This window comes from Exiguobacterium sp. ERU653 (assembly GCF_018617775.1).
Taxonomy (GTDB): Bacteria; Bacillota; Bacilli; order Exiguobacteriales; family Exiguobacteriaceae; genus Exiguobacterium; species Exiguobacterium marinum.
Map to the genome: position 1 here is coordinate 1,323,876 of NZ_JACSKV010000001.1, position 57,671 is coordinate 1,381,546.

The following is a 57,671-nucleotide window of genomic DNA, read 5'->3' on the forward strand; positions in this document are numbered from 1 at the left end:
CGATGACGAACAAATCTTTCCCTTTGAAGAATGCCCCATCACATACCGCACAATACGATACACCACGGCCGCCGAGCTCTTCTTCACCCGGTACGCCGATTTTCTTATACTGAGCACCAGAGGCGAGAATGATTGCACGCGCTTTGTAGTCTCGGTTGTGCGCATGCACGACTTTATATTCTGTTTCATCCGAGATGCGCTGCACGTCCCCATATGCATACTCCGCACCGAACGCTTTCGAATGGTCGAACATTTTTTGCGATAAGTCAGGACCGAGGATGCTATCGTAGCCCGGGTAGTTCTCGATGTCTTCCGTATTGGCCATCTGACCACCTGGAATTCCGCGTTCGATCATAAGCGTTGAAAGGTTTGCACGTGAAGCATATAGCGCAGCGGTCATTCCGGCAGGACCGGCACCGATGATAATGACGTCATAAATTTTTTCTTCTGTCATGTTTATTCCACCTCTGCAAGAAATTGATTGCCTTTAGTATAAGAAACCTGTACGGGTATCGTCTATCTTTATGCTTGTTCGAGTGTTCGTTTGAAAGAACGTACCTTCTCTGTCAACGTATCGACCGGAAGATGGAAGGCATTCGCACAGTCTTCGAGAATCAGCGCGTCTCGTTTTGTATAAAACATCCAGACGAGCGCAGCGGCCGATGCCGTTACGTCCAAGAATGGTTCATCAGACAATAAAAGTGTGGCAAAACGTTCATAGAAGTCACCTTCAAGACTCATCCGTTCCGCTTCCGAAACGTGTGCTTCAGCCAAGATAAGTGCGTCAAACGCACGTTTGATTCGTTCGTCTCCATTGAACGATTGACTACAGAGGTCGGCACGGCACATCTCCGCGAACGCGCGGACCGTCTCGTTCTCCGTCACCGCATTCGTGAGCGCGAGCGCTTCGAACGCCTCGTCGTCTTTAAGGTTAGAGATAATACGAATAATCTCGACTCGAGCCAAATCGCTTTCTTGACGCAATCCCTGGACGAGCGCCGAACGAAACTCAAGGTTTTCCCTAATATCGAAGCTCTGCCTCTCTTCGAATCGTTTCATCTCTTCATTGTTCAAGTAGGTGGCTGCCTCTTCTAATCGTCCTGTCTTGTAGGCAGACACGCTGAGCCAATGCCCGAACAATGGGTCACCGCGAAACCCGTGGTCCTTCAATAAGCGCAATTCTTCATACGCACGGTCGTAGTGACCGACGAGTGCGAGTGTCGTCGCTAATTTATAACGCAAGTCGTATTGGAGCGGACGGACACGTGTGAGCGGTGTCGATAACTGGATCGCCGCTTCCGAGTGTCCTGCTTCATGAAGCAAGAGAATCGTATTTAAAATCGCATGCAAGTTTCCAGGATTTTGATCGAGTACATATTCGAGCGTCCGGAACGCCGCTTGATCATCACCGAGATAAAAGCTGACGACCGATAAATTGTTATAAGCCGGCCAAAACTCTGGATATCTCCCGATCAGGCGTTCGAGTGTCGCCTTTGCCGCAAATAACCGTCCTTTGTCGATTTGACGCTGTGCTTCTGTATGCCACGTAATCAACTCATCTTCTTCCTCGTCCTCGAGCTCTTGTTCGAGCTCAATCAGTTCAAGAAGGGATTGCACCGCTTCCGTGTAGTGACCTTTCGCGTCACGATCGAGATATTCGGATGCATAATTTGCGGCTTCTTCATATTGAGAGACATAGGCACAGTTACTCGCTAAGTGATAAAGCGCCTCTGTCGCAGTCTCGTCGAGCTCTAAAACTCGCTTCCACACGTCATTGGCGTGGTAGATCTCCCCTACTTCAAACAACAGTTCTGCGTACTGTTTATGATAGTCGACGCGATGCGTGGCTGCCGCTGTCGCTTCAGCCATGAAAAAAGTCGCTTCATCTAGGCGACCTTCACGTAACGCACGACGACCTCTATAGTAGTGGAGCTCCGCAGCGAGCGGAGATTCTGGTTCGGGTAGCGTCATTACTGCTTCATAGTTCGCTTCCATATTCTAAATCCTCCACATCATCTTTAAATCTTTTTTTAGTTGCAGGGATAAGAATACCTCACTCGAACAACGAGGGCAACTGAAAAAGTTAAAAAAAATCGCGACTATATTCCTTCTATAATGAATATTTTTTACTAGGTTCAAAAATTATTTTTGAGCGAAAATATGTTTTTTTCATTTCTGTACTTTTTTCCATTAAAAAGCGGTATCTCTTTAAAAAAAAGTGATACCGCTCAAGTATTCTTTCATCTTCTTATACAAAACATGCACGAAAACTTTTTGCGAAAAATTGTGTCAAATATGTGTCAGCGATTGTAGTTTCGCCCCGACGACTCGTTCACCCGGCAACACGTCGCGATGAACAATCGCGCCAGCGCCAACGACAGCACCGTCTCCAATCGTCACACCAGGCAAGATGGTCACATTCGCTCCGATCAACACCTCATCACCGATGACGACGTCCCCGATCCGATACTCATCCACGAGATACTCATGACAAAGAATCGTCGAATTGAACCCGATGACCGTGTTGCGACCAATCGTGATCCTCTCCGGGAACATGACGTCCGGTGTGACCATGAGGGCAAGTGCACTATACTCTCCAATGTTCATGCCGAGAAACGTCCGGTAGAGCCAACGCTTCGCCTTTACTGAAGGAAAATAACGGCCGACGAGCACGACCGCCGTGTTTTTGAAGACACGTAAAAAACGAATCGTCCGATACATCTGCCAAAGCGGATTCGGTCCGTCGATATGAAATCGCTTCGTTTTACGCACGGACGCTTACCTCATCGAGCCATGCCTCGAAATGTTCCATCGTATCAATGATGACGTCTGGCTCGAGCGATTCGAGGAAAGGACGACCTTTGAGTGCCCAACCGACTGCGACCGTTTTCGTCCCGGCGTTCTTTCCGCTGAAAATGTCGGTATCGTTATCGCCGACCATGACCGCGCGTTCTGCCGACGAATCGAGCGCCTGAAGCGCACGCTCGACCGGTTCGGCGTGAGGCTTTTCGTTCTCAACGTCATCTGCCGTCACAACGACGTCAAACAAATGATCGATGTTGAATAATCGAAGCCCCCGCTCGACGACGGGACGCCCTTTCGACGTGACGATCCCCATCTTATAGCCTTTCGCATGGAGGCGGTATAACCCCTCGATGACACCGGGATATTCTGCGACGAGTTGATCATGCATCGCGATATTAAAACTTCGATAGAACGCCTGCATCTCTTTCCATTCCGGTTCGTTGAGTTCACGGAACGACTTCTCAAGCGTCGGTCCGATGAATCGATAGACGTCTTCATCCCGATACGTATTTTCTGGGAAATAGTATTCGAACGTATGACGGAAACTCGCGATGATGAGCGGGTTCGTATCGAGTAACGTTCCATCCAAGTCAAATAAGAGCGTATCCATTAATCAAACAGTCCTTTCTCTGATGGGTCGTTGTACCGTTTCGCGTTGCGGCGAAGAATCATCATGACGATACCGAAGAGGATCAAGGCGATAGACACCATTTGGGCCGCACGCAAATCACCTGACATGAGACTGTCCGTACGAAGTCCCTCGATGTAGTAGCGACCGATCGAATACCAGACGAGGTAGGACAAGAAGATATACCCACGTCGTGGGTTTCCGACCATACGCCAAACGACGAGGAAGATGACCCCGATGATGCTCCAGACACTCTCATATAGGAACGTTGGAATATAGTAAGCCCCATCGATATACATCTGATTGACAATCCAGTCCGGCAACATGAGCGTGTCTTGTAAGAAGCTACGCGTCGTCTCTCCACCATGCGCCTCTTGGTTCATGAAGTTCCCCCAGCGCCCGACAGCCTGTCCGAGAAGAAGGGAAGGTGCCAGGATGTCTGTCACTTTCCAAAAAGACATCGATTTTCGCATACAGTATACGATAACGACAAGGAGCGCCCCGAAGATGGCACCGTGGATAGCAATTCCGCCTTGACGGATATCGATGATTTGCCCAAGGTTTTCTGAGTAATAATCCCACTGGAACGTCACGTAATAAATACGCGCAAAAATGATACTGATCGGGATCGACCAAATGACGACATCCACAAGTCGCTCCGAATCGTAATTGATGCGCTTCGCTTCATATAAAGCAAGAACGAGACCGAGCATCGCCCCGAAGGCGATAATCATGCCATACCAATAAATTGGCAGAGATCCAATCTCAAATGCTACACGATCAAATGTCGGTTCTACCATGATCACAAGTCTCCTTCAGTGTCCTGAATCGCGTTTGCAAGACGTTCCGCAAACTCTTCAGCCGTATTGATTCCCATGTTTTGGAGACGATAGTTCATCGCCGCGACTTCAATGATGACCGCCAAGTTTCGGCCTGGGCGAACCGGGATCGTCAGGAGCGGGACTTCACTATCGATGATTTTCATCACGTTGTGGTCCAGTCCGACACGGTCGTACACTTTGCCCGGATCCCAGTTCTCCAAATTGACGATGAGACTGATTTTTTTATGCGACCGAACCGCTCCGGCCCCGAACAACGTCATGACATCGATGATGCCAATCCCACGAATCTCAAGTAAATGACGAATGAGTTTAGGCGCTGAACCGACGAGGAGTTGGTCGCCGGTTTGACGAATCTCAACCGAGTCATCAGCGACGAGACGGTGCCCCCGTTTGACGAGTTCAAGCGCGGTCTCGGATTTCCCGACACCACTTTGCCCTTTGATGAGGACACCGACGCCGTAGATATCGACGAGGACCCCGTGCATCGCCGTCATCGGCGCGAGCTCCATCTCGAGGAAGTTCGTGATTTGTGATTCGATTGAAGTCGTCACCGCATTCGTCCGCATAAGTGGAACGTTTTCTGCTTCCGCTTCTTCCTCGATTTCTTTTGGAATATCGAAACCTCGAGTGATTAAAATACCGGGTGTGTGTTCCGTACATAAAATTTTGGCGCGCTCACGACGCTTTTCTTCCGATAGGCTCGCATAAAAAGTCAATTCCGTCTTCCCTAATACTTGCAGGCGGTTTTTCGCATAGTGCGTATAGTAACCAGCAAGGACGAGACCTGGTCGACTTAGGTCGGGTGTTGCGACCGGACGATGAAGTCCTTCCTCTCCCGCAATAATTTGAAGTTTAAAACGCTCAACGACTTGAGCTGTGCGTACGATATTTTGCATCAGTATCTGCCCCTTTCACGCTCATTATTGTATCATAGCTCTTTCTATGAAAGGTTAGAGAAGTGATGAACAACGTGTCAAAAAATTGATGAAACTTTCATACATTCTGTTCGTAGGAAGGGTATAAGCATAATGGGAGGTGTAGTAATGGAAGGATTATTTGGAATCGTCATCTTATTTGCGATCGTGATCGGGATTGGTTCGCTCGTCTATATCATCAAGTCGTTGATCGATATGTGGAAAGAATATGCGGCGACGAAAAACGAGACGGTCTTACTTTTGTTCATCTTGAATATCATCGGATTCTTTTTATCGGGTGCGCTCATCTCGATGATTGTCGCCATCATCTTCTACTGGACTCGTTCGAAGTCGATGCGCCTCTTCGGAATCATCCTTTTGATTGCCGGGCCAGTTCTCTTCATCGTCTTCGCGGTCAGTGCCTTCGCGCTGTATGATACTCAGATGATGGATTGGCAACAAATCGAGTATGAAATGAATCTATAATCAAAAAAATCCCGAAGGCGGCGCCTTCGGGATTTTTTTATTGTTGATGGAACGGATTATTCAAATCGCCTGGGTCGACCGGATCGACCGGGTCAGCCGGCTCTGTCTGTTCTTCATCTAAGAATGTCGATGGTGTATACACCGAACCATGCTCTAAGTCGATGGTACCGGTACGTGTTCCCGCTTCGACTTCGATACGAGGTGTTTGACCTCGACCAGACAAGAATTCAAGTCGACGTTGGGCGACGTCCTTGCGGTCACGGATAATCTCGAGTTCATCGAGCAAGCAATGAAGACCTCCGAAGTTCGTTTCTAGTTCACCTTCGACCTCGACACCGTGTGGCAATACGAGTCGAATGTTCCCGGCGAGCGAGGCGAGTTCGAACTTGGCCGGACGAGCCGTTGCCAGTTCCGCACGAATATTTCCGTTCCCTGTCTTAAGGGAAGCTTTGTCGTATTTCCCGCCGATAATGACGGCACCGTTTCCGGTACGGACATGAACGAGTTCCGCTTCTACGCCTTCGATTTCGACCGTCCCGTTGCCAGTATTCAACAGTAGTTCCGATGCATGCACGTCATTTAGCACGACGCGACCGTTCGCGGTTTGTACACGGACGTTCTCGACGTCGAGACCATCGGCCCGGACTTCCCCGTTCAATGTTTGGACATGAAGATGGTTAAAATGGTGATGCGGGATGTACAATTCCACATGGGCCCGGACAAGCTTGTCCCGTAGCGAGACGACGAGACGGTCGCCGATGACGGAATGTTTGACGGCCGACTGTAACTGCTCGAGCGCCTTGTCCGCATCTTGTTGGCGAAGCGGACGTCCCGTTACAATCAGTTCACAGTCTTCGGCATCAGACGATACAATCGTCGCCGATGCGTTGAAAAGATCAAGTGAGATATCGCTGCCTGTAAACGGGAACGACTTCGAGTACGTCACTTCCGGTCCGAAATTCGAGCTGAATGTAAAGTCACTGTCACGAAGTTTCGTCACGAGCCCTTCCATCGCAGACGTCAGTTTCGTCGTAAGCGATTCGACCGAGTACGCATCGACCTTCTCCGTATCCTGTCGTTCTTCAAGCGCTTGAACTTGTTCCGGTTCGAGTCGCTCGAGACGTTCGAGTTGCGTCATCCCCTCCTCAATCGTCATCTTGCCTTCCTTCACTTGCTGGAGAATCAGTTCACGCATTTCTTGTTTCACGTTCGTTTTCCCCCTTCAATTTGATTGCACGTCAATTAACTTCCCGTTTCTCACCATTTCTATACTTATTTCTTTTTCCCTGCTTTCGGTTTCACGCGGGCCGCATCACGTTCAAGGACTGGTTTCAAATACTTGCCGGTATAAGAAGCCGCGACTTCAGCGACTTCTTCCGGTGTGCCGGTCGCGACAATCTCGCCGCCACCGTCACCGCCCTCTGGTCCGAGGTCGATCAAATAATCCGCCGACTTGATGACATCGAGGTTATGTTCGATGACGAGCACCGTGTCTCCGTTCTCGACGAGACGTTGCAACACTTTCAACAAACGGGCGATGTCGTCGACATGAAGTCCGGTCGTCGGTTCATCCAAAATATAGATTGTCTTCCCGGTCGAACGCTTATGGAGCTCTGATGCGAGTTTGACACGTTGTGCTTCCCCACCTGAAAGTTCTGTCGCCGGCTGTCCAAGTTTCATATAGCCGAGACCGACGTCATAGATCGTTTGAATCTTCCGTTTGATTTTCGGAATTTTGTCAAAGAATTCGAGACCCTCTTCAATCGTCATATCGAGCACGTCCGCAATCGTCTTCCCTTTATACTTCACTTCGAGCGTCTCCCGATTATAGCGTTTCCCGTGACAGACTTCACACGGCACGTACACGTCCGGTAAGAAGTGCATCTCGATTTTGATGATTCCGTCTCCGCGACACGCTTCGCAGCGACCGCCTTTGACGTTGAAGCTAAAACGCCCCTTCTTATATCCGCGCATCTTCGCTTCGTTCGTTGAGGCAAATACGTCACGAATGTCATCGAAGACACCTGTATAGGTCGCAGGGTTCGAACGTGGCGTACGACCGATTGGGGATTGGTCGATATCGATGACTTTATCGATATGATCGAGACCTTCGATTTTCTTGTGTTTCCCTGGTTTCGCTTTGGCGCGGTTCATATTGTGCGCTAGCGATTTATAGAGAATCTCATTGATCAATGTCGATTTACCAGAGCCCGAGACACCCGTCACTGCGACGAACATCCCGAGTGGAATCGATACGTCGACGTCTTTTAAGTTGTTCTCCCCTGCCCGAACGATTTTTAAGAAACGCTCGTCCGGTATCTTGCGTTCAACGGGAAGCGGGATGAACTTCTTCCCGGCGAGATATTGTCCGGTGAGCGAATTCTTGTTTTTCATCAGTTGTTTCGGTGTACCGGCAGCGATGACCTGGCCTCCATGCTCCCCGGCGCCTGGTCCGATGTCAATCAAGTAGTCCGCTTCCATCATCGTATCCTCGTCGTGCTCGACGACAATGAGCGTGTTGCCGATGTCACGCATCTGTTTGAGCGTGGCGATCAAGCGGTCGTTATCGCGTTGATGGAGACCGATCGACGGCTCGTCTAGAACATATAGGACACCCGTGAGGCGCGAGCCGATTTGCGTGGCGAGACGAATCCGCTGTGCTTCCCCACCCGAGAGCGTTCCCGCGGCACGAGAGAGTGTCAAATAGTCGAGACCGACGTTATTCAAGAAGCTGAGCCGTTCTCGAATCTCCTGCAAGATGAGACGCGCGATTGCGATATCTTTCTCACTCAACTGTTCATTTAGCCCTTCGAAGAAAGCAAGTGCGTTCACAACCGACTTCTCCGTCACTTGTCCGACGTGCTGGCCGATGATTTTGACGGCGAGCGACTCTTCTTTCAAACGATAACCGTGACAGGTCGGACAGGCATGTGTCGCCATATACATTTCCATCTGCTCACGAATGTAATCGGATGTCGTCTCCCTGTAACGGCGCTCAATGTTGCGAAGAACCCCTTCAAAGAAAATCGTGTTCGTCCGGACTTGACCAAAATCATTCTCGTAGCGGAAGAGGAAGGATTCCTCAGTTGACCCGTTCAAGACGAGCTCTTGGTCACGCTTCGACAGACGCTCAAACGGCACGTCCATATCGATATTAAAATGTGCACACATCGCTGCAAGCAGCTGCGGATAGTACTGGGAACTCGTTGGTTGCCACGCGACAATCGCCCCTTCTTTTAACGTCTTCGACGGGTCCGGGATGACGAGTTCTGGGTCGACGTCTAGTTTCGTCCCGAGACCATCACACGTCGGGCAAGCGCCGAATGGTGAGTTAAACGAGAACATTCGGGGTTCGAGCTCGCCGATTGAGAAACCACAGATCGGGCAAGCATGATGTTCGCTAAAAAGAAGTTCTGTGCCATCCATCTTGTCGATGATGACACGTCCATCAGCGAGACGTAACGCCGTCTCAAGTGAATCCGCAAGACGGCCTTCGACATCCGGTCGGACGACGAGACGGTCGACAACGACCTCAATTGAATGTTTTTTATTTTTGTCGAGCTCGATTTCATCTGTCAATTCAATCGTTTCTCCATTGACACGGACACGGACGAACCCTTCTTTTTTCAACGAATCAAATACTTTCACATGCGTTCCTTTACGCCCCGATACGATTGGGGCCAAAATCTGAAGACGCGTCCGTTCCGGTAATTCCATCACCTGATCGACCATCTGGGAGATCGTTTGACTCGAAATTTCAATTCCGTGGTTAGGACAGACCGGCTTCCCGATTCGCGCGAATAAGAGTCGGAGATAGTCGTAGATTTCCGTCACCGTACCGACCGTCGACCTCGGGTTACGACTCGTCGTCTTTTGGTCGATCGAGATGGCCGGACTGAGTCCTTCAATCGTATCGACGTCCGGCTTATCCATCTGACCGAGAAACTGACGGGCATACGCCGACAAGCTCTCGACGTAACGTCGTTGTCCTTCAGCGTAAATTGTGTCGAACGCAAGCGAAGACTTCCCGGAACCGGACAAGCCCGTCAAGACGACGAGCTGGTCACGTGGGATGTCGATGTCAATATTTTTCAAGTTGTTGACGCGTGCCCCTTTAATGACAATCGCATTTTTCTTTTCAGCCATTTAATTCCCTACCTTCAACTCCAAGATTAAGTCACGCAATTCGGCCGCACGTTCGAACTGGAGATCGCGCGCCGCTTGCTTCATTTCTTCTTCCAACTTGGCAATTGCCGCCTCGCGTTCCGCCGGCTTCATCGTACTGAGCGACTCTAACGCCTCTTCTTCGGCCTCGACCGTTGCTCGGATGACCCCTCGGACATCTTTTCGAATCGTCTGTGGGGTGATGCCATGTTCTTCATTGTAAGCTTGTTGAATCGTTCGCCGACGGTCGGTCTCTTCAATCGCGCGCGTCATCGAGTCGGTCATCTTATCCGCGAACAAGATGACGTGCCCGTTCGAGTTCCGGGCCGCCCGTCCGATCGTCTGGATAAGTGACCGGTCTGAACGAAGGAACCCTTCCTTGTCGGCATCGAGAATCGTGACGAGACTCACTTCCGGGATGTCTAGCCCTTCCCGCAGCAAGTTGATTCCGACGAGGACGTCGTATTTTCCGAGACGAAGGTCACGGATAATTTCAATCCGCTCGAGCGTCTTGATTTCAGAGTGCATATAGTTAACTTTGATTCCGGCCTCCCGTAAGTAATCAGACAAGTCTTCCGCCATTTTCTTCGTGAGCGTCGTCACGAGGACACGTTCCCCTCGCTTGATGCGCTCGCGAATCTGATCCATCAAGTAGTCGATCTGTCCTTTGATCGGATGAATCTCAATTGTTGGGTCGAGGAGACCCGTCGGTCGGATAATCTGTTCAATCATGTCCGGCGTATGTTCGAGCTCATACGGGCCCGGTGTCGCCGAGATGAAGATGGCCTGGCTCAACTTCTTCTCGAACTCGTCGAACTTGAGCGGCCGGTTGTCCTTCGCCGACGGCAGACGGAAACCGTGGTCGACGAGCACTTGTTTCCGTGCTTGGTCCCCGTTATACATCCCGCGCACTTGCGGGAGCGTCACGTGCGACTCATCCGCGATGAGCAAGAAGTCTTTCGGGAAGTAATCGATGAGCGTGTACGGTGTCGCGCCTGCCTCCGTCAAGTTCAAATGGCGCGAATAGTTCTCGATGCCTGAACAGTAACCCATCTCACGCATCATCTCGAGATCGTAGTTCGTCCTCTGCTCGAGACGTTGCGCCTCGAGTAACTTGCCTTCTTCACGGAACTTCTCAAGCTGTTGTTCGAGTTCGGCCTCTATGTTGACGATCGCTTTTTGAAGCTTTTCATCACGTGTGACGAAGTGGGATGCTGGGAAAATCGATACATGCTCGCGATCGGCGATGATTTCGCCGGTAAGCGGGTCCATCTCGCGAATCCGATCAATCTCGTCCCCGAAAAACTCGACACGCAAGCACTGCTCGTCACGTGACGCCGGGAAGATTTCGACGACGTCCCCACGGACACGGAACCGACCCCGTTGGAAGTCGATGTCGTTCCGTTCATATTGGATGTCGATCAATTTGCGAAGCATTTGATCGCGCCCCATCTCTTTCCCGACACGAAGACTCAAGACGAGACTGTTATATTCTTCCGGGTTACCGAGACCGTAGATGCACGATACCGAAGCGACGATGATGACATCATCGCGCTCGAACAGAGCCGAGGTCGCCGAGTGGCGAAGTTTATCGATCTCATCGTTAATCGAAGCATCTTTTTCGATAAACGTATCGGTCGAAGGCACGTACGCCTCTGGCTGATAGTAATCGTAATAGCTGACGAAATATTCGACGGCGTTGTTCGGGAAGAATTCTTTGAACTCGGAGTAGAGCTGTCCGGCGAGCGTCTTGTTGTGGGCGAGGACGAGTGTCGGTTTCTTCACTTCCTGGATGACATTCGAGACGGTGAACGTCTTCCCCGTACCGGTCGCCCCGAGGAGCGTCTGGTACCGTTCACCCCGATTCAAACCTTCGACAAGCTGTCGAATCGCTTCAGGTTGGTCACCTCCTGGTTGAAATTCAGATTGTAATGCAAACGGAATTGATTCCATAAGATACTCCTCACCTTCTCATTTCATAAGTGTCTTGATTATACCATATACACGAACAAATATTCGCTTCTCAACTTTTACTGAGAACGTCTTTATAGAAGAAACGTCATTTGTGCATCGCTTAATATTTTTCCTTAACCGTCTCAAAAGAAACATTCAAATCGTTCAGAAAGATCCATTTGTTCAATTTGTAAAGGTTACTTTTGTAACATAGGAGACGAATGACCAAACAATGGACCATATTCCTATTCAATTGAAATCCCCCCAGTTTTCATGATGAATCATCTATTTCTTATTAGTTCCGCTCTCTACTCATCATTTTTATGAAGTTTACAGGTGTAAATGTGAACATTTTTAGGAAAAAAGTATGATTTTTGAAAAACGCTGTTTTAAAACGCTTACATTTTGGGCATATAATGAAGTGGTAAGTCAAATTGCATAAGGGAGAAAGGGGAGTATCACATGTCAGCATTTGTCAGTGAAATTATTGGTACGATGCTATTGATTCTGCTCGGTAACGGTGTCGTCGCCGGCGTCGTCCTCCGCCATTCCAAAGCGGAAAACTCTGGCTGGATTGTCATCACAATGGGTTGGGGTCTCGCCGTTATGGTCGGGGTCTACGCAGCCGGTATTTACGGAGGTGCACACATCAACCCTGCCGTCACGATTGGTCTCGCGACAGCAGGCGAATTCCCATGGGCGGATGTCCCACTCTACATCCTCGCTCAGTTTATCGGAGCCATCATTGGGGCATGTTTGGTTTATATCCACTATAAACCGCACTATGATGCAACGGACGACCCAGGTTTGAAACTGGCGACGTTCTCGACGGCTCCTGGTATTCGAAGCACACCTTTCAACTTGATTGGTGAGATTATCGGAACGTTCGTCCTTGTCTTCGGTCTATTGTCATTCGGGGCAAACACCTTCGCGGACGGACTTAATCCGCTCATCGTCGGCTTCTTGATCGTATCGATCGGTCTTTCGCTCGGTGGTACGACCGGGTATGCAATTAACCCGGCACGTGACCTCGGTCCACGTATCGCTCACGCATTTCTTCCGATTAAAGGAAAAGGATCGTCAGATTGGGGATATTCATGGATCCCGGTCGTCGGTCCAATTATCGGCGCGATTATCGCCGCACTCATTTATGGCCTTCTCGTCTCGTAACACAATATTTTGAAGGAGGAAATCACATATGGCGAAAGAAAAACGTTATATTTTAGCACTAGACCAAGGAACGACAAGTTCACGGGCAATCATCTTTGACCATGACGGAAAAATTGTCACGGTCGCACAACGCGAATTTAAACAGTATTTCCCAAAACCAGGCTGGGTCGAACATAACGCCAATGAGATTTGGGGTTCTGTCCTCGCCGTCATGGCGGAAGCATTTGGTTCGGCAGACATCGATCCGAACGAGATTGCAGGAATCGGAATCACGAACCAACGTGAAACAGCAGTCGTTTGGGAGAAAGAAACAGGACGCCCTGTATATAATGCAGTTGTTTGGCAATCACGACAAACCGCTGACATTTGTGAAGAACTAAAAGCAGCCGGTCATTCTGATATGGTGCGTGACAAGACGGGCCTTCTCATCGATGCTTACTTCTCTGGGACAAAGGTCAAATGGATTTTGGACAACGTCGAAGGCGCACGTGAAAAAGCCGAGAACGGAGAACTTCTCTTCGGTACAATCGACACGTGGCTCATCTGGAAACTTTCAGGTGGAACGGCCCACGTGACAGACTACTCGAACGCGTCCCGTACACTTATGTACAACATCTATGAACAGAAGTGGGATGACGAATTACTCGACATCTTAACGGTACCGAAGTCGATGCTCCCTGAAGTCAAAGCTTCAAGTGAAGTCTACGCAAACACAATCCCGTATCACTTCTTTGGATTTGAAGTCCCAATCGCCGGAGCCGCAGGTGACCAACAGGCTGCCTTGTTCGGTCAGACGTGCTTCGAAAAAGGGGAAGGGAAAAACACGTACGGCACGGGTTGCTTCATGCTTATGAACACAGGGGAAGAAGCCGTCAAATCAGACCATGGTCTCTTGACGACGATTGCTTGGGGCTACAACGGTAAAGTCGAGTATGCGCTCGAAGGATCGATCTTCGTTGCCGGTTCTGCGATTCAATGGCTCCGTGATGGATTGCGGATGTTGAAATCAGCGAAAGACTCGGAGCAATACGCGACACGGATCGAGTCGACAGAGGGGGTTTACGTCGTACCAGCCTTCGTTGGACTCGGTGCACCTTATTGGAACTCTGACGTTCGTGGCGCTATCTTCGGCCTCACACGAGGAACGGAAAAAGAACAGTTCGTCCGTGCGACAATCGAGTCACTCGCTTATCAGACACGTGATGTCCTCACGGCGATGGAGAACGACTCAGGAATCAACTTGAAGACACTCCGCGTCGATGGCGGGGCCGTCAGCAACAACTTCCTCATGCAGTTCCAATCAGACATTCTCGACGTTCCAGTCGAACGTCCTGAAGTGAGCGAAACGACTGCACTCGGTGCTGCCTACTTGGCAGGTCTTGCCGTTGGATTCTGGAAAGACCAAGCTGAAGTCAAAGAGCAGTGGAAACTCGACAAGAAATTCGAGCCGAACATGGACGAATCTCACCGCGAGGCACTCTACAAAGGTTGGCAACACGCTGTCGAAGCAACAACAGCATTTAAACCATCAAAACTTGACGTATAAGAAAAAAGGGCATCCCCAAGGGTGCCCTTTTTCAGTACAAAAAAGAGTACCCTTGACGGATACTCTCACAGTTTGCGAAGACGGACACGCGGACTCGTCGGTTCCCCGACGAACAAGATGCCAAGTTCATGCGGATCGGTCTCATACATCGCCCGTTGAACGAATCGGATATCACCGTTCAAGTTCAACACTTCGAGCTTAATATAAGGTTTATGTTGCTGGAGCGCCTCATAGAAACTATGTCCTCCCGTGATGACTGTTCCATTGACTTTGTAGATGGATTCACCCGGGATGAGTTGCATCGCTTCCCCCGGTGAATTCGGGAGCGTGTCAACGATGACCGCCCCGCGATTGCCATTGATAAAGACAGGTGTCGTGCCACGATTTTCTCGTTTGATCCACTGTAATCCGAGTTCATAGAGAACGAATAGTGTAATCAATACATAGTCGATATACGGAATCTCCCACGTATAGGATATACCGAACAAAATAAGGGCGATCAATGCGAGCATCGCACGATAGTTACTCAACCGTGCGAGAAGTGTCCCCGGCAAGGCACCGGTCGACAGTAAACTGACCCCAATCGGAATCGGCAGAATGATTGGGATCATCGGCAAATCAAGACCGAACATCGGCGGTAAAAAGACAACGAGCGGGAAAAACCAAACCCGTTTGACGACGTGTCCTCCGATGAACTGCCCACGTTTGGACAAGATTAGTGTCGGTGACGTCTCTTTTGGTCCATCCCATCGTAGGAGAATCGCTTCCGCGAGTGTGACGAGCCCGAACGTCAATGCATAGACCGTCCAATCGACTCGGGCAAGCTCTCTCACCCAATCACTGAATGCCCCATATGCGACAATATCACGTAACATGACGACACCGAATATAATGAGGAGCGGCAACACTGGGTTAAAGAATCGCGGATGCATCGCCAAGACGACAAGCGTGTAAAGAATTGTAAACGAAACTGCCCATTCAAATGTGATGGTCGTCTCCAGTAAAATCGTTGCGGTTGATGAGAGGACCGCCAGCAGGAGACTCGGCCAGATGAAATGCTTCCATTCCGACTTTGGTGAGCGGCGTCTCGAACGAAACATGGCCCGTTCCCGTTTGACTCGGGTCATTGATATGTACGTAAGGGCGACGAGCGTCACCCAAAACAGTGGACTACCTAACAACGTCAATAAAGCCGTAACACTCATTCGTACAACTTCCACGCGGTCCAACCCTTTCTTTCATACAACGTTATTTTGCGGCTTCTTCTAGCGCTCGATTCAGTTGAGCATCGTTTTCCTCATCTTGAATCGCCTCGAGTAGCTTCGATTCGAGTGCCGAGGCTGTCTCTTCATCGACTGTACCTGAAGCCGTGAGATTTTGGTCTGCCTGGAACGCTTTTACGGCCTCTGCCATCGTATCGCCGTAATATCCGGGTTGACCGCCTGGCTCATAGCCGATTCCAGTTAAAATATTGTGCAAGTTCGACACGGAGTCGCCATAGTCCCCGACTTTTAATGACTCTTCTTCTGTTAGCACGCGGGTTACATTGAAGAAATCCGGTTGCTTCACTTCGATGTCCGGCTCGATCCCTTTTTTGTTGATCCAGTTCCCGTCCGGTGTGAGCCATTTGCTCGTCGTCAACTTCAAGTTACTGCCGTCTTCTAAATCGAACGCCGTCTGCACGACACCTTTCCCGAACGTCTTCGTGCCAATGATTGTCGCACCGGCCCCTTCTTTCATCGCACCTGTCAAAATCTCGGATGCCGAAGCAGAGCCTTCATCCGTCAAGACGAAGAGGTCATACGGTTTTGCTTCACGGGCACGACCATTTTGAGCGTCACGGTCCCCGTCCGCATTTTCGATTTGGACGACCGGTTTCGATGTCGGGACGAACCCTTCAGACATCTCGATGACGGCAGGTAAGAGACCCCCCGGATTTCCACGAACGTCGATGATCAAGCTATCGATGTCGTCTGCTTCAAGTTGCTCGAGTTGCTCGAGAAACTCATCGGCTGTCGGTTCTGAAAATTGAGTAACTTGAAGGTAGCCAATCTTTTTACCATCTATTTCTTTCACTTCAGAGAACACGGTCTCAATCGGAATCGTGTCACGTGTGATTTCATAGTCCGCCGTCTGACTGCCACGGCGAATCGTCAGCGTGACCGTCGTCCCTTTCTCTCCTCGAATCAGCTGGACGGCTTCCTGTACATCCATCCCCTCAATCGACTCACCGTCGACCGCTGTGATGATGTCGCCCGGGCGAAGTCCTGCTTCTTCGGCCGGAGCGCCTTTGATTGGAGCGACAATTAAGATGTCTTCTCCTTTCTTCTCCAAAGTTGCGCCAATTCCTTCAAAACTCGATTCAATCGAGTCGGTAAATTGTGATGTTTCTTCTGCGTCTAAGAAGTCAGAGTACGGATCGTTCAGTGCTGCGGTCATACCGTCGAGCGCGCCTGTCAATAAGTCATCTTCTGAGATGTCTTGTAACGAATGCGCCTCAATCAAATCACGTACTTGATCGACTTTATCCCAGCCTTCCGCATTCGTTTGAATCGGAAGAGAAGTGTCTGTAAATGCCATCGTCGCAAGGCCTGCACCGGCCCCAGCCACGAACATTGTGCCAGCGAGTAGTCCTGCGGTTGAATTTTTCACGGGTTGGTCCCTCATTTCTCTTTGTAAGTCTTTTCATTAGTATAGCAAAAACGAAAGGAAAAGCGGACGCGTTCCACATATTTGGGACGCGTCCGCTTGAATTAATAGCCAATATACGGGGCTGGGTCAATCGCATTCGGCTGTCCCGGCGCCCATTTCCCTCGATGTAACTCAAAATGGAGATGCGGTCCGGTCGACCAACCCGTGTTACCGAGCGTCCCGACTGTCTGTCCTGCCGCTACCTGTTGTCCGGCACCGACCGTGATTGCATTCAGATGAGCGTAGACGGTCGTCCAAACCTCTCCATTCATAACATGTGAAACAAACACGACATTCCCATATCCGGTCGCCGGTGCCGCTTTGATGACGACACCTGGTGCACTCGCAACAATCGGTGTCCCTGAAGCATTGACGAGGTCGATTCCCTTATGAATCTCCGAGACACCTGTCAAAGGATTGTTTCGAGGACCAAACGGGCTCGACACATATCCTGACACAGGGCGGACGAATCCGTTCGACGTTGAAACGTTCGTCGGTGTTTCAGGTGGTACCGTCACCTCAGGCGCCTCTTTCACTTCCGATTCTGACTCACGCGCTTCCGCCTCGGCTCTTGCTCGTTCTTCGGCAGCACGCTTTTCAGCTTCCTGTTTGGCACGTTCGGCCGCCTCAGCGGCTTCTCGCTCAGCAATCGCAATCGCTTCGAGCTGTTCGCTGATGATTCGATTCTGTTCGGCCATGACGGCCTGTTCTTCACTGCGTGTCATCTTCTCAAGTTCGAGTTGCTCGACTTGTTCGTTCAGTTCGACCAACAGATCACGCTTTTTCTCGGCTGTACGGTCGAGGTCTTGCTTCGTGATGACGAGCTCACGCTCTTTTTGCTTGATGAACGAGAGTTGGGTACGTTGCGTCGACTCAAGCGACTCTAGGCGTTCCATCTCACTCATATAATTATGTATGAGCTCCCGGTCCTGTTCAGCGATTGTGCGGGCCGTCATGACCCGTGTCACGAAATCGCCGAAAGAGCGGGACTCAAAAATGACTTGTAGATAGGACGTATCTTCATGTACTTGCAAGACACGAAGGCGCTCGTTTAAAAGTTCCTTCTGGTCTTCCAAGTATTTTTCTTGAACAGAAAGTTGTTGGCGGGTCGTCTCGAGCTCTCCACGGGCCGTGTCGACTTCGTGTTGTTGAATCGCGATTTGTTCGCTTAAATCATTCAACCGATCATCGACGACGTGAATTTCTGTCTTTACAGCATCACGCTCTGCCTCTGTGACCTCAAGCTCGGCATCCGTTTCAGCCTGCGCATTTTTCGATTCCTCCAACTCATTGGACAATCGATCTTGTCGAGCTTTTAACGTGTCTTTCTCTGTCGCCATGACAGGCATGGCAAGTAATGATACACACAACCCTAGCGCAAGCGAACGTTTCATCCGCCAACTCCTCCTTATTTAAGTTAGATTTTCAAGAAACGACCGAGCGATGTCGTCGATCCCCAGATCCCGATGAACGCACCGAGTGCAAGTAAGACAAGCGATACTTGGACTGTGAGCGTCGATGGATCAATCAACTTAAATATATCACTATTCAATTGATCAAGCGATGGTTGTAAAGCACTATATGCGACGTCATATCCGAAATAAATGACAAGAATCGGGACAAGAGCCCCAAGCATTCCGAGAACCAATCCTTCAATGAAAAATGGCCAGCGGATGAAGCTGTTCTTCGCTCCGACGAGTCGCATGATCTCAATCTCGCGGCGACGTGAGAAAATGGTCATTTTAATCGTATTCGAGATCAAGAACATCGCCATCAATGTCAATCCGACAATCAACGCGAGTCCACCGATGCGAATCCCGTTGAAGAAGGCGAACATTTTATCAATGTAGTCTTTTCCGTATTTCACATCGTCGACGTTATCGAATGATTCGACCGATTTTGCAACTTCCTCTAGTTCTGTTGGGTCTTGGGCTTTGACGATATAACGGGCGTGGAGCGGGTTGTCTTTTTCAACCGTGCCATAAGCAGCCGCATCGTCCCCAAGTTGGTTTTGGAACTTGGCCAATTCATCTTCTTTCGAACTGAACGTAACCTTCGACACACCCGGTACCTGTTCAATATTCTGTCCGAGTTTCTCGACTGAGCTCTCATCCGCCGTACGGGTGATGAACACTTGAATCTCGACATCGTTCTCTACATTGTCTGAGATTTCATTTACATTGAACATGACGAGTGCAAATACACCGACAAGTAACAAGGTGATCGTCACGGCACTAATTGCCGCGAACGACATCCATCCATTTCGAAGCGTTCCTTTGAACCCTTCACGCAAATGGCGCAATCCAGCCTTAAACATCATAGCCATATGCTCCTTTCTCTTCATCGCGAACGACTCTTCCATTCTCAATCGCGATGACACGGTGGCGAATCTTATCGACGATGTCACGGTTGTGTGTCGCCATGACAATTGTTGCCCCACGGCGGTGAATTTCTTCAAACACTTCCATGATGCCCCATGCTGTCTCCGGGTCTAAGTTCCCTGTCGGCTCATCGGCGATAATCAGCTTCGGTTTGTTCACAATCGCTCGTGCAATCGAAACCCGTTGCTGCTCCCCACCAGAAAGCTCATCTGGATAGTTGCGTGCCTTGTTTTTCAATCCGACAAGATTCAACACATCCATGACTTGCTTCCGAATCGACGTCGTGTCAGCCCCAACGACTTCTAATGCGAACGCAACGTTTTCATACACCGTAAGTGATGGAAGTAATTTAAAGTCCTGAAAGATGACACCGAGTTGACGGCGCAACTTTGGTACATGACGATCCTTGAGTTTACCGACATCGAGTCCGTCAATCAATAATTGACCTTCCGTCGGTTTCTCCTCGCGATAAATCATCTTCATGAATGTCGACTTTCCGGCACCGGAAGGACCGACTACATAAAGGAACTCGCCGTCGCGAATTTCTAAATCGAGGTCATCCATGGCAACGACGCCGTTTGGATATACTTTACTGACTTTTTGCATCGATATCATAACGTATTCCCTACCCTTTTTAAAATATTTTTATGCATCTATGACGAATTGGAATCATTTGTTTTAGTTACTGTATATTTCGCCTAGAGTCTTTTTTACAGGAAATACCCCTCTCTGTCAAGGAGTCATTTCTCGTTTATCGCCTTGCCAAAAAATCATCTAGGGCATTGTTGAAGCGACTACAATTATATCAATCCGACTTTTAAAACACCATTACAGGATTGTTTCAGTTCGATTGAGTTCAGTGGGAAAATGTCGTCATGAAATTCTATTGCACGAATTTGACCTCCATTATGAAATTCAGTTGAACTACCCCCACCTACGCTTCGCTTAGAGGTGGAGGATTCCTGAGTCATCCGACCTGACAGTCGGAACCTGATCAGGCTAGCCCCGTCGTCCCGACGGTTAAAGAAGCCAACATGCGTTCGGCTTCTTGTCTGAGGTTTAGTCCTGCGTTCACATCGCGGTCGTGGTGGACCCCGCAATTCGGGCATGTCCATTCACGCAAACCAAGATGCTTCACGTCTTTGTGTCGATGGCCGCAACTCGAACAGAGCTGGCTCGAGGCGAAGGTCTTCCCCACCTTCACGACGGTCTTCCCGTACCAGTCGGCCTTATACTCGAGCATGCGAAAGAACTCCGACCAGCTGACCTCGGAGATCGACTTGCTCAACTTGCGGTTCTTCTGCATGTCCTTCACCTGCAGGGTCTCGATGCCGATGACGTCGTGGTTTTTGACGATCTCGGTCGACACCTTGTGCAGGAAGTCGGTGCGTCTGTTGGCGATCTTCTCATGGATGCGGGCGACCTTACGCTTCTGCTTCTGGTAGTTCTTCGCCTCGGAAAGTCTCACTTTCTTGTTCAGGGCGATGCGCTGACGACGGGACAACTTGCGTTGCTCCCGCGCCAGTTTCTTCTCGAGGGTGCGGAAGTAACGGTCGTTCTTGTAGAATGTGCCGTCCGATAGAATGGCAAAGTTCTTCAGCCCGACGTCGACGCCGACCGATGAACCGGTCTTCGGCAGTTCACCGATCTCCTGCTCTGCGAGAAGGGAGACGAAATATTTACCCGAAGCTGTTCGTCGGATCGTGGCGTTCAGGATGCGACCCTCGACGTGTCTCGAGTTGGCGAAACGCACCCATTTCAGCTTCGGGAGTTTGAGCTTGTTCCCGACGATCGAGACCTCGGGGAGCTGGGACTTCCCTTGGATGTTCGCCGTATAGGATTGGACGGGGTTTCGCTTCGACTTGAAACGGGGATGATTTTCCTCCTTCTTGAAGAACTTCTTATACGCGTCGGCCAGGTGTTTGACACTGTTCTGGACGGCCGTGCTGTCCACTTCCGTCAACCAACTGAATTCTTGCTTGAGTATGGGAAGTTCTTTCGAGCAGGCATCATACGACAGTCCCTTGCCATTCGCTTCATGGGCCACGTCCCATTTCGACAGGAAATGGTTGAACACGAACCGGGAACAGCCGATCGTCTTGGCAATCAGGACCTCCTGTTCCTTCGTCGGATAGATCCGGAATTTATAGCCCTTGTGCTTCACCATGTGACGTTCACCCCTTTTGAAGATATTTTACCCGAAAGAGAGGCTGGCGATTCATCTCCCACTTTCACGCAAGCACTGTCCTTAACGTTTAGAAGCGGGAGTATTCTCGCATAATTTTGATAAAAAACACCCCGTAGAAGCTGGATGTTCATGTCCAACTTCTATGGGGCGGTTCACTATACAGATATTTTCTTCTATCAATCTGCCTTGTCTTTCAATACATCGAACGGGGTACGCTTTTTCTTTCGGTACTGAATATGAATCGTCGGTGACTCATATTCATCTTGCGCCCGGATATCACTGCTTGAGACACGCATAAACGACCATCCGAGTAAAATCATGATAAATATGAGGGGGAAACCACCGACAATACTTGCTGTTTGTAAAGTTTCAAGTCCTCCGAGGAACATGAGTGTGAGAGGCATGATCGATAGTGCGAATGCCCAAAACAATCGATTCCATACGAGTGGTTCATCTTCCACATGCTTTTGAGTGACTGATGCCAAAATATATGACGAAGAATCGAACGTCGTCGCTAAGAAGATAATGGCGAGGACAGTGAACACCCCAACTACCGCACTTCCAAATGGCAATTGACTAATAATCGCAATGATTGTCGGGGCCGGTCCGTAAGTAGCCATATATGAGATGACATCGAATGTTCCACTTAGGTGAAGGTATAGTCCATAATTTCCGAGAACTCCGAAAAACAGTACACACCCAAACGTCCCATAGACCATCGTTCCGATGATCATGCCACGAATCGTCCGACCACGTGAGATCCGTGCCACGAATAATCCGACGAATGGAGCATAGACAAGCCACCATGCCCAGTAGAATACAGTCCACGACTCAGGGAATCCCGTTGAAGTAAAGCCACCAAAATCACCAAATGGCTCCATCCACGTCGCCATTCGGAAGAAATTATCCATAACAATCCCAACACCGTTGAATGTTGTCTCTAAGATAAAGCGTGTCGGTCCAAATACAAATACAAATGTTAAAATTCCTAATGCAAGCCAAATGTTCAAGTCACTTAGTAATTTGATTCCTTTATTCAATCCAGCATAAGAACTAACTGCAAAAATAACCGTACAGACTAGCATAATCACTGCTTTCATCCCGAGTGATACAGGGATTCCCGTCAATTCACTGATTCCTTCGGCAATCATCGGCGTACCGAGGGCGAGTGTTGTCCCTGCGCCTCCAAGAAGACCGAAGATGAATAAAATATCAATCACTTTTCCAAGTGGACCGTCTGAACGATCACCGAGAATCGGACGGACCGCTTCACTCACCTTCAACACGGATATGCGTCGTACATAATAGAAATACGCAATCGGGAGTGCAGGCAGCGCATAAATCGCCCACGCAATCGGTCCCCAGTGAAACATGCCATATGCCGTCGACCATTGAATGGCTTCTGTTGATTCTGGTGTGAGACCAAACGGTGGTCCTTCGTAATAGTAAACCCATTCAATCACCGACCAGTAAAGAATACTTGACCCAATCCCAGCAGCGAACAACATCGCCGCCCATGAAAAAGTACTAAATTCAGGTTCCTCATCTTCGTCGCCCAACTTAATGTGACCGTTCTTACTGAAGGCAACGTAGATCAAAAATCCGAATGCGCCAAGCCCAAGCGCTAAGTATAATATTCCAAAGTTTGATGTCATATACTCATTTGCCATCCCGACTAAAGCCTTACCTGTTTCCGGGAAGAAAATAAGAGGTAACGTCACTGCTAACAGTAAGATCACTGATCCAATAAATGTTGGCCAGTCTATTAATTTTGTCCTCAAAACCATATCACTCCATTTCTGTAATCTCTTATTACCATACCAATAAAACAGAAAATTGCAACAATTAATCAAAAAAACCACAGGATAGTCAACGCTATTCCTGTGGTGCCTATCTTATTTTTTTTCAGCGAGCCAAGCAGCAACCGCCGTGATTTCTTCGTCTTTTTCAATGACGTTCGCAGGCATTGCACCTTGACCGTTACGAATGACGTTCTCAATATCTTCTGCCGACAGATTAGCGCCGACTTGCTCGAGTGACGGACCACTCATTCCTTCAAGGTTCGCACCGTGACATGCCGCACAGTTTTGTGCGTACACCGCTTCCGCGTCAACCGATGCCGTGTTCGAGCCCGAATCCCCGTTGCTCGACGTATCTTCCTCTTCACCGCCGCCACATGCGCCGAGTGTCAGCATGGCACCAAGGCCAATCGCCATCATCCATTTTTTCATAACCACGTTCCCCTCCTAAGTTGTAGAAATGACCTACATTTACCATTATAGCCTTTCACGTATACTTTCTAACCTAATCTCACGAAAAGTACACAAAGATTCCACAACTTATGGAACGTTGATATAGCGTTTGTCCGACGTGAACCCTTGTCCGAGCACCTCATGTGCCTCACTGAAGACGAGGAACGCATCGGGGTCAATCCGACGAATGATCTCTTTCAGACGACTCACCTCGCTCTGACGGACGACGATCATGAGCATCGGACGATCGAGACGAGAATAAGCCCCGATTGCTTGAATCTCGGTCGCTCCACGATCGAGCTCCTCAAAGACGGCACGGACGATGAAGTCCCGCTTCTCCGAGATGATATAGGCCATCTTGTCCTGCGTGAATCCGAGCTGGACGAAGTCGATCATCTTGACCGTGATGAATAGGGCGATCAGTGCATAAAGTCCGGTCGAGAACGAGAACGTGAGGGCGGCGGTCAAGACGACCATGCCGTCGAGGAGCGCGATACATAAATAAAGCGGGATGTGCGTGAACTTATGTAAGATTTGCGCAATCAAGTCCATTCCACCTGTCGAGGCACGTCCCCGGAAGATGAGTCCTAGCCCGACTCCAACACCGACACCGCCAAATATGGCGGCGAGGAGCGTGTCGTTCACGGCAGCCCCTGCATCGATCGCTTCATAGAAAAGAATGACACCCGGTAAGAAGATGGAGCCGACGAGCGACTTCACCCCGAATCCGAGACCGAGGATGGTCCACCCAATGATGAGAAGTAGTACGTTCGCCACGAGCTGAAATGCCCCCGGTGAAATCCCGAACAGTTCATACGTGATAACCGATATCCCACTCACCCCACCTGACGCCAAATTGTTCGGCAATAGAAATAAGCTGAAGGCCGAGGCGACGAACACCGAACCGGTCAACAAATACAGATAGTCTTTGACGATTTGCTTCATTAAAGAATTTCTCCTTTACACACAACATGGCCCAAAGACAGGTGTCTTTGAGCCACATGCATCACATATTTGTTTTACGAAGGTAAGCATCGATGAACGGCATGACGTCGCCGTCCATGACACCACTTGTATTTCCGACTTCGTGGTTCGTCCGGTGATCTTTGACCATCGAATACGGATGAAAGACGTACGAACGGATTTGGCTACCCCAACCGATATCCGTCTTCTCGCCACGGATTTCGTCGAGTTTGCGTTGCTGCTCGTCGAGTTCACGTTGGTACAATTTCGCTTTCAACATCTTCATCGCCGATTCACGGTTCTTGATTTGTGAGCGTTCGGTCTGACACGAGACAACGACGCCCGTCGGCACGTGCGTAATCCGGACAGCCGAGTCTGTCGTGTTGATGTGCTGTCCACCGGCACCTGACGCGCGGTATGTGTCAACGCGGAGGTCTTCTGTCCGTACTTCGATCTCAATGTCGTCATCGAACTCCGGCATGACGTCACATGAAACGAACGACGTGTGGCGACGACCCGACGAGTCAAACGGAGAGATTCGGACTAAACGGTGAATCCCTTTTTCCGCTTTCAAGTAACCGTAAGCGTTGTGTCCGATGATGCGAAGCGTGACAGATTTGACACCAGCTTCCTCACCCGGAAGGTAATCGACCGTCTCGACTTTCCAGCCTTGTTTATCGGCGAAACGTTGGTACATGCGAAGGAGCATCGATGCCCAGTCTTGTGACTCAGTACCGCCCGCACCCGGGTGCAATTCAAGGATTGCATTGTTCGCATCGTACGGTCCGTTCAAGAGGATTTCGAGTTCGAAGTCATCGAACTCTTTTTTGAGCGCTTGAATCGTTTCTCCGAGCTCTTCTTGCATCTCTGCTTCCGGCTCTTCCTTGATGAGTTCAAGCGTCACTTCGCCGTCCTCATGTTTGCTTGCGAGGTCTTGATATTTGTCGACCATCGCTTTGAGCCCGTTTGACTCATCGATGACTTTCTGTGCCTTCTCTTGGTTGTCCCAAAAGTCAGGGTACGTCATCTCATTCTCGAGTTCGGCGATGCGCGCTTCCTTCTCCGTCAAGTTGAGAGAAGCTCTATAATTTTCAAGGCGCTTCGCCATTGCCTCAAGTTCGTTCCGAATATCTGAAATTTCCATAGTGTGATTCACCTTTCCGTAGGAAAGAGGCGAGCGGACCCGCCTCTTCAATAATTAAGCCTGTTGTCTACCATGACAGTTCTTGAACTTCTTACCAGAGCCACACCAGCACGGATCGTTCCGGCCGATACTCTCTTCTTTCGAACGACGGACCGGTTTTTTCTTGACTGGTGCATCGTCCTTTCCAGAGACGGCAACTTCCTCTTCGACGACTTTCTCACGTCGGAGGTTGTCCCCGACTTCGGCACGAAGCACGAAGCCTGTCACTTCTTCTGAAATCGCCGCGTTCATCGCGTCAAACATGCTAATCCCTTCCGCTTGGTACTCACGGAGCGGATCGTTCTGCCCGTAAGCGCGGAGATGAATCCCTTGACGCAACTGATCCATATGATCGATATGGGACATCCAGTGCGAGTCAACGGCACGGAGTACGATGATTTTTTCGAATTCGTTGAAGCGCTCAGGTGGTGCGAGTTCACGTTTTGCTTCATACTGCTCGTTCACACGTTCCATGAGGAGTTCAACGATTTCTTCCCGTTCTTTTCCGTAGAAGTCTTTGCCTTCGACCGGTTTTTCAAGCGCGAGCGTCTGGTTTGACCAGTGCGCGAGCTCGTCGATGTTCCACTCTTCCGGTACGAGTTCGATCGGCGTATATTGCCCGACTCCGAGTTCGACCGTCTGGGCCATCATCGAACGGACGATATCCGTGACCGACTCGTTCTCGAGAATGCTCGCACGGTCCTTGTACATGACCTTCCGCTGGTCGGCCATGACGTTATCGTAACCGAGAAGCTGTTTACGCGCATCGTAGTTGTTTCCTTCGACGCGTTTCTGAGCCGATTCGACCGCTTTTGAGACCATGCGGCTCTCAATCGGTTGTGTGTCATCCATACCGAGACGTTCCATCATGCTTTGGAGGCTGTCCGTCCCGAAACGACGCATGAGCTCATCTTCGAGTGACAAGTAGAACTGGGATTTACCCGGGTCCCCTTGACGACCTGAACGACCACGGAGCTGATTGTCAATCCGGCGTGACTCGTGACGCTCTGTCCCGATGATGTAGAGACCACCGAGGTCGACGACGCCTTCTCCGAGCTTGATATCCGTACCACGACCGGCCATGTTCGTCGCGATCGTGACCGACCCTTTTTGACCAGCATTCTCGATGATTTCTGCCTCACGCGCGTGGTTTTTCGCATTCAAGACATCGTGACGAATCTTCTTCTTCGTCAAGAGCTTGCTCAAATATTCTGAAGTCTCGACGGCGACCGTACCGACAAGGATCGGTTGTCCTGTCGTGTGAACTGAAGAGATCTCTTCGACGACGGCTTTGAACTTCCCTTCCATCGATTTGAAGATGAGGTCCGACTTATCGTCGCGAAGAATCGGTTTGTTCGTCGGGATCGTCACGACTTGCATGTTGTAGATATTACGAAACTCCTCTTCCTCTGTCTTCGCCGTACCGGTCATCCCGGCAAGCTTCTCATACATACGGAAGTAGTTCTGATACGTGATTGTTGCGAGCGTCATCGATTCGCGTTGAATCTCGACGCCTTCTTTTGCCTCGATCGCTTGGTGAAGACCTTCCGAGTAGCGGCGTCCATCCATAACACGCCCTGTGAACTGGTCGATGATCATGACTTGTCCGTCACGCACCATATAGTCGATATCGTGGTGCATGACCGCATTCGCACGAAGCGCGAGCCCAACATGGTGGTTGACCGCGACGTGTTCGATGGCGAACAGGTTATCGATACCGAAGAACTTCTCGGCGAGGTCGACCCCTTGGTCCGTCAAGAGGACTGATTTCGTCTTCACGTCGACCGTGTAATCCTCTTCTTCTTTCAATGTACGGACAAACGCATCCGCACGTGTGTAGAGCTCGGTCGATTTTTGTGCCGATCCCGAGATGATGAGCGGGGTACGCGCCTCATCGACGAGAATCGAGTCGACTTCATCGACGATCGTATAATAGAGCTCACGTTGAACACGGTCTTCCTTATAAAGGACCATATTGTCACGGAGGTAGTCGAATCCGAGCTCGTTGTTCGTCGAGTACGTGATATCACAATTGTAAGCCGCTTGTTTTTCGACGCGGTCCATGTTCGACACGTTGAGACCGACCGAAAGACCGAGAGCGAAATAGAGCGGTTCCATGAGTTCTTTATCTCGTTTTGCCAAATATTCGTTGACCGTTACGACGTGTACGCCACGGCCCGTGAGCGCATTCAAATAGACAGGAAGTGTCGCGACGAGCGTCTTCCCTTCACCTGTTTTCATTTCGGCGATGTCACCGTTATGGAGCACATAGCCCCCGATAAGTTGGACCGGGTAGTGACGCATCCCGAGCACGCGCTCTGATGCCTCACGACAGACCGCAAACGCCTCTGGCAAGATGTCGTCGAGCGTTTCGCCTTTATCGAGACGGGCTCGGAACTCTTCTGTCTTCGCCTGAAGCTGTTCGTCTGACAATGCTTTGGTTGGTTCGGCGAACGACTCGATCAAGTCGGCCGCTTTCTCTGCTTTTTTCAACACTCGTTTCTGTGGAGCAAATAACTCTTTCAAAAAGTTCGCCATACTCATATCTCCTCTGCATTCACTAAAAAATGCATGTTTTTTCCCTAATGTACAGTTTAACCGAAGTGGTGCCACCTTTCAAGGAAAGGCAAAATGAAACGACCCCCCGAAGCCGGAGGGTCGTGTAAGGTCAAGTTCATTATTCAGGTTCGATCAAGCCGTACTTTCCATCTTTACGACGGTAGACGACGTTCGTGTTGCCCGTTTCTGCGTCAGAGAAGACGAAGAAGCTGTGACCGAGCATGTCCATTTGAAGAATCGCCTCTTCCGTGTCCATCGGTTTCAATGTGAAACGTTTCGTCCGTACGAGTTCGAGTTCTGCCTCGTCCTCATCGTAGACGGCCGATGCATCATCAATTCCTTCGAGGGACTTGAAGTACTCGCCGACGCCACCTTCTTTTCCGCGTCCTTTACGGTTGAGCTTCGTTTTGTGTTTACGGATTTGACGTTCCAATTTATCGACGACGAGGTCGATTGCCGCATACATGTCGAGGTTGATGTCCTCGGCACGGAGCAACAAGTTCGGCATCGGGATCGTCACTTCCACTTTTTGTTTCTCATTATACACTTTCAAGTTGACGTAAGCCGTCTGTGCATCCGTAGGAGTTGTGAAATACCGAGTCAACTTCTCCAGCTTTTTCTCGACATAGTCTTTGATTGCTGGTGTGACCTCAATGTTTTCGCCGCGAATGTTATAAATCATCTGAACTCCTCCTTAAAATAACCGCTTGAACCATTGATTCGTCAAACGAGACGGAATCTCCTGCTTCGTTTCTAAAAAGAAAGTGGAATCAGGTGGCTCATTAATATTATACCCCGAAATCGCTATATTTGAAAACGTTATCATCAGAAAATAATGACAATTTTGTTCCTAATGTAACATTTCCTAGAACGAGCGAAAGGTATAGAAAGAAAATACCCATTCTAGTCATTTTTAAACGCCTTTTTAAATTATATAGACAAAATAAAAAGCCGGTTCCCAAGGGAACCGGCTTCGTGGTTTGAAATTATAATTTTGTAACGTTAGCCGCTTGTGGGCCGCGCTCGCCATCAACGATTTCAAACTCTACTTCTTGACCTTCGTCAAGTGATTTGTAACCTTCAGATTGGATTGCTGAGAAGTGTACGAACACGTCTTTGCCGCCTTCAACTTCGATGAATCCAAAACCTTTTTCTGAGTTAAACCATTTTACTTTACCTACCATGTGTAAATCCATTCCTTTCACCATTGGAGAATACAGAGGTTTGTCCTCTACGGCTAATCTTACCACCTTCTTGGAAGCGTGACAAACAATTTCTCAAATTATTGTAAACGTTTCGTCATTTGGCTTTCATTGGAATTATATTTCCCTACTTTTCATATTGCCTTATTGAATTTACATTTTTTGTGATATATCATTGAAGGGATGATTTAGGTTTGTGCCGTTTGTCTTTAGCCGATCCTGAAAATCTAATACGAGGAGGATGGTGCAGCGTATGCGCTCCTACTATTCTGAGGAAAAATATCGCATCACAAAGCGAACCGTGGCGATTCTCCCTTGCTTTGATATCATGAAGCAGTCACGGATCATTCTCGAGGATGGCACCGAGATTTCAACCCCGCTCCGGCCGTACCAGTTGTTGCAACTATCTTGCCGCCAGTACAACAGCTCGATCGAGGAAAGAATCTTCATCGCCAAACGCGTCGCCGGCGTAAAAGGGAAAGTCCCTGTCGTGATCGAACCGACAACCGGACTCGTCTTCTTCCCGACGAAGTCTCCGAAGCGAGACGATTGTGAATGGTATGCTTGGTCCCATATTCGAGACATACTGAACATCGAGGAAGAGCCAAACGGGCTACTCCTCACAACGAATGGACATCAAATCCAAACGAACGCAACACCGTACGTCCTTCGGAACCAGCTGAAAGCGACAGGCGAACTCGTCGCCCGGTTCCAACAAATGAATGCGGGCCCCGTGCTCGAATCATGACTCACCTTCCGTCGAAAAGACGGAAGGTTTTTTTCTATTGTTCGCTTCATTTTTTTAAAAAGAGGTCGATATTATGGTCGAGGTGACAAACATGCAAATTCAAGCCCAAGCGACCGCTGTCAGTTCGGTCTTACCAGGCATTCAGACGAACCGGACGTATAAGGCCGAACTCGTCAAACAGACCGGCCCCGACTCCGCAATCGTCAAAATCAACGGTGAAGAAGTCGAGGTCACATTCAAAGATGGGCTTCCAAAAACGAACCCGTTCCACGTGACGCTTGCCGAACAGGATGGCATGTTGATGGCAACCGTCATTCCCCAAAAGGAAGAGACGCTTGAATCCGCGCCACCTGCTTCCGCGTCGTCAAAGCTTGACGCGAAGATCCAGACGCTCCTCGCTTCCCTTCCACCGGAAGTGCGAAGCGCGGTCAGTCGACTGCTACAATCCGGACGCTTACCGATGAACGAGGATACGGTGCGCCTTCTCGAAACGGCATTCAAAGGGGACATGCGAGACGTCATCCTTCATTTGAAGACGCTCGACACGCAAGTCCTCCCTCGTGAGATGGCACGGGAGATCGCTGTCCTCTCCTTGAATGAAGCGAGACAACAGCTTACACCACCGGCACAGAACGCCCCGTACCCGCAAAAAGAGCGGTACGTCGAGCTCGTCAACCTATCACGTCCCGTGAGCGAACGCGTCATACCGACACCAGATACGGTCGACCGTACCATCCGCGACCTGCCTGCACCGCCGAAGATGGAGCGTTCTGAACCGATGACGCTCCCTCTCGTCAACGGACGACAGGTCATGGTGAAGGAAGTGACGAGCCATCTCGCGACGGTGACGAACAATTTCCGAAGCGAACAGGCAACGGTGACGAAACAACTCGGACAAGTCGCCGCGTTGATTGAGACGAACCCGCATGCGGCACGCCCTGCCCTCGAGACCGTATCGACCCGTTTGACGCAACTCGTCCAAAAGACGGACGCCCTACTTCATACCGATATCACTCAAGAGAAGCAGCTCGTCACCATGACGGCCAAGCTCGACCTCGCTTTATCTTTACTTGCGACTAAGCCACAAGAAAGTGCGACACTCGTCAAAGAAGTACGGGCGACGTTGAACGACTTCCGATACGCTCCGAACCAAGTGCGCATCGAATATATCCCGCACGGGGCGACACGCGCCGGAGAAATCCCTTCCGTTGCTCCGCTCAAACTCGACTCGACGCTGTCTGGTCGACACGTGCAGGAAGTGACGCAACGCGTCCAGGCCCAACAACTTGCACATACGACCTCTAACGCGCCGGCATCGGCTTTGTCAGTACGAGCGGATACGACGAACCCCGAGGCACAACGACTCGCCTCGTTCTTCCAAGTACAACAGACGCTCAATCGCCTCGATGGTGGTCAGCTCCATCAGCTCTTGTTCGCCCTACCGGCTAAAGTACAAGAGATTGACACCGGCATCCACGTCCATATCCAAAACCGGGAAGCAGGAGACGTCGTCGACTGGGAGAATAGCGTCCTCTACATCCGTTTAGAGACACCGCGCCTCGGAGAAATCGGCGTCAAGCTTGAAGCGAAAGATCGGAACCTCCGACTCACGCTCGAACACGACGATGCGACGGTCGAGCAAATCGCCCGTCCACTTCTTGGAAAGATTGAACAGACGCTCGAGACGATTGGATATAAGAGTGTGACGACCCAGTTCAAACCGCTCACGAAAGCCGAACGTGTCACCGAAGAACCGAAGGTGGCACCGACTACCGGTTATGACTTTAGAATTTAGGAGGTCCCGATGTACCAACGCATGGATTTGACGAAACGAAAGACGGCCGCGGTCGTCCGCTATGACGAGTCGACGGACAAAGCGCCCGTCGTCGTCGCCCGCGGGACCGGTGCCGTCGCGGAAAAGATTTTACAGGAAGCACGTGCCCGAGGCGTGGCGGTCGAGAACGACCATTCCTTGCTCGGACATCTGCTCGACCTTGACTTAGGGGACGCCATCCCACCCCAGCTATATGACGTGATGGCAGAAGTGTTGTTGTTAATAGAAGAACTTGATTCAATCAAAGGAGACCAAAGATGAATTCAACCCAGCTATATGAAATGAGGCCTGAAGAACTGACGCAGGCGATGTTACACGCGCTCGTTTATCATTACAAACGTGCCCAAGACTCGACGATTGCGGAACGGAATCGCCACCTTCGTCAAGCCCGTGAGCTGTTAGTCAAGCTCCATCAAGGACTCCATGATGGCGGTGGGATTATCGCGGCACAACTCGATGAAATTTATCTCTACATGGCGAACGCCAGTGTCGAAGCGATCATCGATCAGGACAAGCAAAAAATCGCCGAACTACATACGCTCGCAAGCGATCTCGATCAAACGTGGAGCGAAGCGATGGAGCGTGCTAAAACCCAACTTGCCCCGACTGGAGGAAACCGCTATGAAAATTACCAATAACGTTCAAGCATTAAAAGCCTATACTTCCCTTTCCCTGAACCAAGCCTCGATGAAAAAGACGATGGATCGTCTCTCGAGTGGGGTTCGGATCAACAAGGCGTCTGACGATGCGGCAGGTCTCGCCATCTCCGAGAAGATGCGAATGCGCCTCGACTCGCTTTCGATGGCAGAACGCAACACGCTCGACAGCATCTCGCTCACACAGACGCTTGAAGGTGGGATGAACGAGACACACGCCCTTCTCCAACGGATGCGAGAACTGTCCGTCCAAGCGGCGAACGGGACGCTCAGTGAGGACGACGCCAAAGCTGTCCAGGAAGAAATCAACGCGTTGACTGCCGAAGTGACGCGAATCGCGGAAACAACCGAATTCAACTCGAAGAAAATCATGAACGGGGAATACAAAGAAGGCAAGAGCACGTTATTCTTCCAAATCGGTGCCGGTAATAACGAGGCCGTCATCTTGAACGTCGAAGACATGCGGGCGCATGCGCTCGACATTACGACGACGTCAGCAGGTGGCGGAGAACTTCCTGCCGTCGATCACGACAATGATCAGGCGACAGCGTCTGAAACATACTACGCGCTGAGCGTGTTGACGCCAGACAAAGCGGGAGAAGCAATCGCGAAATTTGATGCGGCCATCAACAAGGTCTCGCTCGAACGTTCGAAACTTGGGGCCATCCAAAACCGGCTCGAGGCAAACGTCAGCGTCGTCGCCATCGGTTCAGAGAACTTGACGGCGTCTGAGTCACGAATCCGTGATGCCGATATGGCCCGTGAAATGATGGACTTCGCCCGTCTAAACATCTTGAACCAGTCCGGCATGGCAATGATTGCCCAGTCGAACGCATTGCCGCAAGGCGTGTTACAATTATTGAACTAACCTATTAGAAAGGACGGTTGCCCATATGGACATTCGTCGCATCATGGAGACGCAATCGCTCCTCGGCTCAAGTAAGGCAAAACGCCCCGAAGTCGAACCGGGCGTCTCCTTCCAAAACGTAATCGGTCAAAAGCGCGAAGACCGTGAACATGAACGCTTCCAGCGTCAAATCGCCGCGATCCATGAACAAGGAGAACTGCTCGCCGAGAGTCAGACCGTCGAGGCGCTCGCCGAATACAAACAGCTGATTAAAGACTTTATGAAAGAGGCCGTTGACGCGGCACTCCGTCTCGAGGACAAACGCGGATTCAATCGCCGCGGCCGTGCGAAGATTTATAAGGTCGTCGAACAAGTCGACCAAAAACTCCTCGCGCTGACGGATCAGGTCATCTCGGGAGAAGCCTCTCGCCTCTCCCTTCTCGACCAGGTCGGTGAGATTCGAGGACTGCTCGTCAACGTCTATGTGTGAGGTGTCGAAATGGCAGAACATTTGTTTTTGAAGAAAGTCAAATGTCCGTATTGTTTACAGGAAAGTAAGACGAACCGCGTCTTGTCGCGTCACATTCGTCCGCTCGAAGTCGAGAAGGACGGATACACGACGTATGACGGACCGAACCCGTATTTGTACGAACCTTCCGTCTGTGATTACTGTCATCTTGTCTTCCATGACTCGTTCGATAAGGTGCGAAAACACAACCGGGAAGCGCTCGAGACACACTACTTTAATCAAGTAAATGCGGATGTATTGAAAGGTGACCGTACACCTGAACACGTGATTCTCTTGTATAAGTTCGCGGTCATGACGGCCCAATTGAGCGGACAAAAACCGTCTGTCGTCGCCATGCTCGGGATGCGGATCGTATGGATGTACCGATTAATTGAAGATACGGCGTCTGAGAAGGAATGGATGCAGCGAACACTCGATAAATACAATGAGGTGCAGGAAGCGTATACGGACCCGATTCGGACCGGATTACCGTACGACCAACTTATGCTACGGATTGCCGATTTGTCGGCCGCACTCGACTACTACGAAGATGCGCGTCGCTGGTACGGGATTCTTCTCAGCAGTAAGGAAGTATCAGAGCGAATCCGGAATCAGGCCCGCGAGCATTGGGAAGATTTTCGGTTGGAGCATACATAACGAGAAGTGTGGGACTTCGTGTCTCACACTTTTTGCATACAAAAAAATCGCGCTCATCCACTCTCGGACAAACGCAATCGACACCATTGATGGGTGAACCTTCAAACCGAAAAGAGACCACGCGACATGACTCACGTGAAAACCAAAACAAGGCACCCTCATGCCGACTACGCGGTGGCGTCTTGCACGATAAGATTAGTATAACGCTTATTTTATAATATTACTATAGTTTTTGACCGGGATGCATGTCGGGTATAGTCAAAGCAGATACATACGATAAGGAGGAATCTTTCATGTTTGAAACGCAATATCTCGACACCGTACGTGCCACATTCAAAAGTCAGAAACAACTCGCCGAGCGTGCGCTCGTCCAAGTGAGTGACGAGGACCTGCACAAGACTCTTGCACCCGATACGCTCTCCCTCGCCCTGATCATCCAGCACATGGCGAATAACATGAAGTCGCGCTGGACCGATTTTTTGACGACGGATGGTGAGAAGCCGGACCGTAATCGCGACGCCGAGTTCGAGGACCAACAACTGTCCCGGGACGAACTGATGCAGGTGTGGGACGAGCGCTGGCAGCTGTTAGACGACGTCCTAGCCGATCTGACACCAGATGACCTTGGGAAGGACGTGATGATTCGAGGGGAAGCCCATTCCGTGATTGATGCGATCGAGCGACAAGTGTCGCATTACGGGTATCACGTCGGACAGATCGTCTATTTATCGAAGCTATTTGCAGGAAGCGACTGGGACGTCTTGTCGATCCCGCTACCACATCAGCGGAAGTGAGTTCAAAGGAAGCATGCCAACGATGGATTGACATGCTTCTTTTTCATTTCGTGACATCAATCGGATATTCGTAACGGTCTTCCGCGATTGTGTTGAATTGATCGTTATAAGGGCCTTCTACGACAAAACGCACCTCGGTCAATTCTTTTGGCATCGAGTCCACATGAAAGAGTACCCCACCCTCTTTCTTCACTTTACCTAAAAATTCTCCTCCAACGTCCTCTGAAATAATCATATCAGCGTCTACTTGTTCTCCTGTATTCGTGACGAGCCGTGCCTGATTTGGATGAAATGAGACCGTGTCGTCACTCGTATTCTCGACAATTACGTTGAAAGAGACAATGGTCACTTCTTTTTTATCATCGAACATGAAACGAAAATCAGAAGAGACCTGTAATCGGAGTGTTTGTACTTTATCGATTTGGAAAATGATTGGGCCAATCTTTTCTTCAATACCTAGGTTGCGATTCTTCATATAAATCTGGCTGACTCCGATTTCATCCTCTTCTACTTCAAATTCTTCAGAGCCACCAATCCCTTCTGACGTATCTTCACCTTTACTCGATTCACTTCCTTCTGGTGAGGAAGTGGTTTCTTCTTCTGTTGTCTGTTCGGTCTGCTCGGTAGTTTCAGAAGTCGTCGCCTCATCCGTTTCCCCACATCCAATCAGAAATACGAGAGGCAAAACGAATAACCCATGTCGAACCTTCATGACACGTTCCCTCCTATTCGAAAATCTCGTCGGTCAATGACTTATATTGAATATGTACCCATCAAATTAGAAAAAAACATATCATTTATGATAATTCAAACACTTATTTTCCAATGACCATACAAAAAGCGTGCCGATATCTCTCGGCACGCCTATTCTCATTTTGTTACGTTGATGGTGAATTCGTATCGCTCTTCTGCCACTCTCTCAAACGCTTCGTTCGAAGGTCCACTCGTGAAAAATTTTACTTCAGTCAACTCTTCTGGTTTTGCTTTGACGAAGAAGAGAACATTGCCTTCCTTCTTCACCTTCCCTAAAAATTCTCCACCGACGTCATCCGAGAAAAAGAGGTCTGCCTCGACCTGCTCTCCGGTGTTTGTGACAATCGTACCTTGATCCGGGTAAAAACTAATCGCGTCGTCGACAGTATTCTCTGCAATCACATTCATGGCGACCACCGTCACTTCTTCAGCTCCATCAAATGAATCACGATACACCTCATTCACCTGCAAGCGTGACGTCTGTACCTTGTCGATTGCGAACTGAATCGGTCCCATCGTCTCCGTGATCGTAAGTGCCTTATTCTTCATGTAGATCTTGTTCGTGCCGAGTTCACTTTCTTGGACGTCCGTCTCTTCAGCGGTCTTTTCTTCAGACGCACTCGCTTCCGCCTCTGCCACTTCTTCCGTGTCCGTCGCTGTCGTCTTCAGTTCATCTGCTTCCCCACATCCGACGAGTAGTGTGAGCGGTACCGCCACCAGTAAGCCAAATCGTTTCATGTTCATCTTCATCTCTCCCTTTCCAAAATCCAAGTGTTGTGGTTAAGAAGAATATAACGAATTGGCAAGCAACACCGATGTAAGAAAAAGTTCCAGGCAAAATAAAAGTCAAGGTCCAAAATCGAACCTTGACACATATACTTATCCTCTTGATTTCAGCTCTTCTTCCTCATATGGGTCGGGACGCTCCTCGATTGGCATGTCATCCTCGACGTATGCCTCGAGCTTCGGGTCACGCTCCACATACTCATCGTACGCTCCCTCTGGACCATAGACGAAATAACGGCGTTTCCGTGACGATACCGGTTTGGACTCTTTCTCACGCATCTCGTTTCCCTCCTCTTTCCAGAAAAGAAGCAACGGCTACATTGATATTTACCCGATTATAGCGGAAAACAGACGTCATTTCATCCTCGCTTTTTATCCGAAACCTTTTTGCATGATGTTCGTATATATCCATAACGATTCAATGAAGGGATGGTACATATGCAATTATTAAAGAAAGGGTTCGTACGGAGCCTCTTATGGTCGCTTCCGTTCGCGATCCTCGCGCTCTACCAAGGATGGTCAGGAAATATGGACGGCGTACACGGAATGCTTGTCTACGCAGGAGTCGCTTTCTTTCTCGGGCTCACAAGTGTCATTTACGAAGTCCCGCAGTGGTCGTTCAAAAAGCAAATTTTCATTCACTGGAGCGTCATGCACGTGACGATCCTACCACTCCTTTGGTTCGGTGGAGCTACACCAGTCACGTCGCTTCAAGATGCTACACGTCTCTACTTAAACTTTACGGTAAGTGGTCTCATCTTGTTTACCGCTTCTTATTTCATCATTCGGATGCGACGCCAAGTCAAAGCCTCTTAACACAAAAGCTCGAAGGCGCATGCCTTCGAGCTTTGTTATGTCTGTTGGTCGAATAGACCGGAAAAGTTGGAATCCACGTCTTCATATGGATCGACGTACGACTTGACCGTCTTCCGTTCCATCCGGGCCGTCCCGAGCGTCATCCCGAGACGCTGATGTTCGGCTTCAATGAGACGGGCAATCTTTTGACTGTCGTCAACGAGCTGCCGAAGGACCGTCTGATCGGCTTTTTCCAAGTCAGGACCGTGCGCCGCGAGCAATTGTTCCCGGTCGTCCAAGAGCTCATGGATTTGTTCCATCCACGTGTCATACGTCGGCTCTTCTGGGACTTTCGCCAGCAACTCTTTTAAGCGCTGTGTCTTTAAGATAATCTCATCGATTGGTCTCATGACTGCTTCGCGAGTTTCATCGCTTCCTTCCACGTGTCACGGAGTTCCGTCGTGAAGTCGAGCACTTCGTCGAGAATGGTCGTGTCGTTCTTGACGTTCGCATCGACGAGACGACGCCACATGTAGTCATAGAGCGAGTCTAAATTCGCTGAAATAGCGATGTCTTTATTGAGTGTGAGACGAAGCTCTTGGAAGATGGCTTGCGTCTTTTGGATGTTGATGTTCTTTAAATCAGGATTGCCCTGGTCGATCGCAAGCTTGGCGAGGCGCATGAACTTGAGCGCCCCGTCATAAAGCATAAGCGTCAGTTCCTGTGGGTTCGCGGTCGTGACCGCATTGTTTTGATAAGCTGCATATGGATTAGCCACCATTTAAATTCCTCCTCTTACATTCCGCCGCCTAAAAACTGTTGAAGTGAAGCGGCTTGCGAGTTCGCCTGGTTCATCGCCGTTTCCATCGCCGCGAAGCGACGGTAGTAGGCGTTTTCTTTATCGATGAGTAAATCGTTCAGTCGCTGGATTCGCGTATCCATCTGTGTCATTTCGCGACCCATTGAATACGTCGGAGCACCAGCCCCGTCCGCACCGGCGATTCGCGTAATCGTCTCACGTGAGTCTTTTGCGGCGTCGCGGATTTGAGGAAGAAGTCCCGTCTCTTCATCCGTGAAGAGCTTGTACACTTGTTCCGGGTCTTTCTCGATGGCTGCTTTTAACTTCTCTTCATTCAGCTCAATCTTTCCACCGTTCGTGAAGTCTGAACCGGTCGAGAGCCCAATCTGGAACAAGCGAGACATGTCTAAATCATTCGTAGTAGATGTTGCGCCCGACCATTTGCTACGAAGCGTGTCCATCGTCCCACGAAGAATCGTGTCGCCACGGAGCATCCCGCTCATCGCTTTCTCTTCCCACTTCTTGATCTCATCTTCAGACAACTCATCACGCTGTGCCTGCGTGAGCGGTGCGAATGAACGGAAACGCTCTTCGCGTGTCTTCTTGTTCATGAGATCAATCGTCTCATTGTATTTATCGACGAAACCTTTGATGTTGTCAAAGATTTTTTGGGTGTCGGTAGCGGCCGATAGTGTGACGGGTCCTCCTGTTTCGAGGAAAGATGATTTCAGTGTCAACGTCATATTGTCAATCGTCGTCGTGTTCGAAGCACGTTCGACTTCAATCCCATTCACTTTAAACTTCGCATTTTGTCCAGTCGGAACAACCGTCCCCATACTAAAGGCAGATTTGAAGTTGGTGTCAAATTGAATAGTAGAAGTTGCCCCGGTCTCTTTCGTCGACAAAGAGATTTTTCCGGTAGACGATTCAAAGAAAGCAGAGAGTCCTGTCTCTTTACTATTTAACTGACTCATCAAATCTTGTACCGTTGCGTCCGCACCTAATTCAATCTTTTGATACGTCCCGGCTGTACTAGATTTGTACTGAATTTCAAAGCCAGTCCCAGAGGAGAACGAAGCAGAAACATCTTTTGGAATAACTCCACCAGGATAGTTCGTTGTATTGGTAGCGGTGACTTTTCCAGTCGTCGCGTCATACGCGAAGTCAGCAGCATTTAAAACATTTCCTGCAGCATCTTTTAAGACGACTGTCGAAAAGTCCAAATCTTTCGGAATCGTTAACTCGGTTCCAGCCGTCTCTTGAATGACACGCTTTTGTCCGGCAACAAATCCATTCATGTCTGATAATTTTGTTGTACTCGTCAACTTTTGTCCGTTACGATCGACAGCATCTAAAATAGTCGTCGCCGAACTGGCCAACTGTGTAACCGAGTCGATCCGAACCGCGCTATTTCCACTTGAAGGTCCGGCAGTCACGCTGATTTTCGACTCATCCGACGAGCTAGACGTCTTCGCATAGAAGTTTCGGCTGAACATCAAGTCGACCGCGCTATTTCGTAACGTCATGAGTGAGCGGTTGATTTCGCGATATGCATCGCGCTTCCATTCTGTCGTTTGTTTTTTCTGTTCAAGTTTATCAACCGGCGCACGTTCAGCCTGCATCAATTGCTTAATAATCGTATCCGTATCGATTCCACTGGCGAGTCCGCCAAATCGGATAGGTGTCGTCATGAAAATCCTCCTTTATACCCGTTCGTCAAAGAGATGATTGAACTCCATGAACGCTGCAAAGAAATCGAGGGATTTTTTGCTTGGGATTTCGCGGATCACTTCGTTGTTCGTATCCACGATTTGAATATAGTAGTCGTTCAATTTTTCATGCTTCATAAATTTTAAGCCTGTACGCTGTTGTTCCAGTATTTGATTCGCCTTCTCGACGGCCGCCTCTAGCTTGGTAACGTGTTGAGGCGTCGGAAGAATGACGATGCCTTCGTCGGCGAGTTTCGCTTGATTCGCTTCGACGAACACGTTTTTCGTTTGTTCATACGGCAAGACGGAAGAAGGTAGGTGAAGCCGGACTTCTGAAATGGTCGGGTTCATGTTGGTCTACTCCTTATTTGTTCTTCTCTATCTTAATATCGGCAAGTTAGGAAAGAAGTTCAATGGAAACTTGTTCAATGATTGTTCATAATTATTTTCTTTTGAATTGAAATTCGATTATTTAAATTGGGTATTTAATATAAGAACGTACATTCCCTTAAGAGAGGATAAAAAGCGATGAAATGGGAAGAATTGACGACTTTTGAGAAGAGTTTATTAATGGGGACTTTATTGGGAGATGGACACATCGGAATTTCTAAAAAGAAATATCCAAATGCGAATTTAAGATATGGAGAACATTTTTCAATCAAGCAACTCGAATATCGTGAATGGAAATTAAACAGCGCTCCACGAATTTTTTCGAGTATCATCAAAAACAATAACGGAACAAGCGCTTCTCTCACCTCACGTTTTGATGAACTTTTCACTTGGCTTCGAGCAGAACTTTATATCGGAGGTAAGAAAAGCATCCCCCTTCATTTACTTGAAGAATGTACGGATCCAGTTTTTTTACTAGCACTCTATTTAGATGATGGCAGTCTGTGTGTCACGCGCTCAACCCGTTCAAAAAAGCAACAAATGATTTTAACTCCTCATATCGCACTCTACTTGCAAGCATTTCATCCTTCTGAATTAAATTACTTAAGTCAATTCATCGAAAAAACATTTGGACATCGTTTTGTGCTAAGTCGAAGAAATGATGGTCACAATTTCATTCTCCGTATTCAAAAGACGGAAGTTGCTCTAAAATTCTTAGACTTTACTGCTTCATACAGTGAGAAAATACCTTCTATGGCATGGAAGCTAGATTGGGAACATCGCTTGCAGTTGGAGAAAGAAGCGAATCCAGATATGATTGTCATCACATCAAAACCTAAAAACGATTATTCGGAGGAAGAAATCGAACTGATTGTGACTTCAAAATTAAAAGGAATTTCAGATCAAGAAATTGCAGATATACTAGGACGTAGCTATTGGTCTGTCGTATACAAGTGGCAAGATATTAAGAAGAACCGATTAAAAGAAGAACAAGTTGTGTATGTAAGTTAAAAAACACCCGCGTTCCCTTCCAGGATGCGGGTGTTAAAAATCATATTATAGAGCCGATTAACGAAGCAATTGAAGAACCGCTTGCGGTTGCTGATTCGATTGCGCCATCATAGCCTGTGCAGCTTGGTTAAGGATGTTGTTCTTCGTAAAGTTCATCATCTCTTTTGCCATGTCTACATCACGTACACGTGATTCAGCAGCTTGAAGGTTTTCAGCAGAAGTACTCAAGTTGTTAATTGTGTGCTCAAGACGGTTCTGTACCGAACCAAGTTTTGAACGTTCAACCGAAACTTTTTGTATAGCTTGATCAATTACTTTAACTGCTGTTTCAGCTTGTGACTGTGTACCAACTTGTAAATCTTTAACACCAAGTGTAGATGCACGCATATCAGAAATTGAAAGGTTGATTGTTTGACCATTGTTTGCACCGATATGGAATGTAGCTGATCCATCGTTACGAACATCTTTCGCTTCAGTGCCTACTTCAAAGTTTGAAAGGGCATTTGAAGCTGCTTCTTTACGTTCGCCAGTTGCAGATTTAACCTCGATTGCAAAGCCATTGATTTGCCCAACAGATCCACCAGTTGCAGCCGTAATTGTAGTTGCACCTGATGCCGTAGCTGCAGTTGTCACAGTTGCATTTCCTGCAATAGCAGTATTGATCGCTGCCATTGTATCAACAGCTGCATCTGCAATTGTAAAGGTAGCTGTTTGTTGAGTTCCGTTAACAGACCATGAGGCCGTAATTACGTCACCAGTTTGTAACCCAAGGTTATTTCCAGCTTTGTCTGTAAGTACGTTTAAGACTGTACCGTCAGCCGCTGCAGCGTCAAGACCACTATTATTCACAATTGTACCTGTTGCAGTTGCCTGTGCAGATCCCATTGCTCCATTTAAAAGTTTTTTAGTGTTGAATTCAGTTTGGTTAGCAATACGATCAACTTCAGTTCCAAGTTGTTTCATTTCATCTTGGATGTTAGAACGGTCTTGAGTTGTGTTTGTATCGTTCGCTGATTGAACTGAGAGTTCACGCATGCGTTGAAGAATTGAATGTGTTTCGTTCAATGCACCTTCACCTGTTTGAATAAGTGAAATTCCATCTTGTGAGTTACGCGTTGCCTGATCTAAACCGCGAATTTGCCCGCGCATTTTCTCAGAGATTGCAAGACCAGCTGCGTCATCTCCAGCACGGTTGATACGAAGACCTGAAGACAATTTCTCCATCGCTTTGCCTGTTTGTGCTGTATTGAATGACATGTTACGGTGTGCGTTCATTGAGTTAAGGTTGTGGTTAATAATCATTGTAATTTCCCTCCATAGGTTTGAGTTTTTCCGCTCTTCCAAATCCATTTGTCCGAGCATGCAAGGTTTAGGCCGGCCCCTCACCTTACATTTTTTTGGAACGTTTTATCGTTTCCATACTCTATATCGGAGTGCGTTCCTATCTGTTTAGTCTTTTTCGAAAAAAGTTACACGTTTTGAATAGAAATCTTCAAATTGCATAAAAATAGCCCACTCTCGTCGGCTTTTGATGACCAACTCGAGTGAGCTATTCTAACTTACACTTCCACCTTCATCTGTTCCGTCTCATTCTGCAAACTCTCCGCAACCCGAACGAGCTCTGACATCGCCCCGTTCACTTCACCAAGGCTTGCCGCTTGCTGGCTCGCCGCTGACGTCACTTCATTCGCATAACGTGATGCTTCTTCGACCATGCCAACGATGCCTGCCGAGTTTGTCACGACCGAATCGATTTGACCGCGTGACTCATCTAAGAGGGAATCGACCGAATGGACATGGCTGTACACTTCATTCGCTGAGTTGTGGATCGACGCGAACGCACCACCCGCTTTTTCAACTAAGCCGACGCCTGTCTCTACTTCTGCTTTGACGTTCGCCATTGAAGACGATGTATCGCCAACGAGACGCTTCACGTCGACGATGAGATCCGTGATTTCTTGAGTCGAATTCGCTGTTTGTTCCGCGAGCTTTTTCACTTCTGCCGCAACGACGGCGAATCCACGACCATGCTCACCGGCACGTGCCGCTTCGATCGATGCGTTCAAGGCAAGCAAGTTCGTCTGTGCCGAGATGTCACTGATGACATCCGTGATCCGTGAGATTTCGCCTGTCATTTCCGTCAACTGGCTGTTAAGTGTTGATGATTGCTCCACTTTCCCAGCAATCGCATGCATCGCGTTGACGGAAGACGAGGCAAGACCCTTCCCGCTCTCTGCTTCCTGTTGCATCTCGCTCGCCGAATCAAGCGCCGATGACATCTCTTGGCGGATACTCTCCATCGTACGCGCGACCGCTCCGAGCAAGTCCATCGAATTATACGTCGCACTGACGTTGTCTTCTAACATTTTGTTGAGAGAATCCATCGCAGAACGAATACTTTCGCCGGCAACGTTCCCTTCTTGAACGGAAGCTGCAATCTCTTGTGCCGAACCAGTCAATTGGTCTGCCGTGTAACGCATGTTCGTGCCTTGTTCCCGAAGGTGTTCGACCATGTTGTCCATCGACAAGAGTAAACGTCCCATTTCTGAACGATCCGTCGTCTTCTCGTCTGCGAAGTGCACCGTCAAGTCGCCGTTTCCGACTTCGACGGCTTTTTCAGATGCCATTTCGACCGCTTTCAGTGGTCGACGGGCAATCAAGTAGATGACGATGCCGCCGAGTGACGAGATGAGTAACGCCGCAACCGTACCGACGAGCATGACCTGACCTTGTTCCATCTCGAGTTCCGTCAAGAGTAATAGGGTGATGTAGCCGACCGCTCCGCCCGTGATAAAGGATGTGACCAAAATCCACGCGAGCAATTGCGTCGTAAAGTTTTTAAATACTTTCACTGTTTGTTCCTCCTCATTGTGTTCATCACTTACTATATCGTCCATTTTCCAAAGAATGTATAGCGTTTTCAGTTGAACGTTTGGTCAATGAAAAAACGCACCCCGTCAAGGAGTACGTTTCGTCAAAATGCTTCATCGTCACGTTCGACATGCATCATACGTCGTGGTGTCGTCGCCGCATCAATCGCGAGTGTGATCGCTGCTGCCCAGTGTAGCATCATCCCGACAAACGGGATAAAGCCGAGGACTGACGCCGCAATGCCGACCGCCGCCCCGTACGAGAATCGATTCAGTCGACTGAACGACAGAATCAATACGATCACGTGGTACACGAACATGAACCCGAGGGGGGAGTACCCCATACTGATGATAAACAGACCACCGAGAAGTGGGATTCCGAGAAATGCTTCAAACGCCGCGCCGAGCCATTTTAGATTTTTTACCATGTGGTTCACCTCATAATTCGATCATATAAAACTCATAGCCGCCATTTTCCGCAAAACCGGCACGCTTATAAATCTCGAGCGCCGCCTTGTTTTCCGTCTCGACATCGAGCTCGACTTTCGTTCGACCCATGCGGAACAGTTGTTGCACCATCTGTTTCAACATTTTCGTGCCGTAGCCTTTGCCTTGCTCACCTGCTTTGACCCCGAACGCATGGATACTTGCCGCGTCATCCCCTGTGAGCAGGGCACGGATGATCCCGACTGGCTTTCCGTCAACCTCGCCGATGTACGTCACGCGATCTGGCGTGTCGATTTGTTGATAGATATTTTCCGTCACATCGACCGGGTCACCGAACGCCTCGCTGAGCGTCGCGATGATGAGCGGACGGTCGTCTGCTGTCGCCTCACGTAGCGATACCTCGTCCGGCTTCAAGAAAAGCTCCGCCTTTTTCAAGACGAGATTGTATTCCGAGAACTGGTATGCCGCCTGAAGATGGTCGAGCACTGCCTTTCCAGATGCCGAGTTCCGGTCGATGACGAACGTGAACGCTTCGCAACCGTTCAATTTCGCGTCCTGTTTCGCCGTCTCGAGAAGTGCCGTGAAGACACCTTGCTTCCGGTATTCCGGATGGACGAGCGCGTTCACCTCATATTCGTTCGGAAGATACGGGAAGAGCATGAGATAGCCGACGAGCGTCTCCCCGTCATATACCGCATAGTCGTTCTGTCCGACCGACTCATGTCCTACTTTGACATCAATCTTGTCATTCGAGTTGACCGCCTGTTCTAACGCCGTGACGTCATCTGCCTGTCTTACTTCTTCTACTGTCCAATTCATTCATATCACCTCATTTGTATTGTAGCACAAAGGAAAAAGCCCGCCGTAGCGAGCGGGCTCTCAGTCATTCCCTTCATTCTGAAAAAGATACGTCACTTCTCGCATCGTGACCGAGATGACGATCACGATAGCCAAGATGATCCAGCTTTCTTGTTTCGGTAAATCAAACACATACACAGCAACGATAAACAGAAGGGCTACAATCAATCCCTCCGTATAATCCCTTTCTCTCGTTCGCACACGACCACCCGTTCCTTATAACGTCCGAAACTCTAGCTCAGGAAGGGTCTCGATCAACTCGGCAATCTCGTCCGTATGTGCCTCGGCACCCGGGACGGCCTCGGTCGGTTCGACCCAGAAGAACGTCTTATCGTTCGTTCCGAGGTAGTTGCCGTAGCCGACCTCTGTCGCGAACGTCTCTTCTGTCAACTCACGGTCGATCAAATCTAGGTGGAACAACAGTTGGTCTTCCCCGTCCTCGACGTTATAGTATAAATCGAACGTGCCGTAGCTCTTCGTGTCCCCGATGTCGACAACGTCCTGTGCCTTCTCGATATAGACGTCACCCCGCTCGATCGCCGAGACAATCTTCGATGGCAAAATGATCTCGTAACCGAGCTCACGGTCACGGATCGTCTGAGTCGTGTCCTCCGTCCGCCCCCGGGACGAGACGACACCGACCGTCGCCACCAACGCACCGGTCACACCGAGCGCGAGCGCCCACTTCATCGATTTGTTCACAAGAACCACTCCCTACTTGTTAATGTCTTCACTTGATTATCCCATAAGTCGATGACTTTTCATTAAATATTCTGAAAAAATGTTTCCCCTTACATTGACGACTGTCCGCCAATCCCATACGATGGTAATAACGTACTATAGAAAAGAGGAACTGACATGTCTAACGAAACTACTTTGACGCGCGCCCAGCTCGACGCACTCCTGAAAAACGTCTTCGCCCTGCAAATCCCGGTCATCGAGAAATTCATGACGGATTTGTTTAAACAATACGTCTCGACAGCATCTACGTTCAAGCAAGATATGGACACGATGAAAGCATCTGACTGGCACAAGCATTTCTTCGGTCAAAAAGTGATGCCGCACCTCTTCATCGAGAACCTCGGCTTCGGCGCATCGTTCCGCCACCAAGGTCAAGAGAAGGTCGTCAGCATCCCCGAAAATATGACGGTCGTCAAACCGGACTCGGACGCACAAATCAAAGAGATTTTAGAGAATCTCGATCAGACGCTCGCATCGATGGACGGCGTCAAAAACAAAGGGCTCGTCAAGAAATTTTATAAAGAAACACTTGAACTCATCTGCCAACTCGGTAGCCGTACCGGTATGATGGATGACTTCTACGATAAAGTCAAAGGCAGTTTGACAACAAGTTGATGACCATCCCCTCGTTTCTAATGAACGAGGGGATTTTTCATGTCTCTTTTCGAATTGCTGATTCCCCTTACAATAAAAACGGACAGCTTTCAGCCATCCGTCTCGTCATTCACCCTCTGTCATGACCGTAGTTCGAGCGCGGCGATCCGCTCCATCCGCTCGAGGATTGGCTTCGCCTGGTCGATATACGCCCTCACTTCAGCAAGCGACAACGACGCCGCATGCGCATCCTCACTCCGCCACACTTCATATACGAAAACCGTGTCTGCCTCGTCAAGCGACACGTGGACCCGATACGATTCACAGTCCGAAGTCGCCTCCATCTCACGCGCTGCTTCCGATAAAATCGCCACGAGTCTGTCGCGTTGCCCCGCTTTCGTGACGAGCTTGCCAATCAGTGCGTACATTCTCCATCTTCCCCTTTCTCTTGCATCGACTCATTCCACTTTCCATGTCAGATTTCCTGCCTTGACGGCTCACATGCCTTGAAGGTTTGCTATACTTAAAGAAAATGGAAAGGGGGCACCCCGTATGCAGCGTACACCCATGCCTTCCCCAACACCGGAGGAAGTGCAGCGCTTAAGGCGCGAACATAATCCGATCAAGGCATCCGAACTGTTTGCGAAAGTCGTCCTCTTACTGCTCGGCTCCCTCGTCTTCGCGGTCGGTTTGGAGGCCTTCCTCGTTCCGAACCAAATCATCGACGGAGGGATCGTCGGCGTCTCGATTATCGTCTCGTATTTGACCGAGACGAAACTCGCCATCTGGCTCGTCCTCTTCAACTTGCCGTTCATCTATTTCGGGTATCGACAAATCGGGAAGACGTTCGCCGTCGTCACATTGACGGCAATCTTGCTCATGTCGGCCTTCACCATCGTCCTTCATGACATCAAGCCATTCACCGACGACCTCTTGTTGTCGACCGTTTTCGGTGGCTTTTTACTCGGGGCCGGGATCGGGCTCGTCATCCGTGCAGGAGGTTCACTCGATGGGACAGAGATTCTTGCCGTCTCTTTTACGAACCGCTTACCGTTCTCGGTCGGTGAGATCGTCATGTTCTTCAACATCTTCATTCTCGGGACAGCCGGTTTCGTCTTCAGCTGGGACCGGGCCATGTACTCGCTCCTCACGTATTTTATCGCTTTTAAAACAATCGATGTCGTCTTAGAAGGGATTGATCAGTCGAAAGCGGCGTGGATCATTACGACGGCACCTGAAGAAATCGGCCAAGCGATTATGGACCGGCTCGGTCGGGGCGTGACGTATCTGCATGGAGAAGGTGCCTATACCGGAGACGGAAAGAAAGTCGTCTTCACCGTCATCAGCCGACTCGAGGAGACGAAGCTGAAAGATATCCTCGATGACTATGACGAGAAAGCTTTTCTTGCTATCGGTAACATTCACGACGTCCGAGGCGGACAGTTCAAGAAAAAGAATATTCACTAAACGTGAAATCCCCTATAACCGCTGGACAGGATTTGCCAACGGTTATAGGGGATTTTTTAGGCGAACCTTACCTGATCTCGACCACTTCGCTTCGCTACATACAAGGCTTCATCCGCACGTTCGAACACGACCATACTCGATTCATGTCCTGCGACGGCTGCACCAATCGAGATGGTCATCGGAATGACCTCTCCTTGACATTCAAAAATCGTGTGACGCACGGTCTGAACAAGCTCTTCCGCCACTTCTTTCGCATCCTCACTTCCCTCAATCACAAGCAAGAACTCTTCTCCACCGTATCTTCCGACAAATCCTGACGGGGGGCAATTCCGTTCTAACGTCTGTCCAATATGACGAAGCGCCGCATCGCCGGCCAAATGCCCATATGTATCATTCAACTGTTTAAAATGATCGACATCGATGACAAGTAGCGTCCAAGGTTTGCCGGACATCTCTAAGTCATTCATCTGTTCGAGTGTTCGGTACCGATTCGGCAGTCCCGTCAATTCATCAATGGTCGCCCGGTGTGTATGTAAAAGGAACATCCATAGATGGGTCTCAAGCTTTTTCGCCGCCCAATAACAGAGCCAGGCACCAAGCGATAACATGAGAAAGTAAGGGACAAACACGTTAAAAAATACACCTGTCCCGACACTACCCGTCACCTGGATCAAAACGAGTAACGCACCAAATCCGATGTAGACGGCGTATCCTTTCACCCGATTAATGAGCACGCGGGAAACCACTAAAGAAAATAAGAAAAAGACGATAAACATGAGAATGGCGTCAACGAACGGGGCACTCATCCCATGGATCGTCATACGTCCGATAAAGATAAGTCCGAGCGTGACAATCGCCCCGAATGGCCCAGCGTAGGTCGCTGATAGCGCAATCGGGATGAGGCGGAGATCAATACGTGCCTCACCGAGTTCGATGGCATTGATCGTCAGGAGAATCGCCGTCAGTCCATTCGACACCCCGAACCAAAATCGGACAAATAATGGAGAAGTTCGTTGAATCGGCAAGACCGTCCGCATCACATAGAATGTAAGCGACATGAATAAAAAGATGAGACTAATGTTGATGACAAATTGATTAATAACCGCTCCCACCAATTCTCCTCCTTCCCTTCCCGTTTCTATCCTATCCCAACTCATCAAGAAATGTCATTCACCACTTATCGATTTCATCAAAAAAGTCGAAAGCTCACGCTTCCGACTGCTTGTTAATCATTTGCTTCATCAAGTTAGCGCTGTTTCTTGCCGACTCGTTCTCTTCCTGCATTTGAATGTACACTTCATGACGGTGAATATCGATATGACGCGGGGCATCGATGCCGAGCTTCACTTGGTCACCTTCGATCGCGAGCACCGTGAGCGTCACATCGTCCCCGATATGGATCGCCTCACCTTGCTTCCGTTTCAATACGAGCATCAGCGCACCTCCGTTTTCGTTCCGCCGAGCGGATAGCGTGCCGGAAAGGCGTCGTCTAGAATGACCTGTTTCCCGCGACGTTCTTTCGTCTCGATGACGATCGGTGCCTTCAAATTGAGAGTCGACGACTCGAACGGCTCACGGAGCGTGACGACGGAGTAGACCGATACGTGTTCCGCTTCTTCGATTCCAAGTTGGTCTTTCGCACCGTCTGACAACTCGAACGCATAGTCCGACTTATGCCAGAACGGATTCGTCACGACGAACGCGCAAGCCTGTTCCTCAATCGATTGAAGCGACCAGAACGGCAACTCTTCACCATACGGAATCAAGACGAACGTCTTCGAATCCGGGAATCCTGGAATCTCACTGACGAACGTGATCGTCTCCGCTTCATTTATTTCAACCTTGCCAAAGTAATCTGTTTCAATGAACATGGATTGTCCTCACTTTCAACGCGTTTCATCATACATCCCACCGATTGGCCATATTTCGAGTGACGCCTGTTGACGGAGCGAGATGTCCGTCGTCCATGGCGTAAACGAGATATCCGTCGGTGTAAGGGATACATCAATTTGGGGTGGCGTGATATTCCACTCGATTTTCACATCCGCCGGCGTATACGTCAACTTGACACGGTCAATCGATTTCGGCATATAGCCCATCTCGACGATCGGGTATGGGTCGTTCACTTTCTCCGCTGCCATCGATGGGATCGGATTCCCGTTCTCGATGCGCATGAGACGGTCCCCGTCCCGGGCGATGTTCGCCATCGCCTCACGGGCACCTTGCTCTCCCATCTGACCGAGATATTTCCCGAGTTCAAGCGCACCTTTCAAGTTGCTCTCGCTTCTCGCCACCGATGAATCGACCTCGAGCTTCCCCGGTATCGTCTGTTGCGTCATCTCGGCTTTCCCTTGCTGGATGGAAAGATCGGCCCGCCCTTGACGCATCTCGAGTACGGGACGATTCGAAGTCATCTGGATCGCGGCATGTGTCTGCCGCATCTCAAGTCTTGCGAGATTCATGATCGCTTACCGGAGAAAGTCTAGGAGCGTCGGTTGGATGATGCGGGCACCTGCAGAGAGTGCTGCACGGTGGACCGTCTCATGTGACTTCAGTTCCATGATGACTTTCTCCACATCGATATCTTCGTTGTCAGACATGATCGTTTTTGCAATGATTTCATGATCCTGCAAGCGATTATCTACAAGTTCCAAACGGTTCGCCCGGGCACCGAGTTCGGCGCGTTCTGTGATTAAGCTCTGACCGAGTGTGTCGAGCGTGTCGAGTTCAGCCGATAGGTCGGCGCCGCCTGTCGCTGGATCATTCAACATCGTCGTCAATTTGTGAAGACCTTCGAAAAGTTCTTTCCCAAAGATTGTCTCCGGTTGCATGTTCACTTGCACTTTGATACCTTTTGACACCTCGAACTCGATTTTCCCAGTCGTTGTCGGGGCTCCCGCAACGTCCGTATAAATCGTATTCACGTCTGCTGTAGCACTCGAATCAGCAAGGTACGCTTTAAGATTATCGATATCGATCAACGGTTGGTCTGTTTTCGTTCCGTTATAAATATACTTCTCGCCCGCTTTCGAATTTGCGAGGGAGCCGATATGTTCAATCAATTGGTCGACCTCACTCTTGATGATGGCGCGTTGTGAAGATTCATACGTATCGTTCGCCGCTTGCGTCGTCAATTCGCGAATTCGCTTGACGGCTTCCGTCACTTCGTTTAGCGTCGAGTCCGTCAAGTCCATCCAACTTGTCGCCTCGCTGACGTTACGACGGAATTGATCGACTTCACGCACCTCCGTCCGGTACCGGATCCCTTGCATCGCGACGACCGGGTCCTCTGATGCTTTTTGAATCCGTTTCCCGCTGATAAGTTGTTCCTGGACGCGAGCGAGTGTGTTATAGCTACTTGATAAATGCTTCAAGTTCGTCTGTGTGAGCATCGTCTGTGTGACACGCATCAGTCATTACCTCCCTACGACACCCATGCCGTTAATGATTTTGTCTAACATTTCATCGACGGCCGTGATGTTACGTGCCGCCGCATTATAAGCGTGCTGATACTGGATCATCATCGTCATCTCTTCGTCGAGCGAGACCGCGCTCACCGACTGGCGACGCTGGTCTGAACTGCTCAATAGGGCGAATGTACTCTTGGCGAGGTTTCCGTTCTGGCTCGCCTCGACAGCCATGTTCCCGATGACGTTTTGATAGTACTTGCCGATCGAGGTTGAGGTCGTAACCGAACCAGAAAAGCTGAGCGCGCTTTCTTTCAATTGGGCAAGTTCGAGAGCACCACTTCCGTCCCCGATGTTTCCATCTTTTGATGCGGCAATCAAATCTAAGTTCTTCATGAAATCATCGTTTACAGTAATCGTCGAAGCGCTCGTCATCCCTACGAAAAAGTCAGTTCGACCTGCAACCCCATCTGCATCTTTATTTGTGCCATGAGCCGTATTAAATGCTGAAGCGAAAACATTCGCCATTTCATCCAGATCTGCGAGCATTTTCGTGAAGGAGCCATCATGGGCTTCTGTGCCTGTAGACGTACCATACATATCGACAAGTGCTTTCCACTTCCCGTTCGGCAAGTCATTAAATGTAAGCGTAGATGTTCCCCCAGCGGCATTCGTTAGCGTCATATCTTCAATCTTACCGACCCCACTTGTTAAACCGTCGACAAGTTTCACTTCAGTGCCACCAATATTAACGCGAATATCAACTCGCCCTTCAGCAACACGTTGCGAGTTACCGCGTGTCTCTCCGTTCAAATAATCAACGGGTACGCGCTCGAACTCGATATATTGGGACAACTCATCCATATAGCGGTCACGTTCGTCATATAATTCGTTCGGTAAGACACCAAGTGGCTCCGCGTCTCCGATTTGACGGTTGACGTCACCGATTTTTGTCAACAAGTCGTTGATTTTTTTCGTGACGACGCCCGCTTCCGTCTTTAAGTCATCCTGTACTTTTGATAATGAAGACGACATATAGTTAAATGTCTGTGCCAACGTCAATGCTCGTTGCCGAACCACGCTTCGCGCACCCGTATCATCCGGGTTGACCGATAAATCTTGGAGTGACGCCCAAAACATGTCAAGTGACTTGGCGAGTCCGTTCTCTGAAGGTTCGTTGATGATGTCTTCCATCCGGCCGAATGCCGCTTCTTTCGTCGCATAGAATGCGTTCTTCACCGACTCGTCACGATACTGTTGTTCAATCATGAGATCGCGAATCCGGGCGAGTGTCTCCCCGCGTACCCCGGTCCCGAATTGTCCGGCTTTCGTCCCCCCGAAATTGACCGAGAGCTGCTCGGTCATCCCGAGTGTGAGCCGTTGGCGTGAATAGCCAGGGTTTGAGGCGTTCGCCACGTTATTCCCGGTCGCCTGAAGCGCCCATTGGTGTGTCGAGAGACTGCGGCGCGCCGTCTCTAATCCCATAAATGTTGAACCCATTCCACTTCCTCCTTAAACGTCACGGCTGAACGAGCGTGTTTCAAACGCCTGTTGTCCGTATGTGAAATCATCTGCTTCCGGCATGATCATGTCCAAATGCCAGGTAATATAACGAAGCGATTGTTCGAGCAGTGTCGCGTTCAATTCGTTCTGTCGCTTCAACTCGAACAAGACCGGTCTCAATTCCTCTATCTCTTCATCGTCCAATTCATACGTCCCTTGAAGTCGTTCCGCTTCTTTTTGTGAAATTTGTCGGACGAGTTTCGCTTCTTCTTTGACGAGTGTACTAAATGCCGCCATGTCGTTCTCAATGAGTTGCTGTTCTTTTGCGTAGGCCAATTCGAGTAAACGTTTATGTAATGTGAGCATGAGTCTCTCCTTTTTTCAAAAAAAGAGCCGACTAAAGAAAGGGGTGCCCCTTATTTAGTCAGCTTCCGTGCCGTGTTATTTAGTGCGAAGGCCTCAAACGGACCTCGCTTCCATTCATCCTTGTAGAAAGCGTTTAGCGATGTCGCGCGCGTCCCGTGAATACGTGCCCGCATCAATCTCTGCTTTCAAAGCATCGATTTTAGCGAGACGGTCCGGATGTTTCACCGGTTCTTCAAACCGGGCGCGGGCTTCCGCCGAAATTGACAATTGGTCCGTTTGGCTAGATGGCGCGGGCTTCGGCTCGACTTGCGTTTTCTTTTCATAAGTGTTTGGTAAATGTACCCACTTGGCTGAATCGATGCGCATGCGTCTTCCCCCTCTTCATGATGTTAATCCAAACGATAAGTGCGGATACTTGATTGTTTCGTCAAGCTATCCTGTAGACTGGACAGTTCCTTCTGCATATCTCTCTGGCAGTTCGAACAAACTTTCCCTTCGTTCGTCGGTTGACCACAACGAACGCAGCGGATCGCAAGCGCCGGATTGTCCTTGATAATCAAGCGTCCTTCATGGATATATCGCGTGATATCAAGTTCAGATACACCTGTCGCTTCGACGAGGGCTCCGATGGTCGTCTGTTTGTTGGCTGGCTCACGAATGAAGTCGCGGACTTTCAAAAAGTTTTGGAAGTCAACCTCACTACATGATGGACAGTACGGTGAACGGCTCTGTTTCATAAATAAGCGTCCACACATTTGGCAAGTTGCTGCATCCATTGGTTTCACCTCTGCTCTTTATATCGGACGCGATTTCGATTTGTTTAGCGCCCGAAATAAGCAAATCGCAGAAACTTCTGTCGCACCTGCCTGTCGCAACGAAAATGCCGCCTGATGAAGGGTCGTCCCCGTCGTATAGACGTCGTCTACAAGAATAATTTTCCCACATTTCACTGAAGTCGGTACAGTGAAAGGATTCGTTCGGTGTCGTCTTCCTTCTTTCCCGAGTTCACGTTGACTTGAAACCTCTGATTTTTCGAGAAGTTGTCGCGTCGGATCGATGTATCGGGCGAGCACCTCGGCCTGATTGAAGCGACGCGTCTGAAGTCGCTCTTCACTCAGCGGAATCGGAACGTAGGTTACACCCGGTGTACGTAATGAGCGTAATGTCGGCGCCACCGATGCTGCAATCACGACATCTCCGCTGAATTTGAAACGGTGCAGCCAGTCAATCCCCGCCTCATCATATGCGTACAGACAACGAACGGTCAAATCTAATCCGAGCGCAAGCCAACGGATACAGTCCGCACACGTCTCACCGGCCTCATTCGGTTGACCGCAACGTGGGCAACCTGTCCTGAGCGGCGTGAGTTTCGTCTCACAAGCCGGGCACACCCAGTCCTTCCGCCAAAGTGTAGCTGGCGTCCACGGGACCTTCATCGGCTCGTGACAAAGAAGACACTTCATCGCCGATTCGCCTCCTTAATTGCCCGGATGGCTTGATCTTGACGGAACGTGCGCTCCTCGTAAAAGAAACAGACCTCTCCTGTCGGTGCGTCCGGTTTTCGCCCCGCCCGTCCTGCCATTTGAATGAGTCCGCGTGTCGTAAAGAGCCGATGCTCGCTCTCAATCACCGCGACCTGCACGTCCCGCACCGTCATCCCCCGCTCCCAAATTGAGGTCGCGAGGACCACACCTTTCGTCTCTTGAAGCCAATCGAGCGTCTCGAGCCGTTCCTCCGTGTCAGCGGATACGGTGCGGCATGTCACTCCCGTTTCTCGTAACTGCGCTTCATAGCGTTCGAGGTCCGGCTTCGTTGGCACGAACAATAGACGCGGTTTGGATATATGTCGCTGACAAAAGTCTAGAATGCGTTCATCCGATTGCTTGACGAGAGTCGGGACGGGCAAATCAAACCCGTGATAACGCCGAGAGAGATGAATCGTCGGAAATGTCTTTTGCCACATGGTCGGGGTCGCCGTAATGAACAAGAAGACACCTCTCCCGGCCCGTCGTATCGTATTCCACAAGGCCACGTCAAAGGCAAACGGGAAGGCATCGGATTCATCGACGAGCACATAGTCGAATACGTGACGTAGATTCATGAGTAACGGCGCGGTCGCCACGGTGATCATTCCGATGGATGCTTTCTCCCCGCCCCCGTATCTTCTCGTGACAGGGACAGTGAACGCATGTTCTAATCGTTCTACCCATTCAATGGCAACGTCCCGCCGAGGTGACACGATCAATACCCGCTTCCCTTCATTGACGACCCGCTCGATCACGGGGAACGTCATCTCCGTCTTCCCGGCCCCGCATACCGCATGCACGAGTCCCGTCTTTCGTTCATCCCACCACGTGAGCAGTTGACTAGCGACACGCGTTTGGGCAGGGGCGAGCTCGAACGGCATCGTCAATTCGGTCGTTTCAGCCGGGGTCGCGATGTCTCGTTCTTCTAGATAATCACAACGACAGACACGCCCGAGGTATAAACAATTTCGACAATAGGCACACGATCCGTGATGACAGGTGAACGTCCGAACATTTGTGCTGAGACAGCGTTGGCAGATGCCGAAGCGGATGGCCCGTTTTCCCGTTGATGCGACGATGAGTTCTCCCACAACCGCACTCCTTTTTGACCTCACGTTACCAAAATGGATACGTGAATGCGACTCGACTTATATAGCACAACTTATCTCCTTCACACAAATAGGACCCGACAAAAAAGTCAGGTCCCATCTGTTATTTCTGTTTGTAGAACATGATCGCCTCGTACGGGCGAAGGGACAACGTCGTCCCGTCGAGCTCAGGCACGTCGTAGTTGTGACTGACGACGTTCACCCGCTCGAACCCTTCCGGAATCGTGTACGTCGTTTCGGTTCCATAGAAGTTTGCGACGACGAGGAGCTCCTCGCGGTCGGTCTTCCGTGTATATGCCCAAACGTCTAGCGAATCATGGGTAAGGAGCGTGTAGTCCCCGTCCGTCAAGACGTCAAGTTCTTTTCGTAACGCAATCAAATTCTTGTAGTGGTAGAATACCGAGTTTTTATCATGTAATGCCGCTTCGACGTTCACGTCTTTATAGTTCGGCGCCACGTTGATCCACGGGGTACCATTCGTGAAGCCGGCATGCGTCGTCGCATCCCACTGCATCGGCGTCCGCGAGTTGTCGCGTGACTTCTGTTTGATGGCTGCCATCATGTCTTCA

Annotated in this window: 63 protein-coding genes (2 of these 63 cut by a window edge); 15 read left to right on the forward strand and 48 right to left on the reverse strand. The window is 49.6% G+C overall.

Annotation, left to right across the window (positions count from 1 at the left end; translation table 11 throughout):
* From trxB to hprK, 6 genes are all read right to left on the reverse strand, one after another.
* Positions 1-454: the 5' portion of a thioredoxin-disulfide reductase gene (gene trxB, locus KNO95_RS06770; RefSeq protein WP_026825433.1), read on the reverse strand. It extends 500 nt beyond the left edge of the window; only the first 454 of its 954 coding nucleotides appear in the window; its start codon is at positions 452-454; its stop codon lies beyond the left edge, outside the window.
* Between the two features lie 68 nt (positions 455-522).
* Positions 523-1,995, reverse strand: a complete 1,473-nt coding sequence (locus KNO95_RS06775) for a tetratricopeptide repeat protein (RefSeq protein ID WP_026825432.1) — start codon at positions 1,993-1,995, stop codon at positions 523-525.
* Positions 1,996-2,289: 294 nt separating this feature from the next.
* Entirely contained in the window at positions 2,290-2,772 is a 483-nt protein-coding gene (locus tag KNO95_RS06780; RefSeq protein ID WP_026825431.1) for an acyltransferase, read from the reverse strand.
* Positions 2,765-3,415, reverse strand: coding sequence for a pyrophosphatase PpaX (ppaX, locus tag KNO95_RS06785; RefSeq protein ID WP_026825430.1), 651 nt, complete (start codon positions 3,413-3,415; stop codon positions 2,765-2,767). Before ppaX ends, KNO95_RS06780 begins: the two co-directional genes overlap by 8 nt.
* Positions 3,415-4,233: a prolipoprotein diacylglyceryl transferase gene (lgt, locus tag KNO95_RS06790; protein ID WP_026825429.1), complete on the reverse strand. Its 819-nt coding sequence runs from the start codon at positions 4,231-4,233 to the stop codon at positions 3,415-3,417. Before lgt ends, ppaX begins: the two co-directional genes overlap by 1 nt.
* 2 nt (positions 4,234-4,235) lie before the next feature.
* Entirely contained in the window at positions 4,236-5,171 is a 936-nt protein-coding gene (gene hprK / locus KNO95_RS06795) for an HPr(Ser) kinase/phosphatase (RefSeq protein WP_026825428.1), read from the reverse strand.
* 147 nt (positions 5,172-5,318) lie between these two features.
* Between hprK and KNO95_RS06800 the strand changes: the two genes are divergently transcribed.
* Positions 5,319-5,675, forward strand: coding sequence for a hypothetical protein (locus KNO95_RS06800; RefSeq protein ID WP_026825427.1), 357 nt, complete (start codon positions 5,319-5,321; stop codon positions 5,673-5,675).
* Positions 5,676-5,712: 37 nt separating this feature from the next.
* On the opposite strand, the gene KNO95_RS06805 is transcribed toward KNO95_RS06800, so the two are convergent.
* From KNO95_RS06805 to uvrB, 3 genes are all read right to left on the reverse strand, one after another.
* Positions 5,713-6,882 (reverse strand): DUF4097 family beta strand repeat-containing protein, encoded by a 1,170-nt coding sequence (locus tag KNO95_RS06805; RefSeq protein ID WP_026825426.1) that lies wholly within the window; start codon positions 6,880-6,882, stop codon positions 5,713-5,715.
* A 65-nt stretch (positions 6,883-6,947) separates the two neighbouring features.
* A complete protein-coding gene (gene uvrA / locus KNO95_RS06810; RefSeq protein ID WP_026825425.1) occupies positions 6,948-9,821 on the reverse strand; it encodes an excinuclease ABC subunit UvrA in 2,874 nt (957 codons plus the stop codon).
* Complete coding sequence (gene uvrB / locus KNO95_RS06815; protein ID WP_026825424.1) at positions 9,822-11,792, reverse strand: excinuclease ABC subunit UvrB; 1,971 nt, start codon at positions 11,790-11,792, stop codon at positions 9,822-9,824. It abuts the gene before it with no gap.
* Between the two features lie 462 nt (positions 11,793-12,254).
* Between uvrB and KNO95_RS06820 the strand changes: the two genes are divergently transcribed.
* Positions 12,255-12,962, forward strand: coding sequence for an MIP/aquaporin family protein (locus KNO95_RS06820; RefSeq protein WP_026825423.1), 708 nt, complete (start codon positions 12,255-12,257; stop codon positions 12,960-12,962).
* Between the two features lie 28 nt (positions 12,963-12,990).
* Positions 12,991-14,508, forward strand: a complete 1,518-nt coding sequence (gene glpK / locus KNO95_RS06825) for a glycerol kinase GlpK (RefSeq protein WP_026825422.1) — start codon at positions 12,991-12,993, stop codon at positions 14,506-14,508.
* A gap of 65 nt (positions 14,509-14,573) precedes the next feature.
* On the opposite strand, the gene KNO95_RS06830 is transcribed toward glpK, so the two are convergent.
* The 13 genes from KNO95_RS06830 to cspD all read right to left on the reverse strand — a co-directional run bounded on the left by KNO95_RS06830 (position 14,574) and on the right by cspD (position 29,909).
* Positions 14,574-15,728 carry a PDZ domain-containing protein gene (locus KNO95_RS06830; protein WP_353048119.1) on the reverse strand — a complete coding sequence of 385 codons (1,155 nt, stop codon included), beginning with the start codon at positions 15,726-15,728 and terminating at the stop codon, positions 14,574-14,576.
* 28 nt (positions 15,729-15,756) lie between these two features.
* Entirely contained in the window at positions 15,757-17,160 is a 1,404-nt protein-coding gene (locus KNO95_RS06835; protein WP_214878514.1) for a S41 family peptidase, read from the reverse strand.
* Positions 17,161-17,261: 101 nt separating this feature from the next.
* Positions 17,262-18,593, reverse strand: a complete 1,332-nt coding sequence (locus tag KNO95_RS06840; RefSeq protein ID WP_026825419.1) for a murein hydrolase activator EnvC family protein — start codon at positions 18,591-18,593, stop codon at positions 17,262-17,264.
* 23 nt (positions 18,594-18,616) lie between these two features.
* Positions 18,617-19,519 carry a permease-like cell division protein FtsX gene (gene ftsX, locus KNO95_RS06845; protein WP_026825418.1) on the reverse strand — a complete coding sequence of 301 codons (903 nt, stop codon included), beginning with the start codon at positions 19,517-19,519 and terminating at the stop codon, positions 18,617-18,619.
* Entirely contained in the window at positions 19,509-20,195 is a 687-nt protein-coding gene (ftsE, locus tag KNO95_RS06850) for a cell division ATP-binding protein FtsE (protein WP_026825417.1), read from the reverse strand. Before ftsE ends, ftsX begins: the two co-directional genes overlap by 11 nt.
* Positions 20,196-20,574: 379 nt before the next feature.
* Positions 20,575-21,747, reverse strand: a complete 1,173-nt coding sequence (gene tnpB, locus KNO95_RS06855; RefSeq protein WP_026825416.1) for an IS200/IS605 family element RNA-guided endonuclease TnpB — start codon at positions 21,745-21,747, stop codon at positions 20,575-20,577.
* Positions 21,748-21,944: 197 nt separating this feature from the next.
* Entirely contained in the window at positions 21,945-23,549 is a 1,605-nt protein-coding gene (locus KNO95_RS06860) for a BCCT family transporter (RefSeq protein WP_084483622.1), read from the reverse strand.
* Positions 23,550-23,663: 114 nt separating this feature from the next.
* Positions 23,664-23,999 (reverse strand): cytochrome c551, encoded by a 336-nt coding sequence (gene cccB / locus KNO95_RS06865; protein ID WP_026825415.1) that lies wholly within the window; start codon positions 23,997-23,999, stop codon positions 23,664-23,666.
* 108 nt (positions 24,000-24,107) lie between these two features.
* Positions 24,108-24,965 carry a YitT family protein gene (locus tag KNO95_RS06870; RefSeq protein WP_026825414.1) on the reverse strand — a complete coding sequence of 286 codons (858 nt, stop codon included), beginning with the start codon at positions 24,963-24,965 and terminating at the stop codon, positions 24,108-24,110.
* Positions 24,966-25,026: 61 nt separating this feature from the next.
* Complete coding sequence (prfB, locus tag KNO95_RS06875) at positions 25,027-26,127, reverse strand: peptide chain release factor 2 (protein ID WP_026825413.1); 1,101 nt, start codon at positions 26,125-26,127, stop codon at positions 25,027-25,029.
* 54 nt (positions 26,128-26,181) lie between these two features.
* Positions 26,182-28,704 carry a preprotein translocase subunit SecA gene (secA, locus tag KNO95_RS06880; RefSeq protein ID WP_026825412.1) on the reverse strand — a complete coding sequence of 841 codons (2,523 nt, stop codon included), beginning with the start codon at positions 28,702-28,704 and terminating at the stop codon, positions 26,182-26,184.
* A gap of 139 nt (positions 28,705-28,843) precedes the next feature.
* Positions 28,844-29,407: a ribosome hibernation-promoting factor, HPF/YfiA family gene (gene hpf, locus KNO95_RS06885; RefSeq protein WP_026825411.1), complete on the reverse strand. Its 564-nt coding sequence runs from the start codon at positions 29,405-29,407 to the stop codon at positions 28,844-28,846.
* A gap of 304 nt (positions 29,408-29,711) precedes the next feature.
* Positions 29,712-29,909 (reverse strand): cold-shock protein CspD, encoded by a 198-nt coding sequence (gene cspD, locus KNO95_RS06890; RefSeq protein WP_026825410.1) that lies wholly within the window; start codon positions 29,907-29,909, stop codon positions 29,712-29,714.
* A gap of 271 nt (positions 29,910-30,180) precedes the next feature.
* On the opposite strand from cspD, the gene KNO95_RS06895 reads away from it, so the two are divergent.
* From KNO95_RS06895 to KNO95_RS06930, 8 genes are all read left to right on the forward strand, one after another.
* Positions 30,181-30,675: a competence protein ComK gene (locus KNO95_RS06895; RefSeq protein WP_026825409.1), complete on the forward strand. Its 495-nt coding sequence runs from the start codon at positions 30,181-30,183 to the stop codon at positions 30,673-30,675.
* Positions 30,676-30,748: 73 nt separating this feature from the next.
* Positions 30,749-32,470, forward strand: coding sequence for a hypothetical protein (locus KNO95_RS06900; protein ID WP_026825408.1), 1,722 nt, complete (start codon positions 30,749-30,751; stop codon positions 32,468-32,470).
* A 9-nt stretch (positions 32,471-32,479) separates the two neighbouring features.
* Complete coding sequence (locus KNO95_RS06905; protein WP_026825407.1) at positions 32,480-32,770, forward strand: EscU/YscU/HrcU family type III secretion system export apparatus switch protein; 291 nt, start codon at positions 32,480-32,482, stop codon at positions 32,768-32,770.
* The gene (locus tag KNO95_RS06910) at positions 32,767-33,147 is read left to right on the forward strand and encodes a flagellar protein FliS (protein ID WP_026825406.1); all 381 of its coding nucleotides are present in this window, start codon (positions 32,767-32,769) and stop codon (positions 33,145-33,147) included. The genes KNO95_RS06905 and KNO95_RS06910 overlap by 4 nt, the downstream gene beginning before the upstream one ends.
* Positions 33,131-34,033: a flagellin N-terminal helical domain-containing protein gene (locus KNO95_RS06915; RefSeq protein WP_026825405.1), complete on the forward strand. Its 903-nt coding sequence runs from the start codon at positions 33,131-33,133 to the stop codon at positions 34,031-34,033. The genes KNO95_RS06910 and KNO95_RS06915 overlap by 17 nt, the downstream gene beginning before the upstream one ends.
* Positions 34,034-34,058: 25 nt before the next feature.
* Entirely contained in the window at positions 34,059-34,502 is a 444-nt protein-coding gene (locus KNO95_RS06920) for a YaaR family protein (RefSeq protein ID WP_026825404.1), read from the forward strand.
* Between the two features lie 9 nt (positions 34,503-34,511).
* Positions 34,512-35,177 carry a DUF2225 domain-containing protein gene (locus KNO95_RS06925; RefSeq protein WP_026825403.1) on the forward strand — a complete coding sequence of 222 codons (666 nt, stop codon included), beginning with the start codon at positions 34,512-34,514 and terminating at the stop codon, positions 35,175-35,177.
* Between the two features lie 293 nt (positions 35,178-35,470).
* Complete coding sequence (locus KNO95_RS06930) at positions 35,471-35,971, forward strand: DUF1572 family protein (protein WP_026825402.1); 501 nt, start codon at positions 35,471-35,473, stop codon at positions 35,969-35,971.
* A gap of 43 nt (positions 35,972-36,014) precedes the next feature.
* Here KNO95_RS06930 and KNO95_RS06935 read toward each other — a convergent pair whose 3' ends face one another.
* From KNO95_RS06935 to KNO95_RS06945, 3 genes are all read right to left on the reverse strand, one after another.
* On the reverse strand, positions 36,015-36,683 hold the full coding sequence (locus KNO95_RS06935) for a DUF4352 domain-containing protein (RefSeq protein ID WP_026825401.1): 669 nt from the start codon (positions 36,681-36,683) through the stop codon (positions 36,015-36,017).
* Positions 36,684-36,841: 158 nt separating this feature from the next.
* The gene (locus KNO95_RS06940) at positions 36,842-37,468 is read right to left on the reverse strand and encodes a hypothetical protein (RefSeq protein ID WP_026825400.1); all 627 of its coding nucleotides are present in this window, start codon (positions 37,466-37,468) and stop codon (positions 36,842-36,844) included.
* A 135-nt stretch (positions 37,469-37,603) separates the two neighbouring features.
* A complete protein-coding gene (locus KNO95_RS06945; RefSeq protein WP_026825399.1) occupies positions 37,604-37,789 on the reverse strand; it encodes a hypothetical protein in 186 nt (61 codons plus the stop codon).
* Between the two features lie 159 nt (positions 37,790-37,948).
* Between KNO95_RS06945 and KNO95_RS06950 the strand changes: the two genes are divergently transcribed.
* The gene (locus KNO95_RS06950; RefSeq protein WP_051545958.1) at positions 37,949-38,326 is read left to right on the forward strand and encodes a DUF3021 family protein; all 378 of its coding nucleotides are present in this window, start codon (positions 37,949-37,951) and stop codon (positions 38,324-38,326) included.
* Between the two features lie 35 nt (positions 38,327-38,361).
* Here KNO95_RS06950 and fliT read toward each other — a convergent pair whose 3' ends face one another.
* Genes fliT through KNO95_RS06970 form a run of 4 tightly spaced genes read right to left on the reverse strand, consistent with a single transcriptional unit; the run spans position 38,362 to position 41,164 of the window.
* Positions 38,362-38,715, reverse strand: a complete 354-nt coding sequence (gene fliT, locus KNO95_RS06955; protein WP_012726960.1) for a flagellar protein FliT — start codon at positions 38,713-38,715, stop codon at positions 38,362-38,364.
* Positions 38,712-39,086, reverse strand: a complete 375-nt coding sequence (gene fliS, locus KNO95_RS06960; protein ID WP_012726961.1) for a flagellar export chaperone FliS — start codon at positions 39,084-39,086, stop codon at positions 38,712-38,714. Before fliS ends, fliT begins: the two co-directional genes overlap by 4 nt.
* 14 nt (positions 39,087-39,100) lie before the next feature.
* The gene (fliD, locus tag KNO95_RS06965; RefSeq protein ID WP_214878515.1) at positions 39,101-40,795 is read right to left on the reverse strand and encodes a flagellar filament capping protein FliD; all 1,695 of its coding nucleotides are present in this window, start codon (positions 40,793-40,795) and stop codon (positions 39,101-39,103) included.
* Between the two features lie 12 nt (positions 40,796-40,807).
* Positions 40,808-41,164, reverse strand: coding sequence for a flagellar protein FlaG (locus KNO95_RS06970; RefSeq protein ID WP_026825397.1), 357 nt, complete (start codon positions 41,162-41,164; stop codon positions 40,808-40,810).
* Between the two features lie 177 nt (positions 41,165-41,341).
* On the opposite strand from KNO95_RS06970, the gene KNO95_RS06975 reads away from it, so the two are divergent.
* Positions 41,342-42,214: a hypothetical protein gene (locus tag KNO95_RS06975; RefSeq protein ID WP_051545957.1), complete on the forward strand. Its 873-nt coding sequence runs from the start codon at positions 41,342-41,344 to the stop codon at positions 42,212-42,214.
* 57 nt (positions 42,215-42,271) lie between these two features.
* Here the strand turns inward: KNO95_RS06975 and KNO95_RS06980 are convergent, their stop codons facing one another.
* The 6 genes from KNO95_RS06980 to KNO95_RS07005 form a co-directional block, all read right to left on the reverse strand.
* Positions 42,272-43,516, reverse strand: a complete 1,245-nt coding sequence (locus KNO95_RS06980) for a flagellin N-terminal helical domain-containing protein (protein ID WP_026825396.1) — start codon at positions 43,514-43,516, stop codon at positions 42,272-42,274.
* Between the two features lie 257 nt (positions 43,517-43,773).
* Positions 43,774-45,066 carry a methyl-accepting chemotaxis protein gene (locus KNO95_RS06985; protein ID WP_026825395.1) on the reverse strand — a complete coding sequence of 431 codons (1,293 nt, stop codon included), beginning with the start codon at positions 45,064-45,066 and terminating at the stop codon, positions 43,774-43,776.
* Between the two features lie 122 nt (positions 45,067-45,188).
* Positions 45,189-45,512: a hypothetical protein gene (locus tag KNO95_RS06990; RefSeq protein ID WP_034770911.1), complete on the reverse strand. Its 324-nt coding sequence runs from the start codon at positions 45,510-45,512 to the stop codon at positions 45,189-45,191.
* Between the two features lie 10 nt (positions 45,513-45,522).
* On the reverse strand, positions 45,523-46,350 hold the full coding sequence (locus KNO95_RS06995; protein ID WP_026825394.1) for a GNAT family N-acetyltransferase: 828 nt from the start codon (positions 46,348-46,350) through the stop codon (positions 45,523-45,525).
* A 60-nt stretch (positions 46,351-46,410) separates the two neighbouring features.
* Positions 46,411-46,590 (reverse strand): hypothetical protein, encoded by a 180-nt coding sequence (locus KNO95_RS07000; RefSeq protein ID WP_161634148.1) that lies wholly within the window; start codon positions 46,588-46,590, stop codon positions 46,411-46,413.
* A 15-nt stretch (positions 46,591-46,605) separates the two neighbouring features.
* Positions 46,606-47,091, reverse strand: a complete 486-nt coding sequence (locus KNO95_RS07005) for a hypothetical protein (RefSeq protein ID WP_026825393.1) — start codon at positions 47,089-47,091, stop codon at positions 46,606-46,608.
* Positions 47,092-47,247: 156 nt separating this feature from the next.
* Here KNO95_RS07005 and KNO95_RS07010 point away from each other — a divergent pair, with 156 nt between their 5' ends.
* Positions 47,248-47,745, forward strand: a complete 498-nt coding sequence (locus tag KNO95_RS07010) for a hypothetical protein (RefSeq protein ID WP_026825392.1) — start codon at positions 47,248-47,250, stop codon at positions 47,743-47,745.
* A gap of 119 nt (positions 47,746-47,864) precedes the next feature.
* Here KNO95_RS07010 and KNO95_RS07015 read toward each other — a convergent pair whose 3' ends face one another.
* The gene (locus KNO95_RS07015; protein WP_026825391.1) at positions 47,865-48,152 is read right to left on the reverse strand and encodes a putative quinol monooxygenase; all 288 of its coding nucleotides are present in this window, start codon (positions 48,150-48,152) and stop codon (positions 47,865-47,867) included.
* 124 nt (positions 48,153-48,276) lie between these two features.
* Between KNO95_RS07015 and KNO95_RS07020 the strand changes: the two genes are divergently transcribed.
* Positions 48,277-49,191, forward strand: a complete 915-nt coding sequence (locus KNO95_RS07020) for a YitT family protein (protein WP_026825390.1) — start codon at positions 48,277-48,279, stop codon at positions 49,189-49,191.
* A gap of 56 nt (positions 49,192-49,247) precedes the next feature.
* Here the strand turns inward: KNO95_RS07020 and KNO95_RS07025 are convergent, their stop codons facing one another.
* The 12 genes from KNO95_RS07025 to treC all read right to left on the reverse strand — a co-directional run.
* On the reverse strand, positions 49,248-50,303 hold the full coding sequence (locus tag KNO95_RS07025; RefSeq protein ID WP_026825389.1) for a GGDEF domain-containing protein: 1,056 nt from the start codon (positions 50,301-50,303) through the stop codon (positions 49,248-49,250).
* Between the two features lie 94 nt (positions 50,304-50,397).
* On the reverse strand, positions 50,398-50,625 hold the full coding sequence (gene csrA / locus KNO95_RS07030; protein WP_026825388.1) for a carbon storage regulator CsrA: 228 nt from the start codon (positions 50,623-50,625) through the stop codon (positions 50,398-50,400).
* A complete protein-coding gene (gene fliW / locus KNO95_RS07035) occupies positions 50,625-51,062 on the reverse strand; it encodes a flagellar assembly protein FliW (RefSeq protein WP_026825387.1) in 438 nt (145 codons plus the stop codon). The genes csrA and fliW overlap by 1 nt, the downstream gene beginning before the upstream one ends.
* A 15-nt stretch (positions 51,063-51,077) precedes the next feature.
* Positions 51,078-51,653, reverse strand: coding sequence for a DUF6470 family protein (locus tag KNO95_RS07040; protein WP_026825386.1), 576 nt, complete (start codon positions 51,651-51,653; stop codon positions 51,078-51,080).
* Between the two features lie 6 nt (positions 51,654-51,659).
* Positions 51,660-52,601, reverse strand: coding sequence for a flagellar hook-associated protein FlgL (gene flgL / locus KNO95_RS07045; RefSeq protein ID WP_026825385.1), 942 nt, complete (start codon positions 52,599-52,601; stop codon positions 51,660-51,662).
* 6 nt (positions 52,602-52,607) lie between these two features.
* Entirely contained in the window at positions 52,608-54,098 is a 1,491-nt protein-coding gene (gene flgK / locus KNO95_RS07050; RefSeq protein ID WP_214878516.1) for a flagellar hook-associated protein FlgK, read from the reverse strand.
* Between the two features lie 12 nt (positions 54,099-54,110).
* The gene (flgN, locus tag KNO95_RS07055; RefSeq protein WP_214703386.1) at positions 54,111-54,467 is read right to left on the reverse strand and encodes a flagellar export chaperone FlgN; all 357 of its coding nucleotides are present in this window, start codon (positions 54,465-54,467) and stop codon (positions 54,111-54,113) included.
* A 114-nt stretch (positions 54,468-54,581) separates the two neighbouring features.
* Complete coding sequence (locus KNO95_RS07060) at positions 54,582-54,833, reverse strand: flagellar biosynthesis anti-sigma factor FlgM (RefSeq protein ID WP_026825382.1); 252 nt, start codon at positions 54,831-54,833, stop codon at positions 54,582-54,584.
* A gap of 23 nt (positions 54,834-54,856) precedes the next feature.
* On the reverse strand, positions 54,857-55,243 hold the full coding sequence (locus KNO95_RS07065) for a flagellar protein (protein WP_026825381.1): 387 nt from the start codon (positions 55,241-55,243) through the stop codon (positions 54,857-54,859).
* Positions 55,244-55,261: 18 nt separating this feature from the next.
* Positions 55,262-55,930 carry a ComFC family protein gene (locus tag KNO95_RS07070; protein ID WP_214703385.1) on the reverse strand — a complete coding sequence of 223 codons (669 nt, stop codon included), beginning with the start codon at positions 55,928-55,930 and terminating at the stop codon, positions 55,262-55,264.
* The gene (locus tag KNO95_RS07075) at positions 55,927-57,084 is read right to left on the reverse strand and encodes a helicase-related protein (RefSeq protein WP_214878519.1); all 1,158 of its coding nucleotides are present in this window, start codon (positions 57,082-57,084) and stop codon (positions 55,927-55,929) included. The genes KNO95_RS07070 and KNO95_RS07075 overlap by 4 nt, the downstream gene beginning before the upstream one ends.
* Before the next feature lie 121 nt (positions 57,085-57,205).
* Positions 57,206-57,671, reverse strand: the 3' portion of a protein-coding gene (gene treC, locus KNO95_RS07080) for an alpha,alpha-phosphotrehalase (protein WP_214703383.1). It continues 1,169 nt past the right edge of the window; only the last 466 of its 1,635 coding nucleotides appear in the window; the start codon falls outside the window, past its right edge — the gene reads right to left on this strand; its stop codon occupies positions 57,206-57,208.

Coding starts and splice junctions, on each gene's coding strand:
- KNO95_RS07015 (WP_026825391.1), bottom strand. CDS start 48,152: ATGTACGCACTGATTGGCAAGCTCGTCACGAAAGCGGGGCAACGCGAC.
- KNO95_RS06915 (WP_026825405.1), top strand. CDS start 33,131: ATGAAAATTACCAATAACGTTCAAGCATTAAAAGCCTATACTTCCCTT.
- KNO95_RS06945 (WP_026825399.1), bottom strand. CDS start 37,789: ATGCGTGAGAAAGAGTCCAAACCGGTATCGTCACGGAAACGCCGTTAT.
- ftsX (WP_026825418.1), bottom strand. CDS start 19,519: ATGATGTTTAAGGCTGGATTGCGCCATTTGCGTGAAGGGTTCAAAGGA.
- glpK (WP_026825422.1), top strand. CDS start 12,991: ATGGCGAAAGAAAAACGTTATATTTTAGCACTAGACCAAGGAACGACA.
- KNO95_RS06775 (WP_026825432.1), bottom strand. CDS start 1,995: ATGGAAGCGAACTATGAAGCAGTAATGACGCTACCCGAACCAGAATCT.
- uvrB (WP_026825424.1), bottom strand. CDS start 11,792: ATGGAATCAATTCCGTTTGCATTACAATCTGAATTTCAACCAGGAGGT.
- fliS (WP_012726961.1), bottom strand. CDS start 39,086: ATGGTGGCTAATCCATATGCAGCTTATCAAAACAATGCGGTCACGACC.
- KNO95_RS06920 (WP_026825404.1), top strand. CDS start 34,059: ATGGACATTCGTCGCATCATGGAGACGCAATCGCTCCTCGGCTCAAGT.
- flgN (WP_214703386.1), bottom strand. CDS start 54,467: ATGCTCACATTACATAAACGTTTACTCGAATTGGCCTACGCAAAAGAA.
- uvrA (WP_026825425.1), bottom strand. CDS start 9,821: ATGGCTGAAAAGAAAAATGCGATTGTCATTAAAGGGGCACGCGTCAAC.
- KNO95_RS06935 (WP_026825401.1), bottom strand. CDS start 36,683: ATGAAGGTTCGACATGGGTTATTCGTTTTGCCTCTCGTATTTCTGATT.
- flgK (WP_214878516.1), bottom strand. CDS start 54,098: ATGGGTTCAACATTTATGGGATTAGAGACGGCGCGCCGCAGTCTCTCG.
- KNO95_RS07070 (WP_214703385.1), bottom strand. CDS start 55,930: ATGAAGTGTCTTCTTTGTCACGAGCCGATGAAGGTCCCGTGGACGCCA.
- KNO95_RS06910 (WP_026825406.1), top strand. CDS start 32,767: ATGAATTCAACCCAGCTATATGAAATGAGGCCTGAAGAACTGACGCAG.
- KNO95_RS07020 (WP_026825390.1), top strand. CDS start 48,277: ATGCAGCGTACACCCATGCCTTCCCCAACACCGGAGGAAGTGCAGCGC.
- hprK (WP_026825428.1), bottom strand. CDS start 5,171: ATGCAAAATATCGTACGCACAGCTCAAGTCGTTGAGCGTTTTAAACTT.
- KNO95_RS06900 (WP_026825408.1), top strand. CDS start 30,749: ATGGTCGAGGTGACAAACATGCAAATTCAAGCCCAAGCGACCGCTGTC.
- ftsE (WP_026825417.1), bottom strand. CDS start 20,195: ATGATATCGATGCAAAAAGTCAGTAAAGTATATCCAAACGGCGTCGTT.
- KNO95_RS06820 (WP_026825423.1), top strand. CDS start 12,255: ATGTCAGCATTTGTCAGTGAAATTATTGGTACGATGCTATTGATTCTG.
- KNO95_RS06905 (WP_026825407.1), top strand. CDS start 32,480: ATGTACCAACGCATGGATTTGACGAAACGAAAGACGGCCGCGGTCGTC.
- KNO95_RS07010 (WP_026825392.1), top strand. CDS start 47,248: ATGTCTAACGAAACTACTTTGACGCGCGCCCAGCTCGACGCACTCCTG.
- KNO95_RS07060 (WP_026825382.1), bottom strand. CDS start 54,833: ATGCGCATCGATTCAGCCAAGTGGGTACATTTACCAAACACTTATGAA.
- KNO95_RS06800 (WP_026825427.1), top strand. CDS start 5,319: ATGGAAGGATTATTTGGAATCGTCATCTTATTTGCGATCGTGATCGGG.
- cccB (WP_026825415.1), bottom strand. CDS start 23,999: ATGAAAAAATGGATGATGGCGATTGGCCTTGGTGCCATGCTGACACTC.
- prfB (WP_026825413.1), bottom strand. CDS start 26,127: ATGGAAATTTCAGATATTCGGAACGAACTTGAGGCAATGGCGAAGCGC.
- KNO95_RS06995 (WP_026825394.1), bottom strand. CDS start 46,350: ATGAATTGGACAGTAGAAGAAGTAAGACAGGCAGATGACGTCACGGCG.
- KNO95_RS06950 (WP_051545958.1), top strand. CDS start 37,949: ATGCAATTATTAAAGAAAGGGTTCGTACGGAGCCTCTTATGGTCGCTT.
- KNO95_RS06895 (WP_026825409.1), top strand. CDS start 30,181: ATGCGCTCCTACTATTCTGAGGAAAAATATCGCATCACAAAGCGAACC.
- fliT (WP_012726960.1), bottom strand. CDS start 38,715: ATGAGACCAATCGATGAGATTATCTTAAAGACACAGCGCTTAAAAGAG.
- fliD (WP_214878515.1), bottom strand. CDS start 40,795: ATGACGACACCTATCCGATTTGGCGGACTCGCCAGTGGAATCGATACG.
- KNO95_RS06970 (WP_026825397.1), bottom strand. CDS start 41,164: ATGAACCCGACCATTTCAGAAGTCCGGCTTCACCTACCTTCTTCCGTC.
- KNO95_RS06870 (WP_026825414.1), bottom strand. CDS start 24,965: ATGAAGCAAATCGTCAAAGACTATCTGTATTTGTTGACCGGTTCGGTG.
- ppaX (WP_026825430.1), bottom strand. CDS start 3,415: ATGGATACGCTCTTATTTGACTTGGATGGAACGTTACTCGATACGAAC.
- KNO95_RS06940 (WP_026825400.1), bottom strand. CDS start 37,468: ATGAACATGAAACGATTTGGCTTACTGGTGGCGGTACCGCTCACACTA.
- KNO95_RS06990 (WP_034770911.1), bottom strand. CDS start 45,512: ATGGTAAAAAATCTAAAATGGCTCGGCGCGGCGTTTGAAGCATTTCTC.
- flgL (WP_026825385.1), bottom strand. CDS start 52,601: ATGCGTGTCACACAGACGATGCTCACACAGACGAACTTGAAGCATTTA.
- secA (WP_026825412.1), bottom strand. CDS start 28,704: ATGGCGAACTTTTTGAAAGAGTTATTTGCTCCACAGAAACGAGTGTTG.
- cspD (WP_026825410.1), bottom strand. CDS start 29,909: ATGGTAGGTAAAGTAAAATGGTTTAACTCAGAAAAAGGTTTTGGATTC.
- KNO95_RS07065 (WP_026825381.1), bottom strand. CDS start 55,243: ATGGATGCAGCAACTTGCCAAATGTGTGGACGCTTATTTATGAAACAG.
- csrA (WP_026825388.1), bottom strand. CDS start 50,625: ATGCTCGTATTGAAACGGAAGCAAGGTGAGGCGATCCATATCGGGGAC.
- lgt (WP_026825429.1), bottom strand. CDS start 4,233: ATGGTAGAACCGACATTTGATCGTGTAGCATTTGAGATTGGATCTCTG.
- tnpB (WP_026825416.1), bottom strand. CDS start 21,747: ATGGTGAAGCACAAGGGCTATAAATTCCGGATCTATCCGACGAAGGAA.
- KNO95_RS07040 (WP_026825386.1), bottom strand. CDS start 51,653: ATGAATCTCGCAAGACTTGAGATGCGGCAGACACATGCCGCGATCCAG.
- KNO95_RS06975 (WP_051545957.1), top strand. CDS start 41,342: ATGAAATGGGAAGAATTGACGACTTTTGAGAAGAGTTTATTAATGGGG.
- KNO95_RS06930 (WP_026825402.1), top strand. CDS start 35,471: ATGTTTGAAACGCAATATCTCGACACCGTACGTGCCACATTCAAAAGT.
- KNO95_RS06840 (WP_026825419.1), bottom strand. CDS start 18,593: ATGAAACGTTCGCTTGCGCTAGGGTTGTGTGTATCATTACTTGCCATG.
- KNO95_RS06925 (WP_026825403.1), top strand. CDS start 34,512: ATGGCAGAACATTTGTTTTTGAAGAAAGTCAAATGTCCGTATTGTTTA.
- KNO95_RS06980 (WP_026825396.1), bottom strand. CDS start 43,516: ATGATTATTAACCACAACCTTAACTCAATGAACGCACACCGTAACATG.
- fliW (WP_026825387.1), bottom strand. CDS start 51,062: ATGTTCATTGAAACAGATTACTTTGGCAAGGTTGAAATAAATGAAGCG.
- hpf (WP_026825411.1), bottom strand. CDS start 29,407: ATGATTTATAACATTCGCGGCGAAAACATTGAGGTCACACCAGCAATC.